Consider the following 57,671-nt stretch of genomic DNA (forward strand, 5'->3'; position numbering starts at 1 on the left):
TGTCTTCCATTCAGCATTAGGGAATAACCAATCAGACTTACCATCAATAATAACTTGGACAGGCATATCAAACTTGTCGATAATATTTGTCCAACGGTATTTTAGCTCTCCGTCTTTAATGGAATACTCTAAGGTGGGAATCATCGTAGTTCTTAGATATTGATTAAAAAACTCTGTAAGATCAACGCCTTTTTGTTTGCTGATATAGTCTTCAATCTGCTTGGTGGTTACTGTTTTATGGTAAAATTCTTTGTTTAAGCCTCTGAGGATTTGTCTCCATTTATCATCATCTTCTAAAAGTTGTCTTATAGTATGTAGTATGTTTGCACCTTTGTAATACATATCGCTAGAGCCTTCTTGATTAACGTCATACGGACCAATTAATGGACGATCATTTTGTATGCGTTTTCGTGTACCAATAACATAATCGGCAGAGGCTTCTTTTCCGTAGAAATAATCTAAGAAGAGATTTTCTGAATAGGCTGTAAACCCTTCGTGGATCCACATGTCGGCTATGTCCTTGTTGGTAATATTATTGGCAAACCATTCGTGACCGCCTTCATGTACAATAATGAAGTCGAATTTTAGTCCCCATCCAGTTCCTGATAAATCTGTACCACGATATCCATTTTGGTACCCATTACCATAAGTAACTGAGCTTTGATGCTCCATGCCTAGATATGGTACTTCAACAAGTTTGAAACTATCTTCATAGAACGGATAAGGACCAAACCAATGCTCAAATGCTTCAATCATTCTTGGAGCGTCTTTGAATTGTTCTTTGGCCTTTTCGAGATTGTCTCTAAGGACATAATAATCTAAATCTAAATCGCCATTTTCGCCTTTATAGACTTCAGAAAAGTTGACGTAATCACCAATATTCACATTGACACCATAGTTGTTTATTGGATTGTTGACATACCAATGATAGGTGTTAGAATCTTCGTGCTCTTCAACCTTTTTCAATCTTCCGTTTGATACATTCATTAAGCCTTTTGGTACTGTAACGCTAATATCCATACTATCTACTTCGTCATACATATGGTCTTTACAAGGCCACCAAACGCTGGCGCCTAAACCTTGACAAGATGTGGCGATAAAGTGCTTACCATTGTTGTCTTTTTTCCAAGAAAAACCGCCATCCCAAGGTGCTCGCCTTGCTTCTCTTGGGTGCCCTTCATAATGTACTTCGATTGAATTGACATCTCCTTTGTTTTGTTTGCCAAGCATTATATAAAATACATTGCCTTCACGTTTGACAGCACAGGTTTTTCCATCTTGGGTTACTTTAGTAATCTCCATAGGTTGCTGTAAGTCGATTTGCATCACTTGATGCGGTTTCAGGACTTTGTATTGAATCGTGTTTTTTCCTGAAATAAATTTTTCTTCAGGATTCACTTCAATGTCTAGATGGTAATAGGTGAGGTCCCACCATTCGCGTTCTGGTGTTATTGAACCTCGCAGTGTATCTTGTTTAGTGAATTTTTGCTTTTCTTCAAGTAAACCTTGGGCTAGGAGCGTTGAAGTTGTTGTAAGTAGTATTAAAGCTAAATGCGCTATTTTTTTAATCATAAATATTAATTTCTAAATATTGAATTTGGGAAAACTACTAAACTTTCATGACCATCTTTACCAACTGCTGCCACACCAAAAAAGTAGTTGTCTACCACAATACCTTCTAGTGTGCCTCCAAGTTTATTACCAACATATTTGCTATGGTCCCAAGTAGGAGAGGTCGTATCTCTCCAATAAATTTTGTATCCTACGGCACCTTCAACTTCACTCCATATTAGTTTGACAGAAGGTTCTACAATACCACCAATCGAAACTTTTGTTGGACTGGGAGGTGCAGAAGCTAGGCTTGCCAAATTTATAGCATTAACTGCTGTTAGCTTTTTACAATACGGGAAGTTTACATGTTCAAAGGTATCTCCATAAGCAATACCATCTTCAGTTCGGATGTCTTGATGTTGTTGTGTATAGTTTTCGTGTGCTTCCATTATTCTAATGCCTGCAAAACCTTCGTCACAGAATGGTCTATGATGTCCACCACGACCAAATCGGTCTAATCGGTAAACCATCATAGGATTCATTTCAGGCATGTAGGTCTTAGTGGTTTTATGCACATAGCGTGCCAATTGTCTAGATATCCCATCTACTTCACCACCATAAAATCGTCTGGCTCTTCGCTGATTTTCAGTTTCGTTTGGAGGTACAGGCTCAGAAAATATTCTGAAAGTCCTATTATCAATGACACCATCTACGCCTTTTATGTTGCCTATCATATCATTATTTAAAATACCAATAATGTCCCAATTGTTTTTCTTAGCATAGTTTGCTAGTCCTTTACCTCCAAATAGCCCTTGTTCTTCACCTGAAAGTCCTACATAGACAATACTACTTTCAAACGTATATTTAGATAATACTCTTGCAGCTTCTATAGCACCTGCCATACCTGTAGCATTATCGTTGGCTCCTGGAGAATCGTCTGTATAATTATTTGGGTCACTTATACGAGAGTCTATGTCACCACTCATTATCACATAGCGATTCGGATACTTTGTTCCTCGCTGAATGGCAACCACATTGACCACCCAAACGTCTTTAGCAATGCGCTGATTGGCTCCTGCTTCTACTAAGTCTTTTTGGTAAAACACTTCCAGGCAATTGTTGCAGTCTTTAGAGATGTTGTCGAATTCTGCTTTAATCCAACGTCGTGCTGCGCCAATTCCTCTAGTATCTGATAAGGTGTCGCTCAGTGTGTGACGTGTACCAAAATCGGCAAGTGTTTTTACATCTTGTTTGAGGCGTTCTTCAGAAACTGCATCGATGATGTCATATAGTTTGGTGTCTGTTTGTGCAACAGATACTAGAAAACAAAGAAGACATAGTGCTACTAATGTATTTTTCATGGTCTTTAATTGGTTAGTTCTATAGTTCCAAAAATGCTAGCATCTATCCAACCACGATTTTTGTCGTCGCCTTCAACTGCTATGGAGCCTATAAAATTTTCACGTTCTTCGCTTTGGTCGTTATCGCAATATGCTATTGCAAAACCTATTTTTTTGCCTGCTTTTAACATTACAGGCTCATTTTCTTTATCATTTTGGTACGAATCATCAAAGATAGAAATCTTCAATTCCCAAACAGAGGTATTGCCTTCAGATATTCTTTTTGTGATGACATGATCGTTAAATAGTTTGGGTGTGTTTTCAGCAATGACATCAACCACATCACCATTTAAGTCAACATGATATGCAAATGCATTATGATTGTATTGGTGGTCACCACCACTATTGTCTTCATCTATAAATACTTCCACACAATCATCGTCCCACCAGCGTGTTAGCGGATCTTCATAGGGATTATAGAGGACATCGTCTTTCACTTTTACTAAGACATATAATGCTTTTTCTGTCCAACACATTGCGTATTCTGCTTCAAAATCTTCTGCTGTGTAGGGTTTGCCCAGCCACAATTCATTAATAGGATACCAAGTACTCGATTGCCAGATAGATTCATCGGCTACGCCATCTAAAGTTATTCCGTCTTTGGCTTTAGGGACTTTTCTGAGCTGCTTAGTCTCTTTTTGATTGGTGGTTTTAGCCGTATTAGAATTGGAATCCTTGCAGGAAAAAAACAATGAAATGGCTAAAAAGAAAATAATGGACTTCTTCATTTTATTGTTTCTTGTAGTTGAACTTTACAGTTTCAGTTTTTCCGTTTTCTTTGATGTCTACAAAGACATTCATTTCTTCATCTGAAACACGCTCAAAGGCCATGCCTTCAAAAACAACTTTGCTTTCGGTAATATATTTTAATGGAAAATCTACTGTTTCGTCCTTAGTTTCCCAACCTCTAAGCTTACTATCAAAATGTTTTAGTTGTAGTACAAGCGAATTCTCTATTTCTCTAATGATCTCAATTTCATAGAATGAGACTTTACCATTATTAATAAGTTTGAAACTAGCCATCATGGAGCCTCCAGAGGGTTCGCTCCAAATTTCTTCTGTTATACCTCCAAATGCTTCACCATGCCAAGTCCCGGCTATCCACTTAATATTTTCGAGTTTAGGTTCTAGGGTTTTGTCTTGTGAAAATAGGCATAAGGAGAGTAGGCAAAAGACAATAGTGAAAAGTGATTTCATCGTTAGAATTTTAAACTAAAAAGATACGCAATATTTGAAATAGTTTTTGGAGGAGGTTCACTTTTTAACGTATTGCTTCTTTAGTGATTCGGATCACTTCTGTTCTAGTTCTTTATCTAATAGTTGTAGTAGGTCATTCACATTTTTACGTCCCCATTGCAGGGCTCGGACATGATCGGACCTGAGTGTGATGAGCACATTGAGAAAATTTCTGAATTCAGGATTCTCCTTTAATGCCTCATAATCATTTGGTCTGGCGGTTTCATCGTCCATATTATTGGCGCGTCTAATATGACCAATCATCATACGTTGTGTGGTATTTTGGCTAAAACTCCATTCCCATCCACCATAATCGTCAATGATGCGTTGAAATTCGAAATCGTATATCTGGATGATCTTGGCTTTCAGGCTATCATTGCTGATTCGATCCATGCCTTTCACTTTAAGGGTTTCATAGGATGTTTTTGGAAGGTAAGGGATGTGAAACAGATCGAGGTGAGCAAAGGCAGTATCTAAAACCTGTGAATAGGGCAAGTCTTCGTTAAGGTGTCTTTGGATTTGTTTCAAATAGTTGACTGTGATTTGGTTGTAATGCGCCACTGTATCTAATTCCTTGACGGAGAAAGCCACGTCTTTTCTAAGCTCTTTAAGCATTTTTATTTCTTGAGCCTGTAACTTTCGGTCCTCATTCCAGTTATTGATCTGCAATGCAATCAAAATTCCTATTACTACAAGCAGAATTTCACCAACAGCGTATTTAAAGTATTTTCCCATTTGATTCTTTTCGATTAAAGATTTGCGGATATGTCTAAAGAATTTAATCATTAAATAAGGTCTTTAATTCAGTATCGATCTCGGCTTTTACATTTTCGGCTATTTGTTTCATGGATTTCCACCGAATCATTTGTTCTCTATTACTACCAAACTTTAAAAGTACCATTTTCCAGAAGTCCTTATTATTTGAGAGGGCTTCAAAATCTAATTTTTTTAGACTAGAAATGTCTTGCACATCAATGGATGCGAAAGAAAATCCATCTACGTTAAGTAATAGAGATTCTACTACTAATGGGGTAATTAAGTCATCAGTGACTTTTTGTGTTGTTGCATCAGTATAGCTATCCTTGGTAATGCGATAGTAGTCAAAGATATTTTGGCGAAGTTCCTCATTTTGGACGTAACTCATCTTACCAGAAGACACAGCTTCATCAAAAATGCCGCTGTTACTCTTAAAATAGTTGTCTATTAAAAACTCATAAGAGCTTCGGATAAAATCTATTTTGTTTATGGAATCTAGATTGTTGAGCAACTGCAATGTCTGTTCTAATCTATTGAGCCGTTCTCTTGATTTAATTGAATTATTTTCTATTTGCTTAATATCTAGGTCAATTTCATTGGATAAATTGGTGAGCAGAGCGATTTCTAATTTGCGTTCCTTTTTATATTCACTGTAATTATTGATCTGTAAAGCAATCAAAATACCAATAACCACAAGTATAATTTCGCCAATAGCATAGATAAGGTACTTGCTGAATTTGTTTTCAGTTATCGATTTTTGGCGGATGCGACGGAAGAATTTAATCATAGATTTAAAATTAATTTGAATTAATTTCTTTTTCTATCAATGAAATTAGTTCATTGACCTTATCTGAAGCTTCTCTAAAAGAAATAAACTGCAATTGAGCATTATAAGGAATGCCTACAACTCCGTTTATAAATTCTTTATCATTTATTAGTGTGATTAAGTCTTTCTGAAACTCATCAAAATAAATGCTCATTTCTTCTTTCGAAAACTCTCGTTTAAGAACACTTTTTTGATTCGGGTCTGTAACAAAAGCATTACTTGTATTTATTATTTTCATTATTTGCTCATGTAAAAGATTTCTGTGTTCAACTTTTAGCGCTTCTTGATTATTTAAAATTGCTTTGTACAGTTTATCTAAATCTAATAGTTTGATTTTTATAGAATCATTAGATATAATATTTAAGTTTCCACTGCTCACCATTTCATTAAAAGTAACTTGATTAATATTTATATCTTTCCAATTACCAAGAGCTTGGAAATAAGGCAGAATTTTAGCAACTGTATCTTGATTTTTACTGAACCTAAAATTTAAAAAGACATGAGCAGCTGCTAATTGTTTTTTCTTACGATTTAGGGTTTCTTTCCATAGTATTTTATTCTCTTCTAGATCTACAGTGAGTCTTTTTAAATAACTTAATTCTATTGTCCTTTCCTTTCTGTTCTCATTCCAATTGTTAATCTGGAGTGCGATCAAAATTCCAATAACTACGAGAATGATTTCACCAATAGCATATTTAAAGTATTTGCCCATTTTGTTTTGTTCTAATAAGGATTTGCGGATATGTCTAAAGAATTTAATCATGATTTTATAGTCTTTGTCATTCCTGCGAAGGCAGGAATCCATTTTGTTGTTTTGAATTTCATTGTGGATTCCGCATCAAGTGCGGAATGACAAAACGCTTTGTTTTGGTTGATTAGTGAGCGACGAATTTGGCGAAAGAATTTTATCATTTAGTCAATTTTAGTGGCGAATGGTATGGCACCGTTTTCATAACCATGTGTATAAAACACTATACTGTCACCTATTTTGCCAAATTCTAAAAAATTTGACCCTAACATAAATTTGTTTGGAGCATAGGGAAATAACCTTGTAGAGTCTCCACGAATTAAATAGGTTTCATTTCCCTTTCTATAGAGTTGAAAGTCATAATCAAATGGAGAACGATAGGCTCCCATATATATCGAATCGACTTGTATACCAACCATTGTTTTCGAATTTCCAGGTTCTAACAACTCTTCGATTTTGCCATAAACATCAATAGCCGCAAGTGCATAATTAAGATTTGCTCTTAGATAGTTGTTTACACCTTGATTTTGATAATCATTAACCAATCCTTTATATCTGACATTTTCCATAAAGAAATCGATGCGCTCTGTATTTTGATAGAGAGGGATCTGTGAAGAAAACCAATCATAGTGTTCAAAGAAGATATCCTCAAATTTCCCAGTTCGTTCTTTATACCTCAATTCTCTGTCTATTACATTAGCGTAATGATCATCATATAAGATTGCTAACTCTTCGAGCAGTGAATTGTACTCTGGTGGGATGACATCTTGGAGGCGAATTAGATTGGTGTACCCGCTATTTTTGAGTTTAATCATGGTTTCGTTAAAAATCAAATAATGCAAATGCCACGAGTTTGGATCTTCATATGCTTCTCGAGATATTTTATCATCAAGGACCAAGCGTGCCAAGGAATCCTTCTCTTCCCAATCAATTGTCAGCGCTATAATTTGTTCTATATCGATTTCTATGTCGTTTTGAACTTTTTGCAAAAGGGTATTGACTTTTAGTTTGTTCTGTCTTTTCTCATTCCAGTTGTTAATCTGTAATGCAATCAAAATACCAATCACAACAAGTATGATTTCACCAATGGCGTAGATGAGATACTTACTGAATTTGTTTTCAGACAATAGTTTTTGACGGACACGACGGAAGAATTTAATCATAGTAATCAGTTTCTGTGAGCCTAATAATGTTATCTATAATTTTTACAATGCCTTCTCTTTCAACAACCTCAATTAAGTATTCTAATTCAGTAATTCTTTCTTCTCTAAAATTATATTCCCGCGTGCTAAGCCAAGTCTCCATATTTTGCTGACTAAATTCATCTTCGTAATTATAAGCTGCTCTTACCCATGGATAATATTCGTCGAATAAAAATTTCATCGCGAAATCTTCTTCTTCTAAATAATCACCTAACATATCGTTCCAAGAAATCAACATTCTTCGTAAGCTGTCATTTTGAATCAAATCAAATGAAGATGAGTTTATTAAAGCTCTAACAGTACCATTCTTGGGATTAAAAGATTTATTTGTGAACATCTTACTTTGATAGATAAATAGGCTATCATTAAGATGATATGTTGAATAGTGTTCAACTTTCACTTCTTTTTTCATTTTGTACATTAAGTGTTTTAATCGTTTACCAGCTTTTAGAGCTTCTTTGTTATGTCTGATAATGGTGTCTAATTGTTCTTTATTTGATCGAAAATCTAGATTCAATTCTTTTAAATAAGCCCTCTCTTTTTCTCTTTCTTTTCTTTCTTCTCGCATCTCATTCAATTGCAACGCAATTAAAATTCCAATAACCACTAAAATAATTTCACCAATGGCATAAATGAGATACTTACTGAATTTGTTTTCAGACAATAGTTTTTGACGGATACGACGGAAGAACTTGATCATAACTATCCTATTTGGCCATCATTATCAATGTCCTGTCCTGAGCGTTGCTCTAGCAATCGTAAGGTTCGAGAGAGTAAATCCTTAGTTTTATCGAGTTCGTATTCCAAATCGGATACGCGTTGTTCTAAAGATTCGGCTTTGCCTTTTTGTTCTTCGAGTTGGCTTTGTTGTAACAAATCCCAAAATAGTCCCATGATGGTTGGTTTAAAGCAGTAGGACCGTTATGTAGAGTTTGGTTAGCTTATTATGTGTATCTAAAAATAATGAATTGTTACATCACTGAATGAAAGTGACCTTGCTGATCTTACCATTTTCAACTTCGTAAATCGCCACAGCATTAAAGACTTGCCCATTTGCCGTTACTTGCTCTTCATCAATCACTTTGTTGCCTATGACAATACGCTTTTTAATAAATGCTCTTAGATCTGGTGTACGATCGAACCAATCTTTATAGCTACTTCTCATAGCTTCTTTCCCTTCAGTTCTTAAAGTATTAGGATAGGCATACAGCTTTACATCATCTGCATAATCTTTCATAAAAGCGTCAATATCTCTAGCATTATAGGCATCTAGATTGCGCTGTACGATGGCTTCTACGTCACTCACTTCAGTAGTTTCGGTTGTGGAATTGGTTTCAGGATCTTTAGTTTCAACTTTTCCTCCGATTTCGGCTGCAACTAAAAACTTGTTTGAAATTGCATTAGTGGTGATTCGTGAGATTTTAGTAATACCATAAGAGGAAAGGTCTGCAATCTCTTTCCAATCGTTGTCTTTATTGAGTGTTAGTTTGTATAGTTTACTGCCTTTTCCCATTAAAATATCACCATTAATTACCCAGCACATGTCTTCGCTGCCTTGAAGTGTATTTGCTAGAGTTTTTATTTTTGCAGTGGCTATATTCAGTGACTTAATTTGCCAATTTGCTTCATCCTTTTTTGATATAAAACTTACTTCATTGGTGTTTGGTCTTTTATGAAAAGAGCGACCAACCTTTGTGTCATATTTTCGATTCCACCCTTCTTCTAAATTACTCACGTAGAGATTAAGGTCATTATCTTCTATTACAGCAGAAACAGCAATATATCCATTAAACCAAGTGTAATAGGCAACAACCAAATCGGCTATAAGTTCTTTAGATTCACCATTGCTTAAGCTATAACTATATAAGCGTTGTTTACCATCCGGGTCTAATCGAACTGCAGAAACTTCACGTTTATTAGGAATCTTTAAAGGCGTGTATTCGCCACCATCAGTAAAATTCAACCAGGTTTTAGTATCGTAGTTTGCGCGATAGGACACGATATCTGTTTGCCCTTTTCTGGTTGAAGCAAATAAAATCTGATTATCATTTACGAATGAAGGTTGGTTGTCATAACCTTCATTATTTGAGATGTTTTTTCCGTTAGAAAATTCATAAACACCATTATTTACCTTCATGTCAAATAAAAAGACTTCTGTATTGGTTTGTTGTGCTAAGGAACATATTGGAATTAAAAGCAGTAATGATAATAGATGTTTCATTTTGAAAGAAATTGTTTTCACTAAATATAAGGAAATAAAAAAAGCCATGCGTGATGACACATGGCTTACTTTCATTCAATTATAAGCAATTATTTGTAATTGTTTTTAGTACTAAAAACAATACGAGTTCTCAGCGGATAATTTATCAGCAATTTGAGTTCTTAATGCAACGACATTTGGCATGTTGGTATACTTTGTAAAGCGTTTTAAGCCCATAAGCATCATGCGTTGTTCATCACCTTCAGCAAAGCTTACAATACCTTCTTTAGCATTTTTGATTACGGTGTCGATTGCATTGTATAAGTATAATTTTGCCATAGCTATTTGATGCGATTGTGCATCTTCACCAAAACGCTTGGCATTCTTTTCAGTTCTAAGAATTGTAGACTCTGCCATATAAATCTCAATCAGGATATTAGAGGCAGCCATCAATAGTTGTTGATGTTCTTCTAATTGTGGTCCATACTTTTGAACACCTGCTCCAGCCACCATCAAGAATACTTTTTTCAGTTTATTGATGATTTCTTTTTCTTCTGAAAATAATTCAGAGTAATCTGGAGTTTCAAACGACGGAATTCCCATAAGCTCATCAGCGACAGCTGTTGCAGGACCCAATAAATCTACGTGTCCTTTCATAGCTTTTTTAACGAGCATACCAACAGCTAACATACGATTGATTTCATTAGTACCTTCATAGATACGCGAAATACGAGCATCTCTCCAAGCAGATTCCATAGGTGTATCTGCAGAGAATCCCATACCTCCAAATATCTGGATACCTTCATCTGTACAGTTCTGAATATCTTCTGAAACGGCTACTTTTAAGATTGAACATTCGATTGCATATTCTTCTACGCCTTTTAGTTCGGCTTCTTGATGTGTGTTTCCAGATTCTTGTCTGATGGCTATTCTGTCTTCAATATTTTTAGCGGCTCTATAGCAAGCAGATTCTCCTGCATAAGCATTGGTCGCCATTTCAGCTAACTTAGACTTTATTGCACCAAATTTTACGATTGGTGTTTTAAACTGAACACGCTCGTTAGCATATTTAACTGCTTCAGTAATCACGCGGCGTTGCGCATCTAAACATGCTGCGGCTAATTTGATACGACCAACGTTTAAAGCATTCATCGCGATTTTGAAACCACCACCACGCTCAGACAACATGTTTTCTACAGGCACTTTTGTCTCATTAAAGAATACCTGACGGGTAGAAGAGGAGTGAATTCCTAGTTTGTGTTCTTCTTCACCTAAGGTGATTCCATTTGGATTGTCTTTGTCATATTCAACAATAAAACCAGTAATGTTTTTATCATCTTCGATACGAGCAAAAACGATGAAGGTCTCAGCGAATCCAGCATTAGAAATCCACATCTTTTGACCAGAAATCTTATAGTGTGTTCCATCTTCTGATAGAACAGCTTTGGTCTTACCAGAATTTGCGTCAGACCCAGCGCCTGGTTCAGTTAAGCAATACGCACCAAACTTTTCTCCTGTTGCTAAAGCAGGTACATATTTTTTCTTTTGCTCTTCTGTACCATATAATGTGATTGGCATAGTGCCAATCCCTGTGTGCGCACCAAAGGCTGTTGCAATGGAACCTGTTGCACCTGAGATATAGTCACATACCAACATGGTTGATACAAACCCCATCTCTAGACCATCATATTCAGCAGGAACAGCAATACCTAATAAGCCAAGTTCACCAGCCTTACGCATAATCTCTTCCGTGAAAGCATAATCTTTCTTCTCGAAACGTTCTTTGTGTGCCCAGATTTCTCTGTCTACAAATTCTTTTACAGTTTCGAGCATCATTTTTTGCTCTTCTGAAAAGTCTTCAGGAGTAAATACATCGTCACAGCTCGTTTCTTTTACCAAGAACTGTCCACCTCTTAAAATATCTTTTTCTATTGCTTCCATTTTATTATTATAAATTTTTAATGTTGAATTTGTTACTTGGCCTGTAGTTGAGCTGTTTTAACAATTTTTGTTAATATGTTTACCAAATGCTCTACGTCTTCCAAATAAATACTAACATTTATACCTGTTATACTTGATTTATCTAATAATTGTAGCCAATATTTAGTTTCTCTAGCTTCTTTAGATGCAATTGACATCTTATAGATAAAATCTTTTTTAGAGAAACCTGCTGTTGCTTCTTGAACATTAGCTCCAATACTTGTTCCACTTCTTAATAGCTGTTTTGAGATGATGAATTCATTTTCGTTTTTTAATAATTTATAGAGTTCAATAATTTTAAGCGCAAACTCAAAACTTTTCTCAACTACAATATTTTCTTTCTTCATTTAGAATTCAACATTTGAATATTTAGAATTTAAAATAGCTTTAGTTTAAAAATTCAAAAATTCCAGCAGCCCCTTGTCCTGTTCCTACACACATAGTTACCATACCATGCTTACCTTGCATATTTCTTTTGCGCATTTCATCAAATAACTGAACTGATAGCTTTGCTCCAGTACAACCCAAAGGATGTCCGAGCGCAATAGCACCTCCATTTACGTTTACTAAATCTTGATTTAGATTTAGTTCACGCATCACTGCTAATGATTGAGACGCAAATGCTTCATTCAATTCAATAAGTTCAATGTCGTTTTGTTGTAATCCAGCTTGTTTTAATGCTTTTGGAATTGCAGCTACTGGACCTATTCCCATGATTCTTGGTGGTACACCAGCAGCGGCATAGCTTACCATTCTTGCAATTGGCTCGAGGTTCAATTCTTTAACCATGTCTTCGCTCATCACCATTACAAATGCTGCACCATCACTGGTTTGTGATGAATTACCTGCCGTTACACTTCCATTGGCTGCAAAGACTGGACGTAATTTTGCCAAGGCTTCTTTGTTAGTACCTCTACGAGGGCCTTCGTCTTTGGTTACTGTGAACCTACGATTCGCTTTTTTCCCATTACCATCAACATAGGTTTCTTCAACTTCTATTGGTGCTATTTGATCTTGAAAACGATCTTCATCTAAAGCCTTGAGAGCTTTCATGTGAGAGTTGTATGCAAACTCATCTTGATCTTCTCTAGAAATCTTATATTCTTGAGCTACTGCTTCAGCTGTATTCCCCATTCCCCAATAGTAGTCTTCGTGTCCCGAGTTTACGATATCGTAATTAAGCTCGGGCTTAAAACCTGTCATTGGTACAGAACTCATACTTTCTGCTCCTCCAGCGATAATGCAATCTGCCATTCCAGATTGAATTTTAGCTACTGCCATACCTATAGTTTCCAATCCTGATGAACAGAAACGATTTACTGTTACTCCAGGAACGTCTACAGTATTCAATCCTATTAAAGAAATAATACGTGCCATATTGAGGCCTTGTGAACCTTCTGGCATTGCATTACCAACAATAACATCATCGATACGAGCGACATCAAATTCTGGTAGTTTTCCCATCATGTATTGAATGGTTTCTGCTGCCAATTCATCTGCTCTTTTAAACCTGAAACCGCCTTTTTTGGATTTCCCAACGGCTGTTCTATATCCTTTTACTATATATGCTGTTTTCATAATTTTTCGATTTTTCGATTATTAGATTTTTTGATCGTTGGATTTCTAGAAATCTAGTGATCCAATAATCCAGTAATCTAATTACGCAATGGTTTACCAGTTTTTAACATGTGTTGGATACGTTCTAAAGTTTTGCGTTCAGTACAGAGACTTAAAAACGCTTCACGCTCTAAGTCCAGTAAATACTGTTCTGATACTTTAGTTGGTTCTGATAAATCACCACCAGCCATAACATAGGCTAGTTTATTTGCAATTTTTTGATCGTGTTCTGAGATGTAGTTTGAAGCATTCATAGAATCGGTTCCTACTAGGAACATTCCTAAGGCTTGCTTACCAAGTACTAATACATCTTTGCGTTTTGGTTTTTGTGAATATCCAGCTTCTGCCATGAGCTGAGCGTGTTTTTTAGCTTCTGCAATCTGACGATCTTTATTCACAACGACTACATCTTTACCTTTTTGAAGGATATTAGTGTCGAATGCTTCGTAAGCGGATGTGGCAACTTTCGCCATTCCTATTGTGAGGAAGTGTTCTTGTAAAACATTCAATTGAACATCACCTTTATGGAATAAGTCTGAAGCTCTTAACGCCATCTCCTTAGAACCTCCACCACCAGGAATCACACCAACACCAAATTCAACCAATCCAATATAAGTTTCTGCTGCTGCTACAACTTTATCAGCATGTAGGGATAACTCACAGCCACCTCCTAAACACATGCCATGTGGTGCAGCTACTGTTGGAATAGAAGAGTAGCGCATACGCATCATTGTGTCTTGGAAGTATTTGATCGCCATATTGAGTTCGTCATATTCTTGCTCTACAGCCATCATGAAAATCATTCCAATGTTTGCTCCAACCGAGAAATTTGCACCTTGATTACCAATCACTAGGCCTTCAAAATCTTTTTCAGCTAAATCCACCGCTTTATTCAATCCAGCCAAAACATCACCTCCAATGGTGTTCATCTTGGATTGGAATTCACAGTTCAAAATACCATCGCCTAAGTCTTCTACAACAACACCTGAGTTTTTGAATACTTCATTAGACTTTCTAATATTATCTAGAATGATGAACGCATCTTGTCCAGGCTTCTTCACTTGCGCTTTGGCATCGACATCATAATAATATGTTGCGCCATCTTTAATAGTATAGAATGAAGTTTCGCCTTTATCTACCATCTCCGTAACCCAAGCAGCAGGCTCTTTGCCTTCTGCTTTCATGAGTTCGATGCCTTCTTTAACACCTACTGCATCCCAAATTTCGAATGGACCATTTTCCCAACCAAAACCAGCTTTCATTGCATCATCGATACGATACAATTCATCTGAAATTTCTGGAATTCTATTTTGAACGTAAGCAAACATGGCTGCAAAATTCTTTCTGTAGAATTCGCCTGCTTTGTCTTTTCCACCAACTAATACTTTAAATCTATCTATTGGTTTGTCAATGGTTTTAGTCAATTCTATAGTTGCGAATGATGCACGCTTTTTAGAACGATATTCCATTGTATCTAAATCGAGAGAAAGAATCTCCTTTTTACCGTCTGCATTAACCGATTTTTTGTAAAACCCTTGACCAGTTTTGCTTCCAAGCCATTTGTTTTCCATCATGGTGCTGATGAAATCGGGTAGCTTAAACAACTCATGCGCTTCATCATCTGGGCAGTTTTCATAGATCCCGTTAGCAACATGCACTAGTGTATCTAGACCTACAACATCTACAGTTCTGAAGGTAGCAGATTTTGGACGACCAATTACTGGTCCTGTAAGTTTATCGACTTCTTCAATAGTAAGCCCAAGTTCTTTGACTTGATGGAATAAACTTTGAATTCCGAAGATTCCAATTCTGTTACCAATAAATGCTGGCGTGTCTTTTGCTAATACTGAAGTTTTTCCAAGGAATTTTTCACCATACATCATCAAGAAGTCTGTAACGTCTTGTTTGCAGTTTGGTCCTGGAACTACTTCGAAAAGCCTTAAATATCTTGGAGGATTGAAGAAGTGTGTCACAGCAAAGTGTTGCTGAAAATCTTCACTTCGTCCTTCATTCATAAATTTAATAGGAATCCCAGAGGTATTTGATGTAATTAAGGTTCCTGGAGTTCTATATTGTTCTACTTTTTCAAATACTTGTTGTTTGATGTCTAGACGTTCTACAACAACTTCCATGACCCAATCTACATCTTTGATTTTTGGAAGGTCATCGTCTATGTTTCCTGTAGTAATTCTATCTGCAAATTTTTGAGAATAAATTGGAGATGGCTTAGATTTTAAAGAGGCTTTGAGAGAATCGTTTACAATTCTATTTCTTACCACTTTGTCTTCTAAGGTTAAGCCTTTTGCCTTTTCTGCATCGTTCAATTCTCTTGGGACAATATCTAGAAGTAAAACTTCAACACCAATATTTGCAAAATGACAAGCAATACCGCTTCCCATAATTCCGGAACCGATGACTGCTACTTTTTTAATTCTACGTTTACTCATTATTTAATGATGGGTTCGTTTTGGTTATATATTTTTTTGTTTGATATCATGTTGTTGATGAGTTCAGCAACTTCATAAAAATGTTCAATCTTTTCTTCTGGGAGTTTGCTCTTAATGGCTTCGTTAAAGATGATAACTCGATCTCTTGAGTATTCGCGCTTTTCGCGACCAAACTCAGTGAGGTGAATAATAACACCACGACCGTCTTCAGGATTGGGCTTTCGCTCTATAAGTCCTTTTTCCTCCATGTTTTTTAATGTTCTGGATAGGCTAGTAGCTTCCATCCCCATTTTTGGCCCTAGAGATGTTGAGGCTGTACCACTTTCTGGATCTATGCTCAGCAAAGCAAAACCTGTCGCCATTGTACTATCGAATTTTGCTGCTTCTTCGTTGTACATTTTGTTAATGGCTAACCATGTGGTTCTGAATACGTAATCGATGGTCTTGTCCTTCATAACGAAAAGTTTGAATTACAAATATACAAAAATTTATTATGCATGCATAATAAATTTTAAACCATGATTTCTAAAATAGAGTAGTGGTTATTTAATGTCCATCGCCTCTTTTCGAGACTTGATGTTGAGCTTTGAGTAGATGTTACTCACGTGACTTTTTACAGTGCTCAATCCTATATTGTATTCTTCTGATATTTCTTTATTGGATTTCCCAAGTTGAATAAGCTGGAAAATCTTTCGCTCTTGAATACTTAAGGATTTTAGATGGCTGTTGTTGCTCTTGCTTTTACGTTTACTAAAATAGTAATTTATCGCGAATCCTAATATAAAGAAGAAAAGCCCAAAGACTATAAGCCAGAATGTTGAACTACTTTTTTCTTGTCGAGGAAGTTTGGTTCTTAACTCTCGGAAGTATGTGGAGTCTTCGTTTTTCCACTTTTCGAGATAGTTTTCGTAAAACAATTGATTGGATAGGTAAGTGGTTTCGAACTTACTATTGTTTAAGGCATATAGAGAAACTATGGCATTAGAGCTTGTGTCTGCTATGTGCCTGAGTTGTTCGTTGAGGGTTTTCTCCACAAATTGTTTTTTGAGCAGAACAGTGTCGGATTGCTCACTAAGTTTAATAATCTCATTTATGGCTTCCAGGTCATCATTGGGTTTGTAGCCATTCAATATATATTTATCAAATAAGCCTACACTGCCTGTATTATCTATGAAGACTGAAGACCGAGAGTTGGCAATAAAGAAGATGTGGTTTTCTTCATTACCACCAATAATTAATGACGCTGAAGGTGCATCTTTTTTTGAAACGTGTAGCCTAAAAAGATTGTCCTTATTTGGTAAGGCTTCTGTTGGAAATATAAAATAGCCTGATGTATCTATTTTGGCTTCAGCAATAATCATTTCGTTAGACATGGTAAACATGTCATTAAATGTAGGTATATGAGAAAGGTAAACTACAGGCTCCCAAATAGAATCGAGCTGTAGTTTACCATTTATGATTGGTTCGCTTTTTGATTGGGAGAAACTGTTGAAACATAATAGTATGCTCAACAGTTGCACTATAATTGATTGATTGATTGATAAGACTCGGCTGCTCATTAGTAAGCGCTTAGTTTTGGATTAATTCTGCATTGCACAAATTGAAATTTCTCCAGATACATCTTTGGGAATTAGTTTTACAACCCAATCACCTTTCATAGGGTCTTCAATTATTTTTTGCATTTGTCCGCACACTAATTCTTTTTTCTTGCTAGAAGACTTTAATTGACTTTCAATAGAGAAGTTTCCATGTTTTTTTCCTTTTGGGTCATAGATCTCTACTGTAAGGTAGCCAGACTTAATTGTGCCATTGACATTTAAGGACATATTTTCTGTATCGTCAGAGACTTCGACCTTAATTTCTTCTACATCAGAGCTACCATTGAATTCTATGTTTCTCATCGTTGATACTCCACTACATTGTTTCTGGGAATATTGTTGTGCAGAAACATTAGTCGGCATTAAGAAGAATAATGCTACACATCCAAATAACTTAATCGCGTTTTTCATGATTGATAATTTTTAAAGATTATATGCCAAAGTTATCTACTGAGCCATGAAACGTAAACTTTTTTGGGTTTGAAAAAAGAACGAAAAAAGGACTAAAAACGTCTATAGCCTCATAAAATATAGCATTTTATAAGGTAATAAACTAAAATCTGAATTCTTGTTGAATATTATTGTCTGTAGATCTTGTCGTAAAGGTCTTTGTAAATTTCTTTAATGACAGCACGTTTCATTTTCATAGTAGGTGTTAATTCGCCACCATCAATAGACCAGGCTTTTGGTGTTAATTCGAAACGTTTTATTTGCTCCCACTTTCCAAAGTTCTTATTGTACTTATCGACTTCTTTTTGAATACGTTTTATAACAATTTCTGAAGCTGTAATTTCTACTTCACTACTACCAATGTTATATTCTTTTAATTCTATCCAATCTCTAACAAATTCAAAATTAGGCTGAATCAGTGCAGCTGGCATTTTTTCACCTTCTCCAATAACCATTATTTGCTCAATAAATAAAGATTGCTTTAAATCATTTTCAAGAAGCGTAGGGATAATGTATTTACCACCAGAAGTTTTGAACATTTCCTTTTTACGACCAGTAATCTTTAGGAAGCCATCTTCGTCCACTTCTCCTTTATCGCCTGTATGGAAATAATCATTGGTCATAACCTCGGTTGTTTTTTCTGGGTCTTTGTAGTAGCCCATCATAACATTTGGTCCTTTGATTAAAATTTCTCCATCTTCGGCAATTTTGATTTCAACATTATCAATGGCTTTACCTACTGTACCAATTTTGTAATGATTGTCTCTATACATTCCGACCGAAACTACAGGAGAAGTTTCTGTAAGACCATAACCCTCCATAACTTTCATTCCTGCGGCACCGAAAACTCTTGCTAGACGAGGTTGTAAGGCAGCACTTCCAGATACCATGGTACCAAGTTCACCACCTAAGGCTTCTCGCCATTTGCTAAAAATAAGTTTATTGGCAATTTTCAATTTGAATTCATACCATGCCCCATTTTTACCGTAAGGTTCCCAACGTTCACCGAGACTTACTGCCCAAAAGAATAATGCTTTTTTAATACCTGTAAGCTCTTCTCCTTTTAGCATTATTTTATCAAAAACTTTTTCTAAAAGGCGCGGCACAACGCTCATAAGATTTGGTTTTACCTCTTTTGCATTGTCACCTATTTTATCTAAGGCTTCTGCAAAATAGATTGATGTGCCAGCATATTGATAGACATATATCAACACACGTTCAAAAATATGGCAAATAGGTAAAAAGCTTAAGACTCTTGTTTCACCAGATGTTGGTAGCGGAACTCTTTTTGAACTGTCCAAGGCATTACTTGTAATGTTATCATGAGATAGCATAACACCTTTAGGTTTTCCGGTTGTCCCAGAAGTATAGATTATAGTTGCTAAATCACTAGGTTTTACAGCATCTTTTCTGGCTTCAACTTCAGCTTGATTGCTTTCGTCTTTCCCTAACTCGAATAATTCAGAATAGTGCTTACAGCCTTCGATATGATCAAAAGAATAGACTTCTTTGATGCCTGTATTATGCCTTACCTTATTCACCTTTTCTAAAACTTCTTCATCTGAAACAAAGCAATAAATAGCTCCACTATGATTGATAACATACTGATAATCTTCTGAAGAAATTGTTGGGTATATAGGGATGTTTTGAGCACCAACTTGCAGAACACCGATATCCATGATATTCCACTCAGTTCTATTGGTAGAAGATATTACAGCAATTTTATCGTGCTTCTGCACACCCAATTTTAATAGAGCTCTACTCACTGCATTGGCTTTATCTATATACTCTTGAGTGGACATAGGAGTCCATTCGCCATTGTATTTAGTAACTAAAGCTGAGTTATTAGGTTTGTTTGCTAATTGATAATAAGGAAAATCGAATAATCGGGTAACTTCTGCCATTAATTATAATCTGTTTCTAGAATTGCAAAGTATGAAATTAATGAAGATTTAGCAAGTAGCCCAATTAGTACATGTTTAGTTGTGAAAAGAAGTCATTATATGAATGAAGTCTTCTTTTCTAGAGCGCGATATGCTTACTGTATCATTATTGTTCATTATAATGTATCCACCATCTGCCTTGACGTATTTTTTTACTTCTTTTAAATTAATGAGAAAGCTGTTATGAACCCTCATGAAGCCTTGCTCGAGCAGTAAATTTTCATATTCTTTTAAATGTTTACTGACTAATAGCTTTTCAGAATTTTTTAGAATGAATGCTGTGTATGAGCCTTCTGCTTTGCAATAAATAATATCATGAACTTCAATAAACTCGAAACCTTCGGAAGTCGCTAAACATATTTTGTTGAGTTTGGGTTTTTGCTCTTTTAGGTTGAGCATCAATGTCTCCAATTGCTTCTTATAGACTTTTTGGTTCTTTTTGGTTTGTGCTTTGTTTACTGCTTCTTGCAATTCTTCTAAATCAATAGGTTTTAGGAGATAATCCAATGAGCTAAACTTTACAGCTTTGATAGCGTATTGTTCAAAAGCTGTAGTGAAAATAACTTCGAAATTAAGATGAGAAACTTGATTGAGCATATCGAAACCTGTCCCCGTTTGTAGTTCTATATCCAAGAAAATCACATCAGGCTTTTTGGATTTTATAAGTTCTACGGCCTCATTTACTGTCGCTGCTAACCCAATAACTTCTATACCAATACAAAACTCTTCCAAGAGGCTCTTTAGAGTTTCTCTACTGTGCTTTTCATCTTCTACTATGACTGCTTTTAAACTCATAATGCTTTATTTAATAGGGATTTTAATGATGACTTTTGTGCCAATAGCTTTGCCATTAGAATCCATTTTATCAATTATTTCGATAGGCTCAGTGGTTATTCCTAAACTTTCCAAACGTTGTTTGGTAACTTCCAACCCTCTAGATTTTTTCTCACGTTTGTGTATGTGCCCTTTTTCTTCAGCAGCTTTTCTACCGATACCATTATCATCTACTTCACAAAATATTAATGTGTCATCTTTAGAGAACTGGATTTTCAATGCTTTAGGATCATCAGTTTTTGGTAGTAATCCATGAATAATAGCATTTTCAACGAATGGTTGGAGTAACATAAAAGGTATTTCCACAGAATACTCATCGAGGTCTTCATCCACAGAAATATCATAATTAAAGGCATTGTCGAAGCGCAATGATTCTAATTCTAGATAATCTTTTAGCATCTTTATTTCGTCATTAAGGACAACATTGGTTTCTATTGAACTTTCCAGAATATTTCGTGTTAATCGACTAAATTTTGAGAGATATTTTAAAGCTGAAACTTTATCGTTTTTAGTGACTAAATGCTGAATTGAACTCAATGAGTTGAAGATAAAATGTGGATTTATTTGTGCTCTTAGTGCTTTCGTTTTGTTAAGGAAAGCTTCTTGCTGGAACTGCAATTTTTCCTTGTATTCTTGTTGGATTTTATATGTAAGACCTGCTGCAAATATGAGAATTTCGAATGCTGATCCGGCAATCATATATATTCTACCACCTAAGAAGAGAAACCCTAAAGCTCCTGCCATATATAGGAATGATCCGATAACGACAAAATAAGCCAACTTGTTCTTTCCTTTAAAAAGCAGATATATCATACCAGCTAACCCAAAAACACTCATTATAAGACGTTCTATATCTAGTATATAAATATGTAACGTGAATTGTTTTGTTCCGAGGAAAACGGCATCTGCAACTAAGACTACTACAAGCATATAAGCGATAGCTTTTAGGGCGATATGCAGTTTAGGGTATTCTGTTTTGGTGTTTAGATAATACATTACAAACAGTATGTAGCACAGATTGATTGCTACTTGTGTTACTTGAAAAAATGTATAACTGGCGAGTCCATAGCCTCCAAAGAATAGATCATGGAGCTTAAAAATATCTGGTGTTAGATAGAGAAACAAGAATAGGGTATAAAGCGCATAATAGAAAAACTCTATTCGTTTGGAATAAATGAAGAACATCAATGTGAATAAAAACATCACCAAGCAAATACCAGTGAACAGATGTATGGGAACTAACCGATTAATGTCTCTCTTGCTATAGAATCTTTGGATGAGCTCCATTTGGTTTTGTGATATATAGAGAAATTTCCAATCGGAAGTATTACTAAAGAAAATGCAGCGTTGTACCTTTAAATAGATGTAACGATCTTCAAATAAATTTTCTGGACTAAAGGGAATACCAGGAAAGAATAGTATGGATCGTTGTTTGGGTCTGTTTTCAAAGCTTCCGATAATGTTTTCATCCACGATTCCATTTTTGTTATAGAATATCGATGTATACTCAAAAAGCCTATAACGCAGATACCAGATACTGTCTTTTGATAATGTTGACAATTCATCCTTTACATCAATCTGTACCCAATAAATATCCTCTGGTTTAGTTTTTTCTGAAAAAGCATCTGGACTCTTAAAGCGCGAGGTGTCTTTTAGAAGGTCTTGCAGCTTTAAGTTAGAGTCTTCGGTTTTATATAGTTTGAATGGAAGTGTTTTGCCAGCTCTTGAGAACATTGTATTGCTTTGGGTAAAAGCAATCATGCTCCAGAGGAGCATTTGAATAAGGATGATGTTTTTATTTGTTCTACGCATTAACTAAGCAACATTAGGAAGCTTTATAATGATATTGCCTCCATGATAATCTTTATTTTTAATAAAAGTGATTTCTTTTTCGATAGTGTATTCTTTAACCTGATTTAGTAATCGTATCTGATCTTGCCATTGCATAATTCGTTCCCTATATTCTGGAGTATAGAGTGTTTCAGAATTGGTTGGTTCATGTCGATAGATAACATTCATTTCAACATGTGTATTACTCACCTGAAACTGGATTTCTAACTCTTGTTGTTCAAGTTGATTAAAAATAGCATGTTCGATAATATTTTCGAACAGCGTCTGTATGACAAAAGATGGTATTATAGCCTCAGTTGTATTATAATCAATTTTGAAGTCGAACTTGTCGTTGTATCTTAATTTTTGAAGCTTCAGATACCAATTCAACATATCAATTTCATCCTTAAGATTTACAGTATCTTTTTCTAAATGTTTCAAATAAAACCGTATCAACTTGCTGAACACAGACAGATATTCTAAGGCCGATTTTTTATTTTCGGAAGTAATGAAATACTGAATGGCATTAAGTGCATTAAACACAAAGTGCGGATTCATTTGAGAACTTAAAGCTTTCAACTTTAGATCAACCAACTGCCTTTGAATGTCTAAGGCATGTTCTTGTTGTTCTGCATATTTCTTCTGCGTTCTTACACCTTTTATTTTGATGGCACATATCGATGATATGGTGAGTAGCATCTGTAAATGATGTTCTGAAAAGAAATCTTTATCAGGGTGTTCACAATCTATAATCCCAATAACTTCTCCGTCTATAATTATTGGCACACAAACTTCCGATAATCTAAACTCATCATCCATTCTGTAGCGCTCATCTTTTGAAGTATCATTGATGAGTTCAGCGATTCCAGATTCTGCTACATGACCAACAATTCCAGAGCCTAAAGGACGTTCTACGGGTTCGTATATTTCGAAATCTTTTGGGTTTTTTGGACCATAAGCAGCCTTTTGTATCATGGCATTTTTAGCTTCATCCAATAGATACACAACACAATCTACAAAGCCTAGCTTGGAAATGCAGTTTTTGGCTAAATCCCAGAGTATTTCTTCCTCATCATCAATGCCCAAAAGCGATTCAGAAAAATACATGAGAACATCAGAAAACTTAGTCTCGGTAGTTTCAGGATATAGTTCTGAATGTTGTGTAATTTTTACCATGATGAGATGAGTTAAATCTCCTAAAGGAGAAGATGAATTTAGGTATTATTTTTTTAACAGATAGAGCCACCACAATTGGTTAGAATTGTAATGGCTCGTATAAATTTGCTTATTGAGTGATGTACATATCCATTGTAAGATATACTTCACTGTTATTAATTACTTCGTAGTAAGTTATTTTGAATAAAGCTGTTCTGTTATCGTCAGTTCGCATTGCAAAAACACTGTTTTGTCCAATCTGTAGAGCTTTTTGTTCATTATCTCCAAACGCTGCATTTTCATAAAGCGCTTCAATTGTAAACGTGTCATAAATGTCATAGATACTAGTATCGACCACCTCATTGTTTAGTTCTTTGAACTTTGTAGTCGATTTATCGTCAATGTCATCTACTAAGCTAGCATTCCCTGCAGCATTTACAGAAGAGATAAAGATTCCTTCTACTTCATTGACACTGATTACAGCCGCAACTTTTTCGTTGATTTGCTCATTGATTACCTTATTTAAGTTTACACCTCCTACTTGGTTGCCATTAACTTCAAGGAATTGGGCAATCTGCATATTGTCTGGTTGTAATGGTAAACGTGTTTCCATAAATATGGTTTCTACAAATTGCATTGGTTGTTTTACCCAAGCGTCAGCAAATTCAAGAGTTTCAGTATTATTTTGGATGTCTCTAACTTCAGCAATAAAGTAGAACTCTTGGTCTATATCGATATTCGTAAAAATGTAACTAAGATCATAGGTAAATGTATTACTACCATCAACATAGTTTGGGTGTGTTGTATCTATAGTTTGATATTCTGACTGTACACCATTAACGACTTTATAGATAACCAATTCTACAAAACCTTCTGGTGCTGTTGCTTTTACAGAGTGTTGAAGGCTTCCATTTCCTGGAGCACCAATCACTCCTAAGAATAAATCTTCGGTTCCGTTAACTAACTCTAAAGTAGGGATTACAAATTGTTGTTCTTGTTCTTCTCCTTGTTCTGTTGGAGCTGGACTGTCTTCGTTACTACAACTTGTTAAGGAAGCAAATGCTAATATGATGTAGCATATTACTGTTGAATAAAGAAGATACATCTTTAATGTCTTTGTTACAGAGTTTCTAGTACTGCTGTTGTAAGTTTCTTTTGAAATTTTCATGATGAATGGATTTTAAATTTTTTGTTGAGGCAAACTTATGATGCCTCTGAAGTGATTTTTTATTCGAACTAATGAATGGTAATTTCTAGTTGATAAATGGTATACGTGATTTGTAATGTGAAGATTTACGAGGTCTAATTCAACTATATGCAATATATCAAGTGAAAATTACCAACTATCAATCCTCATAAAAAATAAGAGTAAGTCTAAAATAGCTTTGTGGTGTTCTTAATCAATAAATGAACATCATGAAACATTTTATTATCACTCTGAGTTTGCTTATAGCGTCTTTACAACTAAATGGGCAATCTATTTCTAAGCAAGTTATTGGGAGTTCGGGAAAAGCAATAACCAATGGAACTTATACTATTAATTATACAGTAGGAGAAACCATAGTCGGTAAGATTGAAAATGGACAGACTATTTATCAAGGATTTTGGGCAGAACTCAATAGTGATGAAACACTAAGTGTTCAAACATTGGTTGAGCAGACTGAAAGTATTTCAGTGTTTCCAAATCCAACTGTGAATCTATTACAGGTTAAATTCAAATTACAAGAAGCTTCTAATTATCAGGTACAACTTTATGATGTAAATGGTAAGCAAATCTTCAACCTTAAACCAGTATCACAAGGCGATATTACGAGAATGAATATTAGTCATTTATCTAGTGGTATGTATGTGCTTGTGATTGCTGATAAAACGTCAAACTATAATAAATCATTTAAAATCATAAAACGATAAGTCATGAAATCAAAACTACTTAAGACAAAATTTGTGATCTCGCTAATACTATTAGTGGTGAGTACATTAAGCTTTGCACAACAAGGAATCAATTACCAAGGTGTGGCAAGAGATTCTGAAGGTGAAGTTATTGTTGATACTGAAATAACTTTAGAGCTAAACATCAATCAAGCTACGGCAGATGGGACAACAGTTTATAACGAATCCCATACAGTATTTACAGATGCTAATGGTGTTTTTTCTATAGTCATTGGAGACGGTGTATCATTGGGTACAGATTCTTTTGAAGATGTAAACTGGGCCGAAGACAAACACTTTCTTAATGTGTGGCTTAATGGAGAAGAGATAGGAACAACAGAATTATTGGCAGTACCATATACTCACGCCATAGGAAAATGGCAAGCACATGGCAATGGTGTAACACCAAAAAGTACAGGTGGCTCAGTCTTTATTGGAGAAAGTTCGGGAGCAAGTGATGACTTAGATGATAATAACAATATTGGTATTGGTAACCTAACATTATTCTCTAACACTACAGGAGTAAGAAATACGGCTTTAGGAGAAGAAGCATTGTATTCTAATGAAACTGGGACCAATAACTTTGCTGTGGGTTACAAAGCTTTATATGAGAACACAACAGGGCTGGGTAATATCGGACTTGGACTTTTTGCCTTACACCACAATAGAGATGGCTTTGCAAATGTTGCTCTGGGAGGTTATGCACTTAGAAACAATACGCTAGGAAGAGTGAATATTGCTATAGGAAGCAGATCTATGTATCACAATACCTTAGGTGATAACAATGTAGCAATAGGAGAGGAGGCATTGTTCTGGAATGACAATGGAAATTATAATATAGCACTAGGATTTCAAGGTTTGAAGCAAAATATTAGTGGTGCAAATAATATAGCAGCTGGTTATAATTCATTATTAAACAACACTAGTGGAAGCTACAACATTGCTATAGGTAATGAAGCATTAGAGAGCACAACATTTATTAGTGACTTAATAGCAATAGGAAATGAAGCTTTGAAGGATAATATTAATGGTGATTTTGGTATTGCAATAGGGAAAGAGGCTTTAACTTCAAATACTGATGGTAATGGTAATGTAGCGATGGGTTATGAGTCTTTATTTAAAAATACGACTGGAAATTTTAACACAGCTATAGGATACAGGACCTTAGCAGAAGGCGTAGATAGCCAGTGGAATACTGCTATCGGGGGAAGTGCTTTAAACGATCATGTTAGTGGAGGGTTTAATATTGCTGTTGGTGTAAATGCACTAACCTCTCATGTAGATGGTATGCGTAATATTGGCATCGGAACAGCTGCTTTAATTTTGAGCGAAACAGGAAGTGAAAATATAGGTATTGGTTCTAACTCTGGGAGGAATAATATTTCAGGGAATCAAAATAGTTTTATTGGAATACGCTCTGGATACAACAATGAAGGTAGTGGTAATGTGTTTTTGGGATACTATTCAGGGTATAACGAAACAAGTAGTAATAAACTATATATCGAAAACTCAGATTCTTCTACACCTTTGATTTATGGAGAGTTTGATAATGAAATCCTAGGGTTTGATGCTAAAGTTGGTATTGGAACCCAATCACCAGCAGTGCCACTACACATACGTGGAGGAAGTGATGTTACTATAGGGCTAGGTACTGGGCAGCTTGTACTAGGTGACGAACTGGGTACAAATATGGCTTTAGATAATAACGAAATTCAAGCTCGAAATGCGGGTGTTGTATCAGACTTATATCTTCAAAATGAAGGCGGTGATGTAAGGATAGGAGGAGCTATTGTACAAGTTTCTGATAGACGTCTGAAGCGTGACATTGAAAATATTTCCTATGGATTAGAAGAAATAATGCAATTACGCCCAACTGAATATTTTTGGGTAGGTAAAGAGCAAGAATATAAATCCTTAGGTTTAATTGCTCAAGAAGTTAATGCGGTGATAAACAATGTCGTTAGTTATAGTGAAGATCAAGATAAATATGGAGTGAGCTACACCGAATTGATTCCTGTATTGATAAAAGCAATTCAAGAGCAAAACCATATTATTAAAGCACAACAAAAACGAAACAATCGTCAATCTAGAGAATTGGCAGAATTAACGGAACGCATCAAAGCAATCGAAACACTACTTTCTGAAGCTAATGGTATTGAGGGGTATTGATTAGCTGTCTGACAACGAGGCACTACTTTTTACTTCTTTCTTTTGTAGTGCCTTGTTTTTTAGTGACATAGATTCATTTGAAAAAAGTTCTTTAAAATTTTACGCAACCCTTCGAGATAAATGGCATCTATTAAATGATTAACCAATGATAATGCTGCGACGAATTTTTAAATGAAAATGGTGAGGTTAAAATATACGAAGGCAGTGTAATTGCCGTTTATGAATTAGTAGAATAATTAACGTACAGTTATTCTTAATATTTTTTCATTCATTCATCAAAAGCCTGAGGTCAATTTCAGGCTTTTGATTATTTATTTTCGATCCATTGTCTTGCATTGACAAATGCTTCAAGCCAAGGCGATACTTCATCTTTTCTACCTTCAGGATAATTTGCCCAATTCCATTGGAATGTAGAACGTTCTATATGTGGCATAGTAACTAAGTGACGACCAGTTTTATCACACATCATAGCAACGTTATAATCGGATCCGTTAGGGTTTGAAGGATAACCTTTATAACCATATTTGGCAACAATGTGATATTGATCTTCAGGCATTGGTAAACTGTATTTTCCTTCACCATGACTAATCCAAACACCAAGCTTAGAACCTGCTAATGTTGAAAGCATTACAGAATTGTTTTCCTCGACCGTTACAGATGTGAATGCACTTTCGTGCTTGCCAGAATCGTTATAAGTAAGTTTTCCATGTACCTCATGCTCTGGATTCACGAGCTCTAATTCCATCCACAATTGTGCACCATTACAAATACCAACAGAGAGTGTGTCTTCTCTTTCAAAGAAATTCTTTAGCGCCTTGTTGGCCTTTTCGTTATATAAGAATGCGCCAGCCCAACCTTTGGCAGAACCCAAAACATCACTATTAGAGAATCCACCAACGGCACCAATAAATTGAATGTCTTCAAGCGTTTCTCGACCGGAAATCAGGTCGGTCATATGTACATCTTTAACATCGAATCCAGCCAAATACATGGCATTGGCCATTTCGCGCTCAGAGTTACTTCCCTTTTCTCTGATAATTGCTGCTTTTGGTCTTTTGTGGTTGAGCGGAGTCGAAACCACATCCTTTATTTTTCCAGTAAAATGCTCAGGAAATTTGAATTCTAGAGGTTGGTTTTTATAGTTGTCAAATCGATCTTTTGCCAAACCATTTGCAGTTTGCTTTTGGTCAAGCAAGTAAGACGTTTTATACCACATATCTCTTAGTCGAGAAATAGTCATGGTATACACTTCATTATTGTTTATAATTCCTAATACATCAGATTCAGTAACCTTACCAATGTTATGGAATTCTATGTTTGCGCTAGTTAAAACAGATTCGATTGAATCGTCCTTGGCTTGAAAAACAATTCCAGCATTTTCCGCAAATAAAACTTTGAAAGCATCTTTTTGACCTAATGAAGTAATATCTAATTCGGCACCAAGATTATTGTCAGCAAAACATAGTTCGAGCAATGTTGTAATTAATCCACCCGAAGCTACATCATGACCAGCAACGATTTGTTCATCTTTTATAAGTTGTTGAATCGTGTTGAAAACAGTTTTTACATAGTCTGCAGACTTAACCGAAGGTGTATCACTTCCTATTTTATTACAGATTTGAGCAAAAGAACTACCACCAAGCTTAAAATCATCTTGAGATAGGTTGATATAATAAATTGACCCTTTGTTCCTTTTGAAAACTGGCTCAACCACATTAGAAATATTATTGCAGTTTGCAGTTGCCGAAATAATTACAGTGCCAGGAGCAATAACATCGCCATCAGGATATTTTTGTTTCATCGATAATGAATCCTTTCCTGTTGGAACATTGATACCTAGATCAATTGAAAATTCCGAAACTGATTTTACAGCTTCATACAAACGTGCATCTTCGCCTTCATTTTTACAAGGCCACATCCAGTTAGCAGATAGTGATACAGATTTTAAACCGTCTTTTAATGGTGCCCAAACCATATTGGTTAGAGCTTCAGTTATAGAGTTCCTGCTTCCCGCAACTGGATCGATCAATCCAGAAACAGGAGAGTGACCAATGGATGTAGCAATACCTTCCTTGCCTTTGTAATCCAAAGCCATAACACCTACATTGTTTAGAGGTAGTTGTAATGGACCAGCACATTGTTGCTTAGCAACTTTTCCGCCTACACATCGATCGACTTTATTTGTCAACCAATCTTTACAGGCAACAGCTTCCAATTGTAATACTTGGTCCAGATAATCATAAAATGCATTGGTGTCATAAGAGATACCACTAAAATTATGTTCAATAGTGACATCATTCATGATTGTTTTAGGTGAGCTACCAAACATATCGTTTAACTCTAAATCCATTGGTTTATTACCATTAGATTCAGACTCAAAAGTAAAACGATGGTCTCCAGTAACTTTTCCAACGCAGTACATTGGAGAGCGTTCTCGTTCAGCTATTTTTTGAAGTGTATCGATATGCTCTTCAGCAATGACCAATCCCATTCGCTCTTGAGACTCATTACCAATTAATTCTTTATTTGACAAAGTTGGATCTCCAACAGGCAATTTGTCTAAATCTATATGACCTCCAGTATCTTCTACCAATTCCGAAAGGCAGTTTAGATGACCACCAGCACCATGATCGTGAATAGACACAATGAGGTTTTCTTCACTTTCTACCATACCACGTACAGCATTGGCAGCACGTTTTTGCATTTCTGGGTTAGAACGTTGTACAGCGTTGAGTTCTATTCCAGTAGAGAATTCTCCAGTATCAGCCGAAGACACGGCTGCTCCACCCATTCCTATGCGATAGTTTTCACCTCCTAGGATAACAACTTTATCACCAGTCTTCGGTATATCCTTTATAGCTTGGTCAGCTTTTCCATAACCAATTCCACCAGCAAGCATTATTACTTTATCAAATCCGAGTTTTTTAGCTTGTTCTTCGTGCTCAAAGGTTAGGACAGAGCCTGCGATTAAAGGTTGACCGAATTTATTTCCAAAATCAGAAGCGCCATTACTCGCTTTTATAAGAATGTCCATAGGTGTTTGGTACAACCAATCTCGTTCTTCAAAAGCTTTTTCCCAAGGACGATTATCTTCAAGCCTCGAATAAGAAGTCATATAGACTGCAGTACCAGCTAAAGGAATGGCTCCTTTGCCGCCAGCTAATCTATCTCTAATTTCACCACCAGATCCTGTTGCTGCACCGTTAAAAGGCTCTACAGTTGTTGGGAAATTATGGGTTTCAGCTTTTAGAGAAATTACAGATTCGAAATCTTCTGTTTGATAATAATCAGGAATATCTGCGCGCTTAGGTGCAAACTGTTCTACTACAGGGCCTTTAATAAAGGCAACGTTATCCTTATATGCTGAAACAATATCATTAGGATGTTGTTTCGATGTTTCTTTTATGAGTTTGAATAATGAAGTGTCTTTTTCTTCACCATCAATTACAAATGTTCCATTGAATATTTTGTGTCTACAATGCTCACTATTGACCTGAGAAAAACCAAATACTTCAGAGTCGGTAAGTTTGCGTTCCAACTTTTCTGAAAGCTGATTGAGATAACCTATTTCTTCTTCACTTAGTGCTAAACCTTCCTGTTCATTATATGCGGCAATATCTTCAACCTCTAAGATTGGTTCAGGTTCAATATCGATAGTGAAGGATTCCTGATTTAACGCATTATACTTTTCAGAAATCATAGGATCAAAATCCTTAAAATCGTTATCTACCGCTTTGAATTCTTCAATCCTGATGATGCCTTCAATACCCATATTTTGAGTAATTTCTACAGCATTCGTAGACCAAGGTGTAATCATGGCTTTTCGAGGACCAACAAAAAAGGCGTCTAGAGACGCCGCGTTTATTTTAGGTTGGTTGCCAAATAACCAAGTAAGTTTCGATATTGTTTCTGTTGTGAATTCTTTTGTTGCTTGAACAGCAAATACTTTGCTGTTTTGGTTTCCAAAGAAATGAATCATTATAGAGCTAATTAGCGTTGTTTTTTTGAAAGCACAAATTTACATCTTTTGTACGCATTAATAATATAAATATTGAAAATAGCTTCAAAGTTTTTATCAACAGTTGTAGAAAACAAAAACTGGGTTATTTATTGTAAGTTTATCGTCATTTAGAGACAAAAAAATAATTACTAACCAAAAATTGCCATGAAAAATATTCTAAGTGTATTGATTTTTTCAATATTCTTCCTAAGTGCATATGCACAAGACAACACGAAACCTACTTATGAAGCAACAGGAACCTTTTTGGGAAAAACACAGCCTTTAAGGGATTTGCCTGTAGTCAATGTAGCCGAGAGAGAGCACAATTCTTCTAGGGCTAAGATCATAAGAAACAGACTTAGAGCGCCACGAAAGGTAAACGAAAATGCGTTACCATTACATGGAGATAATACTGCTCAATTAGAATTTGGTAGAATTTTCACCTTAGCTCCAGAGGAAAACTTCGATGGAACTAATGTTAATGAAGCTGGAGCTACTCCACCAGACCCAACAGGAGCTGTAGGGCCTAATCATTATGTACATGCTGCAAATGTTGTGATAAAAATATTTGACAAGCAAGGTAATGTCCTTTCTGGACCTTCACCACTTTCTTCCATATGGCAAAATGGTGTCAATAATGGAGATCCTATTGTTTTATACGATCAATTAGCAGATAGATGGTTTTTAAGCCAATTCAATATTGCAACAAACGGGTTGTTGATAGCTATTTCTGAAACACCAGATCCTACGGGAGCTTATTTCACGTGGGAATTTCCACTAGATAGCTTTCCTGATTATCCTCATTACACAGTTTGGAACAATGCGTATTATCTAACCGCAAATAAAGGTGGGCAAAATACATATGCCTTAGATAGAGAAGCATTAATCAATGGTGATGCTAATCCGCAAATAGTTGGTTTTACTTTGCCTGGAATACAACCAAATCCGAATACAGTATTTAGCCCAGAGCCAGCAAATTTATTAGGGACCACGATTGGACCAAATACACCTGGTTATATAGTCTATTTACAAGATGATGGTTGGGGAGGTGCAATCACGACAGACCACTTAAAAATTTGGGAGATAAATTTAGACTGGAATGATACTTCAAATTCTACTATTTCTGGTACACCATTAGAGTTAAATACCCAACCTTTTGAAGCTACTTTTGCACCTTTTGGTACAGGAGATGTTAATCAGCCTGGGACAAACCAGAAGATTGATATGATTGGAGGTGTTATTTCTTATATGACCAACTACAGAGAATTTGGAACGCACAACTCTATGATTGTGACTTTTAATGTAGATGTAAATGGAAATGACAGGTCTGGGGTTAGATGGTTTGAATTGAGAAATGATGATGCTACACCTTGGTCCATTTTTCAAGAAGGGACTTATGCACCAAATGATGGGTTAAGTCGTTTTATGGGAAGTGCTGCAATAGATGCTCAAGGTAATATAGGATTGGCATTTAATATAGCAGGTGATTTTTTACCAGCAGGGATTAGATATACAGGTCGCTTTAGTGGAGATCCTCTTGGGCAAATGACAGTTGCTGAGACGGTGATTCAGAATGGAATGGGCGTACAAACTAATACCAACAGATTTGGTGATTACTCTCATCTTACAATGGATGTGGACAATTTCACATTTTGGCATACTGCAGAGTATTTTGCTAGTAATAATTTGTGGACAACTAAAGTAGCGTCTTTTAGATTATCTTCTGGGTTTGAAAATGATATTGGTATATCTAATATTATTACTCCAAATGATGGCGTATTGTCAGCGAATGAAACTGTTCAAGTTACATTCAGAAATTATGGAACAGTTCCGCAGTCAAATTTTAATATAGAATTAAGGGTAGAAGGGAATTTAGTTGCCACAGAAGTATTTTCTGGTACAATAGCAGAAAATTCCACCGCTGACTTTACATTCGCTCAACAAATTGACTTATCTAACGAAGGGCAGACGTATGAGATATCAGCTACTACAACTCTTGGAACGGATCAGTTTATACTTAATGATGAATACACAAAGAATGTAACTCACCTATTTGGGAATGATGTAGGAGTTACTAGTATAGATTCACCAACAACAGGTGAAGGCTTAGGTTCAGAAGTAGTAAGTGTTACAGTAAGGAATTTTGGAGCGAATGCTCAATCTGATATTGATGTTAGTTATTCTATCAATGGACAACCAGCTGTCACAGAAACAATACCTAATACGATTAACCCAGGTGAGGAGTTTACTTTTAATTTTACTCAAGAAGGCGATTTTTCTCAATTGGGAGACTATACAATTTTTGCAACTACGGTAAACTCTGACCAAAATAATTCTAATAATTCATCTCAAGTAACAATCTCTAACGATGGATGTTCACCATTGTCGGATTGTAGTTTTGGAGATGGTATTACGAAGTTCCAGCTAGGTACAATAGACAATGAAACGTCTTGTTCGAATAATGGTTTTGGAGATTTTACCGATTTAAATACTACAATTCAAACAGATACAACAATTGACGTTACGGTTGCTTCTGGATTTGATGGTCAACATTTTTCAGTTTTTATTGACTTCAATGACAACTTTGTTTTCGAAGAAAATGAGTTGGTTATTACAGATGTTCCTATCCCTGTAGCAGATACAGATGTGATGTCGAGTTTTACAATAGCAGATGATCCTGGTTTGGCTGGTACTCATCTTTTAAGAGTCAGAGCAAGTTGGGTACAATCAGATCCAACCAGTGCTGATGCTTGTGTCGATTTTACTTTTGGTGAAACAGAAGATTATACAGTAACCGTTGAGACTTCATTATCATTGGAAGAAACTGAATTCAATAACTCGGATTTTAGTATTTATCCGATTGATGATGATAATTACGAAGTGTCATTTAATGGTAGAGCAAATTTTGGTGATTTAAGAGTAGAAGTTTACAACACTTTAGGACAGTTGATTGCTAGGAGAGAAATGACGCAACAAGGTAATGATTACAGTGTTGTGTTCAATACGGAAGATCAAGCATCTGGAGTATATTTAGTGAAACTCTTTGGTACAAATAACCTAAGTACTGTAAAGAAATTCATAATAAAATAATAACGATAGATTTTGTCTTTAGGTTGATAATAACTTTTAATAAATAGAGTGTAAGTTTTTAGGCAAAAGACATACTTTTGTTTTGAAATTATATATGATAATTATGTCTGAGAATATAGAAAAAGTAAAATGTTTAATAATAGGTTCTGGACCTGCAGGATATACTGCTGCAATATATGCGTCTAGAGCAAACATGTTCCCTGTATTATACCAAGGAACACAACCTGGAGGTCAATTAACTACGACAAATGATGTGGAAAACTTCCCAGGGTATCCAGATGGCATTACTGGGCCAGAAATGATGATTGAGTTACAGAAACAAGCTGAGCGTTTTGGAACAGATGTTCGTAATGGCTGGATTACTAAAGTTGACTTTTCAGGAGATGTTCATAAAGTTTGGGTAAATGATGAAAAGGAAATTCATTGTGATACTGTAATTATATCTACTGGAGCATCTGCAAAGTATTTAGGTTTAGAATCTGAGCAAAAATATTTAAAGCTTGGAGGAGGTGTATCAGCCTGTGCCGTTTGTGATGGATTCTTCTACAGAAACCAAGAAGTAATCATCGTAGGAGCAGGAGATTCTGCTGCTGAAGAAGCTCATTATCTGTCAAAACTATGTACTAAAGTCACCATGTTGGTACGACGCGATCAGTTTAGAGCATCTAAAATTATGGAAGCTAGAGTAAGAAATACTGAGAATATCGAAATCTTATTCAATACAGAAACTGATGAGGTTCTTGGAGACGGACAAGTGGTTACTGGTGTTAGAGTGAAGAATAATGTAACAGGAGAAACTTCAAAGATTCCTGCAACAGGATTCTTTGTAGCTATTGGACACAAACCAAATACAGACATCTTTAAAGATTACTTAGACTTGGATGAAACAGGATACATTATTAATGTTCCTGGAACTGCTAAAACTAATGTAGAAGGTGTATTTGTTTCTGGAGATGCTGCAGACCATGTTTATAGACAAGCTGTAACAGCTGCTGGAACTGGTTGTATGGCTGCACTAGATGCCGAACGTTACTTAGCTGCAAAAGAGTCTGTAGTAGAAGTATAGTACTTTCAACATAAAATTAACAGAAGCGTAAGCATTAATGTCTTACGCTTTTTTTATTTTTATAAGAAATCAACTGATTATGAAAGAATTAACTTGGAATGCCTTCGAAAAGAAAATCTACCTAAAATATCCTTTAGAGAAATTATACTGGCTTTGGGCTACTAAAGAAGGAATCACATCGTGGTTTTTGAGCAATGCCAAGTATTTTGATAGCCTTGGTGAAGAACGATCTCATGAAGAGTATATAAAAGCAGGAGATTCGTATTCTTGGTTTTGGCATAATTGGGATGGACAAGAAGACGGAAAAGTAATTGAAGCCAACGGAAAAGACTTCTTACAATTTGAATTTGCAGACTCATTATTGGACATTAACCTTGAGCAAGAAGGCGATGTCGTTATACTTACTCTGAAGCAGCATAACATCCCAACAGACAATGATAGCAAGCTCAAAATACACTTTGGGTGTAGTAACGGCTGGACCTTTTGGTTGACTAATCTAAAGGCTTATGTTGAGCATGGTATTTTGTTGAACGAAACAGAAATTGATCTAAGGAACCATGAACTTTCTGGATATGTCTTTGTGAATATGTAATTTAAATTTAGTAACTTTAAGACAGTCCATAGACGACCAACATCTTTCTAACTGAACAGCTCTATTTATTTTGGTAAAACCATTTAAACCAAACATATGAGAACGCAGTTAATTTTAGGAGCGCTAATGTTATGTATTGTCTCCTGCCAGAATTCGAATCGCTACACTCAGGACTCACCAGAAATTGAGATAGTGAAGCAAGCCCTTCAAGATTATGACTATCAAGAATGGGATCAGTTAGTGACCCATTATGCAGATACAGCCAAGATATTTCATAACTCTAGAGTTAATATCCTTACGCCACAAGATTTACCCGAATATTTTCAAGAAAATGATGTGAGCTTTTCTACCAGAGCCTTTGAAGATGAAAACAGAGAGTATGAAATGGTTATAGACGACAATGGAAATAAGTGGGTGAACTTTTGGGGACTATGGAAAGGTAATCTAGTCGCAAACAATAAGGAAATAGTTATTCCCGTTCATATGACAACACAGTTTGTCGATGGAAAAATTGTAAGAGAATATGGTTACTGGAATAGAGGAGAACTTGTAATGGAACTACAAGCAATTATTAATGAAAAAATAGAACAAGATACTCTTGCTGTGGAGTAATTTTAGCTATAAATAACAGATCAGTGTCTATATCTAAACAAGGCTTGTATCATTTTACAAGTCTTGTTTTTTGTTAAATTCCTATTAACAGAAACTTGTACTTATTCAAAACTCCTTAAATTGAGAGGAACAACCATCTAACAATCAACCAAATGAATCAAGTAAAGTCTTCAAGAATTCAGTCCATTGATATTCTTCGCGGATTAGTAATGGTCATCATGGCATTAGATCACGTACGCGATTATTTTCATATCAATGCTTTTGTAGGGAACTATCCAGAGAATTTAGAATCTACCAATATGGTTTTGTTTGGTACCCGATTTATAACCCATTATTGTGCTCCCGTTTTTGTGTTTTTAGCGGGAACATCAGCATTTCTTTATGGGCAAGGGAAAACAAAAGGAGAACTGTCCAAATTTTTGATAACCAGAGGACTATGGTTAGTGTTTGTGGAAATCGTTATTAATAATTTCTTGTGGTGGTTCGATGTTGGTTTTGGATTTATTAATCTTCAGGTTATTTGGGCAATTGGTATCTGTATGATTGTACTAGGATTGTTGATTCACTTACCTAAGCGTGTCTTGTTGGTACTAGGACTACTAATTGTTTTTGGGCATAATGCTTTGGATGGTATTACTAAAGAAGGGAGTAGTTTTGGTTCGATCGTATGGTATTTCCTCCATCAATCTAATGGTATAGGCATAGGAGAGAGTAGATATCTATGGTTCTCTTACCCTGTCTTGCCATGGATAGGAACCATGGTATTAGGATATTGTTTAGGTGAGTTTTACAAGAAAGGTGCTAATGCTGAACTAAGAAACCAATGGCTAGTGAGAATTGGACTAGTAGCAATTGCCTTATTCTTTGTATTCAGAGGATTTAACTTTTATGCAGATTTAGCACCTTGGGAAGAACAAGCAACATTAGAAAAGACCATTATCTCGTTTTTTAACCTGACTAAGTATCCACCATCGTTGAGTTTTCTACTTATAACACTTGGACCAGCATTATTATTCTTAAGATTTATAGAACCCGTCAAAAACTGGATTACTGATAAACTACTTGTCTTTGGTAGAGTACCTTTCTTCTACTATATCCTACACATTTTTGTAATACACGTAACAGCAATAATAGGGCTGCTTATTACAGGAAAGGATTGGAAACTTATGATATTAGACAACGAAACTATGGGATCTGGTGCTTTAAGAGGCTATGGCTATTCCTTGCTTACAGTATATCTCGTATGGTTGGGCATAGTAATCCTGCTGTATCCTATTTGTAAAAAATACATGAAGTACAAAGCGAATAATAGAGACAAGAAGTGGTTGAGCTATCTATAACTAACTACAGAACTTCGTAACGCCATCCATGCTTATCTTCAGATAGATTATGCTGAATGTCGAGTATCGCTTTTTTGAATCTAGAAGCATAAGAATCTTCAACATCTTCTAACTCAAAGATATCTTCTGCATGTTCAAAAGCTGAAATTGGACTAATTACAGCAGCAGTACCAGCACCAAAAATTTCTTTTAAGCTGCCATCTCTAGCTGCGTCCTTTATTTCTTTTACAGCGACACGTCTTACCTCACATTCAATACCCATATCTTCGGCTAACTGAATTACACTCTTTCTCGTAACACCATCAAGAATTCTATCGTTGTTAGGTGCAGTAATCAGCTTGTCATTCACTCTAAAGAAAATATTCATAGTACCAGCCTCTTCAAGATATTCGTGAGTGCTAGCATCGGTCCAGATAATTTGCTGGAATCCTTTTTTCTGCGCTAAAGAAGTAGGGTAGAACTGCGCTGCATAATTACCAGCAGCTTTTGCAAAACCAACACCACCATCCGCAGAACGGCTAAACTTCTCTGCAAATAAGACACTTACTTTTCCTTTGTAATACGCTTTAGCTGGAGAACAAATAATCATGAATCTGTAAGCTTCAGCAGGAGCAGCAGCAATAGCAGGCTCAGTAGCTATTACGAAAGGTCTTAAATACAAGGAATTACCAACTCCAGGTTTTATCCATTCATTATCTAAGCTTAATAGTTGTCTTAAGCCTTCAAAGAAATATTCCTTAGGAAATTCTGGAATTGCTAAACGTGCAGCAGATTTGTTGATACGCTTAAAGTTCTCTTCAGGTCTGAACAAAAATACATTTCCATCATCATCTTTATAAGCCTTCATGCCTTCAAAAACCGCCTGCCCATAATGAAACACCCTTGCAGAAGGTTCAATAGTCATAGGCTGATAAGGCATTATTTGAGGACGCTGCCATTTACCATCTACAAAATCGCAAGAAAACATATGATCGGTGAACACTCTACCGAATTGAAGATTGTTAAAATCTACATCATGTATTTTAGTATTTTCAGAAGTTACTATATCGATTTCGTAAGTGGATATATTTGTCATAATAAAGTGGTCTTTTTTCGTGGTGCAAAATTACAGAATTTAACACGTATAAAAAACTTAATGTTAACTTAAAAATATGGTTATCTTTGGTCTCAAATATTCAATTTACTTACATTATGTTTAGAAAAATTTTAGTTGCATGCTTGATGGTTAGTGTATTAGCTTGCAAGAAAGACGCAAAAGAAACTGTAGAAGCTAAGGACAATGCTGTTGATAAAAAAGAGATGGCATATGCATCTTTTGGTATGGAAATCAACGACACTGATGCATTAGATGCGAAGAGTATGTCTAAGCATTTTGAGACCATAAAAGCCGGAGACTCCATAAATTCTAAATTTAGAGGTACAATTAAAGAAGTTTGCTCTAAGAAAGGGTGTTGGATGACACTAGATATTGGAGGTGATGAAGAAGTTATGGTAAGATTCAAAGATTATGGATTTTTTATGCCTCTGAATGCTAAAGGAGAAGTTGTTGTCAACGGAAAAGCTTTTGTAAAAGAAACTTCAGTAGACGAACTAAGACATTATGCTGAAGATGCTGGTAAGTCTGAAGAAGAAATCAATGCAATCACAGAACCAAAGAGAACATATGCTTTTGAAGCAGATGGCGTATTACTGCAACAATAAATACCTTATTCTTGGTTTAACTTTTTTGGCTTTTCTCTTTAATCTATCATGCAAAGAGAAAGAATCGGAACAGAACGTTAAGGAAGACGAATTGGTGATGTACCAGCCTTCCGAAATGGCTAATCTGATGAATGCATTCTATGTATATAATGAAGCACTCAAAGAAGCTATAAACACAGGAAGTGAACTACCTGAAATGCCAGAATATTTCGATAAGATTCATACGGCTAAAATGACAGATAAGGATGGTCGAACGCCTATTTTTCAAAGTTTTGCACCTTTATATCTAGACGCTCAAAAAGCAATAAAGGATACTTTAGATAGAGAAATATTGAAGCAACGCTATAATGCAACCATAAATCTTTGTATATCTTGTCATCAAACAGAGTGTGTTGGTCCAATACCAAGAATTAAAAAGCTTATTATTAACTAAACTTTTTGAAACGAAAAATAATAATTACGAAGGATGGTTCTAAAACCATTCAGATAGAAGACTGGAATGAGCAATATCATTCTGTTCACGGAGCAATACAAGAAGCAAAGCATGTGTTTATTAAACATGGTTTGCTTTTTTATTACAATTCATTTCAAGAAAAATTAAAAAGTAACAAAGCTTCAGTTTTGGAAATAGGTTTTGGTACTGGGCTAAATGCTTTTCTCACGTTTATTGAAGCCGAAAAGATTAACCTTAAGCTTAACTATGTTGGTGTAGAAGCGTATCTTGTTTCCATGGAAGAAATACAACAACTCAATTATATAGAGTTAATTTCTGAAAAGCATTCTGATGTGTATACGAAAATGCATAATTCGGAATGGGAAAAGGAGTCAATAATCTCTGAATTTTTCACACTAAAAAAAGAAGAAAAATTCTTCAAGGATATTACAGCACAGTCTGAATTTGATATTATTTATTTTGATGCTTTTGGAGCCAGAGTTCAACCAGAATTGTGGACCGAAGACATATTTAAGATAATGTATGAAACGTTACGACCAGAAGGTGTATTGGTAACTTATTCTGCAAAAGGAAGTGTGAGACGTGCAATGCAGTCCGTAGGTTTTCAGGTTGAACGCTTGCCAGGTCCGCCCGGGAAAAGAGAAATGCTTAGAGCTCAAAAAAAACTATGAGCATTTGGTAAGGGTAACGAGTCAAATGTTAAGAGCTGTGAAGTAATCTTAATCTTTTCAGTAATTACCGTTAAACTATCATTAATGTCAGATTAAGAGCCAGTTGCCCTTCGTATCTTTGCAACATGAAAGTTCTTATCACAGGAGCCACTGGTTTAATAGGAAAAGCTATAGTAGAACATTGCTTTTCTAAAGGAATCGACGTGCATTATCTAACGACTTCAAAAGCAAAACTTTCAAATACAGAACATTATAAAGGCTTTCTTTGGAATCCTTCAAAAAAAGAAATCGACATTGCCTGTTTTGATGGAGTAGATACCATCATCAACTTGGCAGGAGCTTCAATTTCGAAGCGATGGACCAAAAGCTATAAGCAAAAGATAATTGACAGTAGATTATCATCATTAGCGTTGTTATATAGTTCTATTTCTAAACATAACTTTTCTATAAAACATCTTATTTCTGCTAGTGCTATTGGCATTTATCCAGATTCGCTTACTAATTATTATGAAGAAGATTTTAAAAAGACTTCAAAGTCATTTTTAGGTGAAGTTGCTTCAAAATGGGAGGATGCTGTAGATGTGTTTAAGGATTTAAATATAGAGACCACTAAGATTAGAATAGGTCTAGTGCTTTCAAGAAACGGAGGTGCTTTGCCTTCTATAATAAGACCTATTAAGATTGGCTTTGGATCTGCTTTTGGTACAGGAGAGCAATGGCAATCTTGGATTCATGTCGAGGATCTTGCAGAGATGTTTATCTATTGTGCAGAAGAGAATCTTTACGGTGTTTACAATGGTGTCGCTCCAAACCCAGTGACAAACATGGACATGACAAGGGTTATTGCTAAAAAGCTTAAGAAGCCTTTGATTTTTCCAAATACACCAAAGTTTGCTTTAAAAATTATCTTAGGAGAGATGCATATTCTTTTGCTGGAAAGTCAACGCGTTAGTGCTAATAAGATTGAGGCAAGAGGGTTTTATTTTAAATTCCCGAACCTTCAACCAGCTTTAGAAGATTTACTATAAATACACATTGCTTATCAATCGCTCTACAGTAGGATGATCATTACCTCCAGCAGGTTCAATGGTAATATTTAGTGATTCGGCATTATCGATATAAGTCATTGCCAACATTTGCTCACCTTTAGCGATAACCCCCATATTTATCATTTCGCCTTCAACATCTGCCCACATTTGGTAGTCATGTAGCGCATCCAATTCAGGGAGGTTTTGCGCATTAATTACAACAGTTTTGTTGTTGTGGTTTACATAACTTACAATTTTTGCTTCAGGAGCCAATTGATTTCCTTTGAGGACAAACTGTTCCGCTTCAGGATCAGTAATGGCAGCATACCATTTTGTAATAGTATTATAGTTTTGTGTTAACCCATTCAAGTCTTCCTTAATACTTTCCTTTTCAGTATTAACGACTTCAAGCTCAGATTTTACCTCTTGGAGTTCAGAATATAATAGATAGGTACTTACCAATAAAAATGCAGCGAAACTGGCCGCTATACCTACATACCACTTGTTTATTCTTCTCTTAGTTATAGGAACTACATTATCTTCCTTTGCTGTGATTTGAGTTAGTAGTGAATCCTTTATATGGTTTGGTGGATCGATAGCATTTTCGAAAGCCAAACTCTCAAAACTCTTTTCAAGCTCTGATACATATTTTGCAAGATCGGCATCATTTTCAAGAAGATGTTCAACCTCTCTTTGTTGAGTAGCATCTAGCTCTCCCAAGATATATTGCTCTAAAATCCCTGTCTCTCTTATGTTCTTCTTATCCATCATCTCAATACTTCAATTAAAATCAACATTAATATTAGTGCAGCAGAGTAACTATCTTTTAATCTCTTTAGCGCTTGTCTTATATAAGACTTAAACGTGCCTAAAGGCACATCCATTTCTTTATGAGCCTCATTGTGCGTAAGCCCTAAAAAATATACCAGTTCTATAGCACGCTTATGATGCGCTTCCAAGGTATTGATAGATCCTTTTAACTGAGCAAAATCTTCCATAGTTGTTTGTTCAGTTGTTCTACTTGCATATACACTTAAATCATCTGTTTGGATGAGTTTATTAGGTTTTCTGAGAAAATTTAACACTTTGTTTTTCGCAATGCGATAAGCCCATGTATAAAAACGTCCTTTTTCAGGATTATAAGAATCTATCTTTTCCCAAATGGTCATGAATGTGTCTTGTAAAATATTCTCGGCTGCATTGTCATCTTTACACATGCGTTTTATCACACCATAAATCGCTGGAGCATATTTGTCATATAACAGCGAAAGCGCACGTTCGTCTTGTGCTTTTATTCTGGATATGAGATTAGAATCGTCCTGCATTAATGTTAAAGATTTCACAATTTTTTAATGGGCTCATCCAAAGATAACAATCCTGTGTAAATAAAATTGAAAGCGCTTAACACTTAAAAATAATTAATTCTTAAAATTCAAAAAATCATGAAAAAATTAATTTTTGTATTAACTACAGTAGTTGCCTTAGCATTTAGCCAAATGGCAACAGCACAAAAAAATATCGTGGACATTGCCGTTGGCAATAAAGACTTTTCAACCTTAGTAACTGCATTGAAAGCAGCAGATTTAGTAGGCGCATTGCAGGGCGACGGGCCTTTTACTGTTTTTGCTCCAACAAACAGTGCCTTTGCCAAGATAGATTCAAAAACCTTAAATTCTCTATTAGAACCAAAGAACAAAAAGGCATTGACTAATATTTTAACCTATCATGTTGTGCCTGCAAAATTGATGGCTAGTGATGTTGTTGCAGCACTCAAAAAAGGAAAAGGAAAAGTAGAAGTCAAAGGACTAAATGGACAAGTACTTACAGTAATGTCTAAAGATGGCAAAATATGGTTGAAAGATCAGAAGGGTAATTATAGTGAAATTGTAGCGACTGATGTAAAAGGAAGTAATGGTGTTATTCACGTAATTAACTCGGTAGTGATGCCAAATTAGTAAGTTAGGAATGGTATTGCTATGGAAAAGAAGACCTCGTCATTGACGAGGTCTCTGTTTTTATATATTATAATTTGGTTATGCTTTTTTAGCAGTCAAGTTTATTTTTAATTCAATATCATCATTAATAAACTTATCACCCAAATCATCGAAGAACGATTTAGAACCATACTTCACATCCCATTTAGATCTATCGATGGTGAATTTTTCACTTGTTATTGAAATTTCATCACCTTGTTCAGAAACCGTTACAGGGAATGTAATATTATTTTGCTTGTCTTTTAACTTTAGATTACCCGAAAGCATTGCATTTCCATCTTTTGTTTCCATTCCAGTAACTTCGAAAGCTGCATTTGGAAATTGTTCTACATTAAAGAAATCTCCACTTTTTAAGTGTCCAGTAAGACTAGCATTACCTTCCTCTTCAGCTGGAATATCTGTAACTACGATAGAATTCATGTCAATAATAAAAGTACCGCTCTGTATCTTCCCATCGGTAAGTGTAAAAACACCACTTTCAACAGCTATAGTGCCATTGTGAGATCCAGTAGGTTTAAAGCCTTTCCATTCAATAGAAGAATCGGTATTAACTTTAAATTTTTGAGCAGACTTTTCTGCAACTGTTACTTTTTCGGCATCACCAGTAGCAGCTTCATTTGCTTTGTCTTTTTTACATCCAGTAATAGTTACCAATGCAAAAAAACAAGCTAAGGTTAAGAATTTTGTTTTCATATTGTTTTTAAGATTATTAAACCACAAAGTTAAGCTTAAAACCTAACACTTCAGAATAAAATTTATTGTGACATTTTGACATTTTAATAATAATGGCAGTACTTTTGCCAACCATAAATCGAAGATTTAAAATCAAATGTTCAAAATGAGTAAGAAAGATAAAAACAAAGAGGTGGAAGATTCACAATTAGATACTCAAGATACAGCTACGGCTGAAGCAGAAGCTCAAGCAAAAGAAGAATTAACAGTCGAAGAGCAATTGCAAGAAGATTTAGCAAAGGAGAAGGACAAGTTTATGCGTCTTTTTGCTGAATTCGAAAACTATAAAAAGCGTACTAGCAAGGAGCGTATAGAATTATTTAAAACAGCTAGTGAAGAAGTAATGACATCATTGTTGCCTGTTTTGGATGATTTTGAGCGTGCATTATTACACATAGAAGACGATAAAGAAGCAGAAGAACTAAGAAAAGGTGTATTGCTGATTTACCAGAAGCTATTAACTACGTTAGAACAAAAAGGTTTATCTGTGATTGAGGTCAAGGCAAATGATGTCTTTGATGCTGAAGACCATCAGGCAATAACACAAATACCTGCTCCTTCAGATGATATGAAGGGAAAGATTATTGATGTTGTAGAAAAAGGATACAAGCTAGGTGATAAAGTTATCCGTTATCCTAAAGTAGTTGTAGGACAATAAGTAAGTTGTTCAAGAATTGAAAATTAAACATGGCAAAACAAGACTATTACGAAATATTAGGCGTCAATAAAGGAGCTTCTGAAGGCGAAATAAAAAAAGCCTATAGGAAAATGGCTTTAAAGTATCACCCAGATAAAAATCCGGATGACAAAGAAGCCGAAGAAAAATTTAAGCAAGCAGCTGAAGCCTATGAGGTATTGAGTAATGCAGATAAAAAGGCAAGATACGATCAGTTTGGACATGCTGCATTTGAAGGTGCAGGTGGTTTCGGCGGAGGCGGAATGAACATGGATGACATCTTTAGCCAGTTTGGAGATATTTTTGGTGGTGCTTTTGGTGGTGGCTTTGGAGGTTTTGGTGGCTCAGGAAGACGAGTTATTAAAGGCTCTAATCTTAGAATTCGTGTAAAACTTTCTCTAGATGAAGTTGCTAATGGTGTAGAGAAGAAGATTAAGGTAAAACGAAAAGTACAAGCACCAGGAACTACATACAAAACATGTTCTACATGTAATGGAACTGGCCAAGTGACCAGAGTTACCAATACTATTCTAGGAAGAATGCAGACCGCATCACCATGTAATGTTTGTGGAGGCGCTGGGCAAGTTATTGATAAAAAACCTTCTGATGCAAATAGTCAAGGGCTTCAAGTATCTGAAGAAACAGTTTCAGTAAAAATACCTGCTGGTGTTGTAGATGGGATGCAACTTAAGGTCACAGGAAAAGGTAATGAAGCTCCAGGAAATGGAATTTCGGGAGATTTATTAGTCGTTATCCAAGAAGAAGATCATGACACTTTAAAGAGAGAAGGAGATAACCTTCATTATGACCTTTATGTAAGTTTACCAGATGCTGTTTTGGGTACTTCTAAAGAGATTGATACCGTTACCGGAAAAGTGAGAATAAAGATTGAACCTGGAGTGCAATCTGGCAAAATATTGCGCCTTCGCGGTAAGGGAATTCCTAGTATCAATGGTTACGGAAAAGGTGATTTATTGGTGCATGTAAACGTCTGGACACCCAAAACGTTAAACAAAAAACAGAAGGAATTCTTCGAGAGCATGCGTGATGACGAGCATTTCGAACCAAAACCTGCGAGTTCGGACAAATCATTTTTTGAAAAGGTGAAAGATATGTTTTCTTAAAATCGTTTTGTTTAACAAAAAACACTATATTTGAATTATCACTAATTAGGTTTAGTGGTAATTTTTCTTTTTCATAGCAATTTTTTCCCATCCTTATTCACATAAGGGTGGGTTTTGTTTTTAAAGGCTTTGTTTAACATTTTTAAGAGTAAAAGTTGATAGTTGTTAACCTTTACAGGTAATAGATTATTAAACTTGCTCTTGCTACACTAAATACCGTATAAGTTGTTTTATGAAGCAATTTGTACAATTTCAGTGTGCGCAAAAAAATCATCAATCAAAATCAATAAGTATGAAGATATTCTACATCGATAATCACAAATTTACTAACCATTCAACCAACAATTTTGTTCAACGTTTTAGAAACCTTGTAGTTATTGCATAAAACCCTTTAACATAACTATAACATTTGGTATATTTACCGCAAGACTAAAACATTATAACACTTTTATGAACGATTTATTAGTTGCCGAATCGGTCTCTAAGAACTTTGGGGATTTTAGGGCACTAAATAAAGTATCCATTAATGTACCCAAAGGAAGCATATTTGGATTACTAGGACCTAATGGTGCAGGGAAGACCACTCTAATCCGTATTATTAATCAAATCACAATGCCAGATGAAGGCAAAGTGTTTTTGGATGGTAGCTTACTTGAACCAGAACACATCAAGGATATTGGTTACTTACCAGAAGAGCGTGGACTGTATAAGTCCATGAAGGTCGGTGAGCAGGCTTTATACCTTGCACAACTTAAAGGATTATCTAAATCTGAAGCCAAATCTAGATTAAAGCATTGGTTCGAAAAGTTAGAAATTGGAGATTGGTGGAATAAGAAGATTCAAGAGCTCAGTAAAGGTCAGGCACAGAAGATTCAGTTTATTGTAACGGTATTACACAGACCAAAGCTTTTAATTTTTGATGAGCCATTTTCAGGATTCGACCCTATCAATGCAACGCTCATTAAAGATGAAATTCTTCAGCTTAGAGATGAAGGCGCAACAGTAATATTTTCGACACATCGTATGGAATCTGTCGAAGAATTGTGCGATCATATTGCTTTGATTCATAAGTCAAACAAAATCTTGGATGGAAAGCTTACAGACATAAAACGTCAATATAAGTCTAATACTTTTGAAGTTGGTCTCCAAACACCAAATTCTCAACAAGTGCTCAATGCTATTAACGATAAGTACGAAGTTTTACCAGCAACGTTCAGAAACCTTAATGATGATATTAAGTTGAATGTAAAACTCAACGAGAATGATTCATCAAATGATTTACTATCGTTCTTGACCTCACAAGCAGAAGTGCATCATTTTGTAGAAGTCATTCCTTCGGCCAATGATATCTTTATTAAAACCGTTCAAAACAATTAAAATGAATCATCTACCCTTAATAATAAAACGAGAATACTTAACTAAGGTTAAGAATAGATCATTCATCATTATGACGATTTTGAGTCCTCTAATTATGATTGCTTTGATAGCTGTAGTAGCTTATTTAACACAGTTGAATAATAATAAGGAACGCAGCATTTCGATTTTGGATGAAACAGGTCAGATAGGACAAATATTTACCAATACAGATAATACAAAGTATAATGTTTTAAGTAATATCTCTCTTGAAGATGCAAAGATATTAGTAAAAGAAAAAGAAGAGTACGGGTTATTACATATTGCAGACAATTCCAACCTTGATGAGCTTTCAAAACAAATTAAATTCTTTTCAGAAGATACGCCGTCGTTCAGTGTTATTTCTGATTTAGAGAATAAGCTTGAAGACAAGCTAACGGATTTAAAACTTATAGAAGAAGGTGTTGATTTAGAGAAAATAGAATCTTCAGAATTAGATGTAGATATAGCTCAGGAAAGCTTCACAGGAGAGAAAACATCTAAGGTAGATAATATCATTAAACTCGCCTTTGGTGGTATAGCAGGCTACTTACTATTCATGTTTATTATCATTTATGGTAATATGATAATGCGTAGTGTTATAGAAGAAAAAACGAGTAGAATTATAGAAATAATTATTTCTTCAGTAAAACCTGTACAACTTATGATGGGGAAAATCATAGGAACCTCATTAGCAGGAATAACACAGTTCGTTATTTGGGTCATACTTGGAAGTATAGCTATGTTTGCTGTTTCAGCCATTTTGGGGATTAATGTTGGAGAATTACAATCCCAGCAACAAGAAATGATCAATCAGGCTATGCAGGCTCCAGAAGCCCAAAGCTTTATAGAAACAGGAATACAATCTATTTACAATTTACCAATAGCCAATCTTATTGTAGCATTTATTTTCTTCTTTATTGGAGGCTACTTACTATACAGTTCTTTATATGCTGCTATTGGTGCTGCTGTAGATAATGAAACAGATACACAACAGTTTATGATGCCAATATTAATGCCTTTGATATTAGCAGTATATGTTGGTGTGTTTACTGTTATAGAAGATCCACATGGAACGGTCTCGACAGTATTTTCTTTTATTCCATTGACTTCTCCAGTGGTTATGCTTATGCGAATTCCATTTGGAGTACCTTTATGGCAACAAGGTTTGTCATTGCTATTGTTAATTGGTACTTTTATGTTCACAGTTTGGTTTGCTGCCAAAATTTACCGAGTAGGTATTTTGATGTATGGCAAGAAACCAAGCTACAAGGAATTGTTCAAGTGGATGAAGTACTAAATAATTAATGAAAGAAATAAGGGAATTTTTATCACAGGTAATATATGACAATCATGGAGTAACAATAACAATAGGGACTATTGTATTATTGGTTGCAACTTTATTAATTACACATTTTGTTCTAAGATTTATCAGAGTCGTCGCTACTAAACGTTTAGAAGACGATGATAAGTATCGCTTTAAGACTGTATTTACGTTCTTAAAGTATATCATATTCACCATAGTTATTATTACGACTCTAGATGCTTCTGGAGTAAAAATAACGGCCTTACTAGCAGCGTCTACAGCATTATTTGTTGGTATAGGTCTTGGGATGCAGAAGCTATTTCAAGACATTATTTCTGGAATTTTTATACTTGTTGATAAAACAGTAACCGTCAATGATATCATTGAAATTAGCGGTAAAGTTGGTAAAGTAACCCAAGTTAACCTTCGAACCACTAAAGCTGTTACACATGATGACAAGATTCTTGTGATTCCTAATCATAAGTTCCTCAATGAAATTCTTTACAACTGGACACAAAACAACGAGGTTACCCGAGAATTTGTAGATGTTGGTGTAGCTTATGGCACAGATATTGACTTGGTGAAAGCGTTACTGTTGGGAATTGCAGTCCAGGATGAAGCTATTTTAAATAACCCCGAACCCAATGTTTTTTTCGAGGATTTTGGAGATAGTGCTCTAAAGTTTAGGTTACATTTTTATATTAGCGATAGTTTTAATGTTCCTTTAATAAAGAGTGAATTACGATATAAGATTTACAGTAAATTCAAGGAGAATAACATTCAGATTCCGTTCCCACAACGCGATATACATATTATTAATACATAGAAGAAATTATACATGTCAAGAATATTAATTATTGAAGATGAAGCTGCCATTAGAAGGGTGCTGGTTAAGATATTATCCGAAGAAAGTGATACATATCAGGTAGATGAAGCAGAAGATGGCCTTGCTGGTATAGAAAAAATTAAGAAAGACGATTACGATCTCGTACTCTGCGATATAAAGATGCCTAAGATGGATGGTGTTGAGGTACTTGAAGCCGTTAAAAAGCTAAAACCAGAAACACCAATGGTAATGATTTCTGGTCATGGCGATTTGGATACAGCAGTCAACACGATGAGGTTGGGCGCTTTCGATTATATTTCAAAACCACCAGACCTTAATCGCTTACTCAATACAGTACGAATTGCCCTGGATAGAAAAGAACTCGTCGTAGAAAACAAACGCCTCAAAAAGAAGGTTAGCAAAAACTACGAAATGATAGGCGAGAGCAAGGAAATTGCTCAAATCAAAAACATGATTGATAAAGTAGCACCTACAGATGCCAGAGTGCTTATCACTGGGCCAAACGGAACAGGAAAAGAATTGGTTGCTCACTGGTTACACCAAAAGAGTGAACGCTCCAAAGGACCTATGATTGAAGTAAACTGTGCTGCAATTCCGAGCGAGCTTATTGAAAGTGAATTGTTCGGACATGTCAAAGGAGCCTTTACATCTGCTAATAAAGACAGAGCAGGAAAGTTTGAAGCTGCCAATGGAGGAACTATTTTCTTGGATGAAATAGGCGACATGAGTTTATCCGCGCAAGCCAAAGTACTTAGAGCATTGCAGGAAAACAAAATACAGCGTGTTGGTAGTGACAAGGACATTAAAGTTGATGTAAGAGTAGTTGCAGCAACGAATAAGAATCTTAAGAAAGAAATCGAAGATGGTAAGTTCCGTGAGGATTTATACCACAGACTCGCTGTGATTCTTATTAAAGTTCCTGCATTAAATGATAGAAGAGACGATATTCCATTACTTATAGAGCATTTCTCGAGTAAGATTGCAAATGAACAAGGAACCGCTAAAAAGACATTTTCAGCAAAAGCAACAAAGATGCTTCAGGATTATGATTGGACAGGAAATATCAGAGAACTACGAAACGTTGTAGAGCGCCTTATCATTCTTGGAGAAAGTGAAGTAAGCGAAAGCGATGTGAAGTTGTTTGCTTCAAAGTAAGTAATATATGCTTTTACAAAGCAACACTTTCAATATAAAAGAATTCCGAATTCCAGAATTTACTCTTGGTAAAGGAGAGATGATTAGATTTTGGGTCGAGATTGTTCCAATACCTAAAGATGGAACGAATGGCTATTGGGGAGTCTCAAGAATGAAAGAAGTAATTAAAGGAATTGATGATTCCATATATTTAGCTCCAGTTAAGTTAAAAACAAGTGTGTTTGATTTTTTAAAACCAATCACTGTACGCAAATATTTGGAGCAAAAGTTTGGATATTCAGATGATGAAATTGAAAAACTGATTTCTAGATTCGGAATTAAACCATATTACCAATTACAAAAGCTTGGATGTGGACACGGAAAGTTGTTTTCGATTCTTTGTGAGTTTCAAAAAAGAGATATTGTAGTTTTTGATTATTACGGTCTATCACTTGAAAGTGAAAAGCAACTGACTGATTTTGTCAAATCTGAAATACAAAAAGGGAAATCGGCCATTAGTTTTGATAACCTATACTATAAGCCAGCGAGTACTGATTCTGAAAAAATAATTAATTTGGACATACTTAGAGAAAGAAATTAATCATGAAAGATATTTATATAGAAGATTTTAAAGTCGCTTCAAAGATTGCTTTGAAGGATCGATCAACAACTTTCGATTTGGGAGAAGATGAAGATGAAGTAAAAGATCAACTTAGAAAAGTCAGAAAGAAGTTAGGGAAACTACAAGACAAGATGTATGCTCATGGTAAATATGCTGCTTTAATTTGTATACAGGGCATGGATACCGCAGGTAAAGATAGTCTCATACGTGAAGTGTTTAAAGATTTTAATGCCAGAGGGGTTGTAGTTCATAGCTTCAAAGTACCGACCGAATTGGAGTTGAAACATGATTATCTATGGCGACATTATATTGCCTTACCAGCCAGAGGAAAGTTCGGTGTATTCAACAGAACACATTATGAAAATGTGCTGGTAACGCGAGTGCATCCTTATTATATTATGAATGAAAATATTCCTGGAGTTAATGACGTTTCAGATATTAATGATGCCTTTTGGGATAAGCGTTTTGAGCAAATCAATGCTTTTGAAAAGCACATTGCAGAAAATGGTACCATAATTTTTAAATTCTTTTTGAATCTGTCCAAAGACGAGCAAAAAAATCGCTTGCTACGACGTTTAGATTTAGAAGAAAAGAACTGGAAATTCTCAGCAGGAGATCTCAAGGAGCGCAAACTTTGGGACAAATATCAAGAGTGTTATGAAGATGCTATAAATAGAACCTCAAAACCGCACGCACCATGGTACACCGTTCCTGCTGATGATAAACCTACTGCACGATATATTGTAGCTAGGATATTATATGATACGCTCAAGCAATACGACGATATCAAAGAGCCTGTGCTTGGAGAAGAAGAGCAAGCCAACATAGAATTGTATAGGCAGCAGCTTAATAATGAATAATAAAAAAAGCGACTTTAAAGTCGCTTTTTTTATTATTGTTTAATTAGTTTCTTCGTGATGAATCGATTTCCTGAAGTAATCTTCACAAGGTAAATACCACTGTTTAATCTCGAGACATCTACAGAATTATTTTCTGGTGTCACGTTAGATTTTAAAACCTGTTTACCCAGAACATCGTACATAACAATGTTTACATTATCAGTAATAGAAATATTGAATGTATGTCCATTAACAGGATTAGGATAGATAGAAAAGTTTTGAAACTCTTCTTCAATCACACTCAAAGATTGGTTATGCTGACCAAGATCAGAGCAATCGTCTTGTGGTAAAACATTCCACTCAGAAGGTGTGTATGTTGTATTTGGTCTGTCAACCGTTTCGTTTCTGATTAAAGTAAGATTTTGAGCAAAGTCAGTATCGTCACCAACAGTACCGATAATATCGATAAGGATGCCATTTTTGAACAGTCCAACAACGTCATTTCCATTAAATCCAGTTATAGAGTTATTGACATCGTCCTGTTCTGGTTGACAAGCACTATTTAATCCACTATTAGCAACAACATAAACATCTTCATTAGTGATTTGTGCACCATTAGGGAAATTGTAAGTTGTAGTAAAATCATTCCCATTGAAAGCTAATCTGATTGTGTAATCAGCTAAACTTACAGTACTTCCAGTGAAGTTGGCAATTTCTAAAGCTTTGTTTGTACCACCACCTTCAACATATTCAGAAATAAAAAGATCAATATTTCCTCCAGTAGAACCGTTATCAGTAGTCGTTTCACAAGCTTCGTTGCTAAACGCCGATTCATTTCCAGCCGCATCTTTAGCTTTTACTTCAAAACAATAGTTCGTATCAGGATCTAATCCTATTGCAGTAAAAAACGTATTAGATGTATTGAATGTATTCACATCATCTACATAGATGTCGTAAGATGCCACACCAATATTATCTGTTGAAGCAGTCCAAGTTAAATCTATAGTGTTATCCGTAGGATTCGATGTCAATAAGTTTGTTGGAGCTGTAGGAGCTTCAGTATCAGTTACAGGGTTCCAGATTAGATTAGCATATTCTGGATGATCTACAAAAGGGTTTGCATTTCCTTGGAAATCATAAGCAGCATTGTTTCTATCGCGCTCACGTTGATCAACAGGATCAACATTATAGTGCCAATCTAGTAGCATATCTAAAGCCCAAGTTTCGAACACTTGAAATTCAGTACCATTAAACATATCATATGTATATGTATCTACATCATCTTGATAACGAACAGCAAAGTATAACAATGCTCTTGCGATATCACCTTTGAATTCATCAATTGGTTCAAACATAGTACCCGAATAACCTACAATATCACTAGACCCTCTAAGAGAACCGTTCATTGAAGTCCAGTTGGCCGAAGCTACTTCACCAAAAGGTAAACTTCCTCTAAAGTTATTTACTCTACAATCTGTAGGGATAACACAGTGAATATCACTTTGCATTGGGAACTGACTGTTGTAAACCGATTGCGGAATTAAATGCTCTCTGTTGTAGCAATCACCTTCTTGAGTTTGGTTTCCACCATTGTCAACATTGTGAGTAAAATTGTATGGATCTGCTCCCGTAGGGTTTTCAGAATAAAAATCTAATACAGTACCATCATTTTCATAGTTATTCCCAGAAGACACATTAATGTCGGAGTGTGTATCAACGTAACCTTGAGATCCACTAATACCAGCACCGTCAAATAACTGGTCGTAAGAACGAGCAGTATGCCCATTGGTGACAATGTCACGCAATGCAGTCTTTAGATCGAAGCCTGTTTGTGTGGTTATCGCATCATAATAATTCGCAGGAATTTGTGCCGATGCAACTGATGTTATTAAAATGAATAAAATGTAAAATTGTTTCATATTATATGTTAATAATGTTCTCGATTTGGGTTATTGTTTCTCTAAAAGTGCCATGTAAAAACCATCAAAACCAGATTGATGGGCAAACACATTGTTGTCTTTTGCAAAAGTAAAGTCTTTTCCCGATTCGGATGTTAAGAATTTATCAACTTGATTTCGGTTTTCAGAAGGTAATACAGAGCATGTAGCATATACTAGTTTACCTCCAGGCTTTACCATCTTGGAATACTGCTGAAGACAGTGTTGCTGCACATCTCTAATCTCATCCAAAAACTCAGGCTGTAACTTCCATTTAGAGTCAGGATTTCGTCTTAGTACACCTAAGCCAGAACAAGGTGCATCGATAAGCACGCGATCGGCTTTGTTATATAGTTTTTTAACAGGTTTAGTTGAGTCTAAAACCTTCATGTCTATATTGTGAACACCATTTCGCTTAGCTCTGATTTTAAGCTTCTTAAGCTTACTTTCATAAATATCCATAGCAATAATCTGACCCTTGTTTTCCATTAATGATGCAAGGTGAAGTGTCTTACCACCAGCTCCTGCACAAGTATCAACAACTTTCATGCCTGGTTTTACGCCTAGATAATCTGCTACTAACTGAGACGAAGCGTCTTGCACTTCAAAATACCCTTTTTTAAAAGCTTCAGTTTTAAAGACATTCGCTCTTTGCGTAAGCTTTAATGCACTTGGATAACCTTTGATGAATTCAGTCTCAATATTCTCATCAAATAGAATGCTTTGTAATTTTTCTTTTGAAATCTTGAGCGTGTTGGTTCTCAAAATAACTTCAGCTTGTTCATTTAGTTTTGTGAGCTCTTTGGACCAAAGCGATTCACCAAGTTCAGAAACCGCTACTTCGTCAATCCAGTCTGGTATAGACTCTTTAAAGACTCTAGTATTTGAAAGTTCATCAAACTTGCCTTTTATCTTACGAGAAGGCGTAGAAGTAAAGTACTTCCAATCGGGTAATCTAATCCCTTTTAATGTTGCCCAAACTGCAAAAATGCGCCACAACTCATCCCTTGAAAAAGGTGCTTTTACATTAGCGATTTCAGCATATAGACGTTTATAGCGGACTATTTCATAAACAGTCTCAGCAATAAAGCCTCGATCTCTGCTTCCCCAACGTTTGTCTCTCTTCAACAACATTTGCACTACCTTATCGGCATACATATCCTCATTGAAGATTTGGTGCAAACCGTCAATAACTGCAAAACAAAGATTTCTGTGTAAACGCATCAGATAAAAATAAGCGTGCAAATGTACGTTTTATTCGTCAATTAATTTCCTTACTTTGCTAAATAAACCCTTTAATTGAGCAGAGAAGATTTCATAAAAGACTTAAGAGAAGGTGCACCTTCGGCTTATAGCAAGCTTTTAGATGATTTTCAGCATAAGGTTTTCAATACTTGCCTGTCTTTCATACCAAATAAGGAAGATGCTGAAGATGTAGCTCAAGAGGTCTTTGTCGAAGTTTATAATTCTATCAATAAGTTTAAAGGCGACTCCAAATTATCGACCTGGATATATAAGATAACGACCAATAAATGTTTGGAACTAATCAGAAAGCGAAACGCCAAGAAACGTTTTGCTTTTTTACAATCTATTACAGGGAATCAAACACCAATAGATAAGACCAATTATTTCACGGAATTTAATCACCCAGGAATTCAGCTAGAGCAAAAGCAGGAAAATGAAATCATTTTTAAAGCGATTAACTGTTTGCCTGATGCCCAACGTATTGTATTTACTTTGCATAAGATAGATGGCAAAAGCTATAAAGAAATAAGTGAAATAGTTGGTAAAAGTCTGTCTTCTGTAGAATCTTTGATGTTTAGAGCAAAAAAGAATTTGCAGAAACTATTAGAAGATTATTATAAAAATAAAGGATAGCGCAAGTTTTTTTGAAACGTTGCATCTAAATATAAAAACAATGGATAAGGATAAAGAAATACTCCAAAACGTAGATAAAGCATTTCAATCAATAGATTCTATTGAGTCCGTTGATGCATCGCCTTTTTTTAAAGATAAAGTGATGCAGCAAATTGCTAATGCAAAATCTGAAGTTCCACGTACTGCATGGAATTGGTTCTCTCCTCAATTACAACTTACACTATTAGTTGCTGTTATTGTTTTGAATGTTATTGCTTACATTCAAATGAATACAAGTAACTATAATGAAGAGATTGATAGCATTGCTCAAATGTATGGGTTGTCTGAAAGCGAAAACAATGAAATACAATTTAACTAACCATGAAAAATAGAATACTATACATATTACTTGGGTTTTTAATAATTGCAAACGGATTCTTCTTGTATCAATTTTTTGATAAGCCTAAAAAGAGAGGACAGAAACCAGAGCTTTTTATGGTTAAAGAGTTAGGGTTCAGTGAAAAGCAAATGCAAGACTTTAGGGTAATGAGTGATTTACACTTTGATCAAATGCAGCATATTGCTCATCAAATAAGAAGACATAAGGATGAGTTATTTTCGAAAATAGGAAATGATAGTATAGATGAAAGGGATATTGATTCTTTGACCAAAATAATTGGCGATTTAGAAAAAGAAAAAGACGCCAAATTATTTCATCATCTTCGAAAGGTTAGAGCGCTATGTAACGATGAACAAAAAGCAAAGTTTGAAACCATAATGAAGGAC

At 35.5% G+C, this 57,671-nt stretch carries 53 protein-coding genes (2 of these 53 only partly in view); 23 read left to right on the forward strand and 30 right to left on the reverse strand.

Features of this window, described 5'->3' with window-relative positions:
* The 23 genes from NCE97_RS11630 to NCE97_RS11740 all read right to left on the reverse strand — a co-directional run.
* A protein-coding gene (locus NCE97_RS11630; RefSeq protein ID WP_353779439.1) for a M1 family metallopeptidase crosses the window boundary here: on the reverse strand, nucleotides 1-1,572 show its 5' portion. The gene continues 66 nt to the left of window position 1, outside the view; only the first 1,572 of its 1,638 coding nucleotides appear in the window; the start codon lies at nucleotides 1,570-1,572; its stop codon lies beyond the left edge, outside the window.
* 5 nt (nucleotides 1,573-1,577) lie between these two features.
* Nucleotides 1,578-2,912, reverse strand: coding sequence for a M28 family peptidase (locus NCE97_RS11635; RefSeq protein ID WP_353779440.1), 1,335 nt, complete (start codon nucleotides 2,910-2,912; stop codon nucleotides 1,578-1,580).
* A 5-nt stretch (nucleotides 2,913-2,917) separates the two neighbouring features.
* Nucleotides 2,918-3,679 carry a sugar-binding protein gene (locus NCE97_RS11640; protein ID WP_353779441.1) on the reverse strand — a complete coding sequence of 254 codons (762 nt, stop codon included), beginning with the start codon at nucleotides 3,677-3,679 and terminating at the stop codon, nucleotides 2,918-2,920.
* 1 nt (nucleotide 3,680) lies between these two features.
* Entirely contained in the window at nucleotides 3,681-4,148 is a 468-nt protein-coding gene (locus tag NCE97_RS11645) for a DUF6265 family protein (protein WP_353779442.1), read from the reverse strand.
* A 93-nt stretch (nucleotides 4,149-4,241) separates the two neighbouring features.
* On the reverse strand, nucleotides 4,242-4,865 hold the full coding sequence (locus NCE97_RS11650) for a DUF6090 family protein (protein WP_503066098.1): 624 nt from the start codon (nucleotides 4,863-4,865) through the stop codon (nucleotides 4,242-4,244).
* Between the two features lie 100 nt (nucleotides 4,866-4,965).
* Nucleotides 4,966-5,730 carry a DUF6090 family protein gene (locus NCE97_RS11655; RefSeq protein ID WP_353779444.1) on the reverse strand — a complete coding sequence of 255 codons (765 nt, stop codon included), beginning with the start codon at nucleotides 5,728-5,730 and terminating at the stop codon, nucleotides 4,966-4,968.
* Nucleotides 5,731-5,740: 10 nt separating this feature from the next.
* Complete coding sequence (locus NCE97_RS11660; RefSeq protein WP_353779445.1) at nucleotides 5,741-6,532, reverse strand: DUF6090 family protein; 792 nt, start codon at nucleotides 6,530-6,532, stop codon at nucleotides 5,741-5,743.
* Between the two features lie 149 nt (nucleotides 6,533-6,681).
* Complete coding sequence (locus NCE97_RS11665; protein WP_353779446.1) at nucleotides 6,682-7,680, reverse strand: DUF6090 family protein; 999 nt, start codon at nucleotides 7,678-7,680, stop codon at nucleotides 6,682-6,684.
* Complete coding sequence (locus NCE97_RS11670) at nucleotides 7,673-8,419, reverse strand: DUF6090 family protein (RefSeq protein ID WP_353779447.1); 747 nt, start codon at nucleotides 8,417-8,419, stop codon at nucleotides 7,673-7,675. The genes NCE97_RS11665 and NCE97_RS11670 overlap by 8 nt, the downstream gene beginning before the upstream one ends.
* Nucleotides 8,420-8,421: 2 nt before the next feature.
* Complete coding sequence (locus tag NCE97_RS11675; protein WP_353779448.1) at nucleotides 8,422-8,613, reverse strand: BAR domain-containing protein; 192 nt, start codon at nucleotides 8,611-8,613, stop codon at nucleotides 8,422-8,424.
* A gap of 82 nt (nucleotides 8,614-8,695) precedes the next feature.
* Nucleotides 8,696-9,940: a nuclear transport factor 2 family protein gene (locus tag NCE97_RS11680; protein WP_353779449.1), complete on the reverse strand. Its 1,245-nt coding sequence runs from the start codon at nucleotides 9,938-9,940 to the stop codon at nucleotides 8,696-8,698.
* Between the two features lie 111 nt (nucleotides 9,941-10,051).
* Nucleotides 10,052-11,860, reverse strand: a complete 1,809-nt coding sequence (locus NCE97_RS11685) for an acyl-CoA dehydrogenase FadE (protein WP_353779450.1) — start codon at nucleotides 11,858-11,860, stop codon at nucleotides 10,052-10,054.
* A 32-nt stretch (nucleotides 11,861-11,892) separates the two neighbouring features.
* Nucleotides 11,893-12,246, reverse strand: a complete 354-nt coding sequence (locus NCE97_RS11690) for a four helix bundle protein (RefSeq protein WP_353779451.1) — start codon at nucleotides 12,244-12,246, stop codon at nucleotides 11,893-11,895.
* A gap of 40 nt (nucleotides 12,247-12,286) precedes the next feature.
* Nucleotides 12,287-13,477 carry an acetyl-CoA C-acyltransferase gene (locus tag NCE97_RS11695; protein ID WP_353779452.1) on the reverse strand — a complete coding sequence of 397 codons (1,191 nt, stop codon included), beginning with the start codon at nucleotides 13,475-13,477 and terminating at the stop codon, nucleotides 12,287-12,289.
* Between the two features lie 77 nt (nucleotides 13,478-13,554).
* Nucleotides 13,555-15,963 (reverse strand): 3-hydroxyacyl-CoA dehydrogenase/enoyl-CoA hydratase family protein, encoded by a 2,409-nt coding sequence (locus NCE97_RS11700; RefSeq protein ID WP_353779453.1) that lies wholly within the window; start codon nucleotides 15,961-15,963, stop codon nucleotides 13,555-13,557.
* Nucleotides 15,963-16,418: a MarR family winged helix-turn-helix transcriptional regulator gene (locus NCE97_RS11705; protein WP_353779454.1), complete on the reverse strand. Its 456-nt coding sequence runs from the start codon at nucleotides 16,416-16,418 to the stop codon at nucleotides 15,963-15,965. Before NCE97_RS11705 ends, NCE97_RS11700 begins: the two co-directional genes overlap by 1 nt.
* An 87-nt stretch (nucleotides 16,419-16,505) precedes the next feature.
* Nucleotides 16,506-17,522: a response regulator transcription factor gene (locus NCE97_RS11710; protein ID WP_353779455.1), complete on the reverse strand. Its 1,017-nt coding sequence runs from the start codon at nucleotides 17,520-17,522 to the stop codon at nucleotides 16,506-16,508.
* Between the two features lie 21 nt (nucleotides 17,523-17,543).
* A complete protein-coding gene (locus tag NCE97_RS11715) occupies nucleotides 17,544-17,972 on the reverse strand; it encodes a hypothetical protein (protein WP_353779456.1) in 429 nt (142 codons plus the stop codon).
* Nucleotides 17,973-18,139: 167 nt separating this feature from the next.
* Complete coding sequence (locus tag NCE97_RS11720) at nucleotides 18,140-19,915, reverse strand: AMP-dependent synthetase/ligase (RefSeq protein ID WP_353779457.1); 1,776 nt, start codon at nucleotides 19,913-19,915, stop codon at nucleotides 18,140-18,142.
* A gap of 75 nt (nucleotides 19,916-19,990) precedes the next feature.
* Nucleotides 19,991-20,749 carry a LytR/AlgR family response regulator transcription factor gene (locus tag NCE97_RS11725; protein WP_353779458.1) on the reverse strand — a complete coding sequence of 253 codons (759 nt, stop codon included), beginning with the start codon at nucleotides 20,747-20,749 and terminating at the stop codon, nucleotides 19,991-19,993.
* A 6-nt stretch (nucleotides 20,750-20,755) separates the two neighbouring features.
* Entirely contained in the window at nucleotides 20,756-22,600 is a 1,845-nt protein-coding gene (locus tag NCE97_RS11730) for a sensor histidine kinase (RefSeq protein ID WP_353779459.1), read from the reverse strand.
* 3 nt (nucleotides 22,601-22,603) lie between these two features.
* Complete coding sequence (locus NCE97_RS11735) at nucleotides 22,604-23,794, reverse strand: histidine kinase (RefSeq protein ID WP_353779460.1); 1,191 nt, start codon at nucleotides 23,792-23,794, stop codon at nucleotides 22,604-22,606.
* A 109-nt stretch (nucleotides 23,795-23,903) separates the two neighbouring features.
* Complete coding sequence (locus tag NCE97_RS11740; protein WP_353779461.1) at nucleotides 23,904-24,941, reverse strand: hypothetical protein; 1,038 nt, start codon at nucleotides 24,939-24,941, stop codon at nucleotides 23,904-23,906.
* A gap of 248 nt (nucleotides 24,942-25,189) precedes the next feature.
* Here NCE97_RS11740 and NCE97_RS11745 point away from each other — a divergent pair, with 248 nt between their 5' ends.
* Nucleotides 25,190-25,684 (forward strand): T9SS type A sorting domain-containing protein, encoded by a 495-nt coding sequence (locus tag NCE97_RS11745; RefSeq protein WP_353779462.1) that lies wholly within the window; start codon nucleotides 25,190-25,192, stop codon nucleotides 25,682-25,684.
* A 3-nt stretch (nucleotides 25,685-25,687) separates the two neighbouring features.
* Entirely contained in the window at nucleotides 25,688-27,871 is a 2,184-nt protein-coding gene (locus tag NCE97_RS11750; RefSeq protein WP_353779463.1) for a tail fiber domain-containing protein, read from the forward strand.
* 307 nt (nucleotides 27,872-28,178) lie between these two features.
* Here the strand turns inward: NCE97_RS11750 and purL are convergent, their stop codons facing one another.
* Complete coding sequence (gene purL, locus NCE97_RS11755; protein WP_353779464.1) at nucleotides 28,179-31,850, reverse strand: phosphoribosylformylglycinamidine synthase; 3,672 nt, start codon at nucleotides 31,848-31,850, stop codon at nucleotides 28,179-28,181.
* Nucleotides 31,851-32,036: 186 nt separating this feature from the next.
* Between purL and NCE97_RS11760 the strand changes: the two genes are divergently transcribed.
* From NCE97_RS11760 to NCE97_RS11780, 5 genes are all read left to right on the forward strand, one after another.
* Nucleotides 32,037-34,961, forward strand: a complete 2,925-nt coding sequence (locus NCE97_RS11760) for a GEVED domain-containing protein (protein WP_353779465.1) — start codon at nucleotides 32,037-32,039, stop codon at nucleotides 34,959-34,961.
* A gap of 103 nt (nucleotides 34,962-35,064) precedes the next feature.
* The gene (gene trxB / locus NCE97_RS11765) at nucleotides 35,065-36,027 is read left to right on the forward strand and encodes a thioredoxin-disulfide reductase (protein WP_353779466.1); all 963 of its coding nucleotides are present in this window, start codon (nucleotides 35,065-35,067) and stop codon (nucleotides 36,025-36,027) included.
* Between the two features lie 79 nt (nucleotides 36,028-36,106).
* A complete protein-coding gene (locus tag NCE97_RS11770) occupies nucleotides 36,107-36,619 on the forward strand; it encodes an SRPBCC family protein (RefSeq protein ID WP_353779467.1) in 513 nt (170 codons plus the stop codon).
* Between the two features lie 96 nt (nucleotides 36,620-36,715).
* Nucleotides 36,716-37,231, forward strand: a complete 516-nt coding sequence (locus NCE97_RS11775; protein WP_353779468.1) for a nuclear transport factor 2 family protein — start codon at nucleotides 36,716-36,718, stop codon at nucleotides 37,229-37,231.
* Nucleotides 37,232-37,383: 152 nt separating this feature from the next.
* Entirely contained in the window at nucleotides 37,384-38,571 is a 1,188-nt protein-coding gene (locus NCE97_RS11780) for an acetyltransferase domain-containing protein (RefSeq protein ID WP_353779469.1), read from the forward strand.
* Between the two features lie 4 nt (nucleotides 38,572-38,575).
* On the opposite strand, the gene NCE97_RS11785 is transcribed toward NCE97_RS11780, so the two are convergent.
* Nucleotides 38,576-39,646, reverse strand: a complete 1,071-nt coding sequence (locus NCE97_RS11785) for a branched-chain amino acid aminotransferase (RefSeq protein WP_353779470.1) — start codon at nucleotides 39,644-39,646, stop codon at nucleotides 38,576-38,578.
* Between the two features lie 116 nt (nucleotides 39,647-39,762).
* Here NCE97_RS11785 and NCE97_RS11790 point away from each other — a divergent pair, with 116 nt between their 5' ends.
* The 4 genes from NCE97_RS11790 (at nucleotide 39,763) to NCE97_RS11805 (ending at nucleotide 42,425) form a co-directional block, all read left to right on the forward strand.
* The gene (locus NCE97_RS11790) at nucleotides 39,763-40,272 is read left to right on the forward strand and encodes a DUF4920 domain-containing protein (protein WP_353779471.1); all 510 of its coding nucleotides are present in this window, start codon (nucleotides 39,763-39,765) and stop codon (nucleotides 40,270-40,272) included.
* Entirely contained in the window at nucleotides 40,235-40,705 is a 471-nt protein-coding gene (locus tag NCE97_RS11795; RefSeq protein WP_353779472.1) for a hypothetical protein, read from the forward strand. The genes NCE97_RS11790 and NCE97_RS11795 overlap by 38 nt, the downstream gene beginning before the upstream one ends.
* 5 nt (nucleotides 40,706-40,710) lie before the next feature.
* Entirely contained in the window at nucleotides 40,711-41,397 is a 687-nt protein-coding gene (mnmC2, locus tag NCE97_RS11800; protein ID WP_353779473.1) for a tRNA (5-methylaminomethyl-2-thiouridine)(34)-methyltransferase MnmC2, read from the forward strand.
* Nucleotides 41,398-41,522: 125 nt separating this feature from the next.
* On the forward strand, nucleotides 41,523-42,425 hold the full coding sequence (locus NCE97_RS11805; RefSeq protein WP_353779474.1) for a TIGR01777 family oxidoreductase: 903 nt from the start codon (nucleotides 41,523-41,525) through the stop codon (nucleotides 42,423-42,425).
* On the opposite strand, the gene NCE97_RS11810 is transcribed toward NCE97_RS11805, so the two are convergent.
* Nucleotides 42,420-43,193 carry an anti-sigma factor gene (locus NCE97_RS11810; RefSeq protein ID WP_353779475.1) on the reverse strand — a complete coding sequence of 258 codons (774 nt, stop codon included), beginning with the start codon at nucleotides 43,191-43,193 and terminating at the stop codon, nucleotides 42,420-42,422. The two genes, NCE97_RS11805 and NCE97_RS11810, sit on opposite strands and share 6 nt — an antisense overlap.
* On the reverse strand, nucleotides 43,193-43,768 hold the full coding sequence (locus NCE97_RS11815) for an RNA polymerase sigma factor (protein WP_353779476.1): 576 nt from the start codon (nucleotides 43,766-43,768) through the stop codon (nucleotides 43,193-43,195). The genes NCE97_RS11810 and NCE97_RS11815 overlap by 1 nt, the downstream gene beginning before the upstream one ends.
* A 99-nt stretch (nucleotides 43,769-43,867) precedes the next feature.
* On the opposite strand from NCE97_RS11815, the gene NCE97_RS11820 reads away from it, so the two are divergent.
* Nucleotides 43,868-44,380, forward strand: a complete 513-nt coding sequence (locus tag NCE97_RS11820) for a fasciclin domain-containing protein (protein ID WP_353779477.1) — start codon at nucleotides 43,868-43,870, stop codon at nucleotides 44,378-44,380.
* A 78-nt stretch (nucleotides 44,381-44,458) separates the two neighbouring features.
* Here NCE97_RS11820 and NCE97_RS11825 read toward each other — a convergent pair whose 3' ends face one another.
* The gene (locus NCE97_RS11825; protein ID WP_353779478.1) at nucleotides 44,459-45,112 is read right to left on the reverse strand and encodes a YceI family protein; all 654 of its coding nucleotides are present in this window, start codon (nucleotides 45,110-45,112) and stop codon (nucleotides 44,459-44,461) included.
* 145 nt (nucleotides 45,113-45,257) lie between these two features.
* Here NCE97_RS11825 and NCE97_RS11830 point away from each other — a divergent pair, with 145 nt between their 5' ends.
* From NCE97_RS11830 to NCE97_RS11865, 8 genes are all read left to right on the forward strand, one after another.
* Nucleotides 45,258-45,809, forward strand: a complete 552-nt coding sequence (locus NCE97_RS11830) for a nucleotide exchange factor GrpE (protein ID WP_353779479.1) — start codon at nucleotides 45,258-45,260, stop codon at nucleotides 45,807-45,809.
* 29 nt (nucleotides 45,810-45,838) lie between these two features.
* Nucleotides 45,839-46,951 (forward strand): molecular chaperone DnaJ, encoded by a 1,113-nt coding sequence (dnaJ, locus tag NCE97_RS11835; RefSeq protein WP_353779480.1) that lies wholly within the window; start codon nucleotides 45,839-45,841, stop codon nucleotides 46,949-46,951.
* A 450-nt stretch (nucleotides 46,952-47,401) separates the two neighbouring features.
* Nucleotides 47,402-48,328, forward strand: a complete 927-nt coding sequence (locus NCE97_RS11840; protein ID WP_353779481.1) for an ABC transporter ATP-binding protein — start codon at nucleotides 47,402-47,404, stop codon at nucleotides 48,326-48,328.
* A gap of 1 nt (nucleotide 48,329) precedes the next feature.
* Nucleotides 48,330-49,643: an ABC transporter permease gene (locus NCE97_RS11845; RefSeq protein WP_353779482.1), complete on the forward strand. Its 1,314-nt coding sequence runs from the start codon at nucleotides 48,330-48,332 to the stop codon at nucleotides 49,641-49,643.
* 7 nt (nucleotides 49,644-49,650) lie between these two features.
* Nucleotides 49,651-50,475, forward strand: a complete 825-nt coding sequence (locus NCE97_RS11850; RefSeq protein ID WP_353779483.1) for a mechanosensitive ion channel family protein — start codon at nucleotides 49,651-49,653, stop codon at nucleotides 50,473-50,475.
* Between the two features lie 12 nt (nucleotides 50,476-50,487).
* The gene (locus NCE97_RS11855) at nucleotides 50,488-51,651 is read left to right on the forward strand and encodes a sigma-54-dependent transcriptional regulator (RefSeq protein WP_353779484.1); all 1,164 of its coding nucleotides are present in this window, start codon (nucleotides 50,488-50,490) and stop codon (nucleotides 51,649-51,651) included.
* Between the two features lie 7 nt (nucleotides 51,652-51,658).
* Nucleotides 51,659-52,231: a hypothetical protein gene (locus NCE97_RS11860; protein WP_353779485.1), complete on the forward strand. Its 573-nt coding sequence runs from the start codon at nucleotides 51,659-51,661 to the stop codon at nucleotides 52,229-52,231.
* Nucleotides 52,232-52,233: 2 nt separating this feature from the next.
* A complete protein-coding gene (locus NCE97_RS11865) occupies nucleotides 52,234-53,112 on the forward strand; it encodes a PPK2 family polyphosphate kinase (protein WP_353779486.1) in 879 nt (292 codons plus the stop codon).
* Between the two features lie 32 nt (nucleotides 53,113-53,144).
* Here the strand turns inward: NCE97_RS11865 and NCE97_RS11870 are convergent, their stop codons facing one another.
* Nucleotides 53,145-55,010, reverse strand: a complete 1,866-nt coding sequence (locus NCE97_RS11870) for an endonuclease (protein WP_353779487.1) — start codon at nucleotides 55,008-55,010, stop codon at nucleotides 53,145-53,147.
* 30 nt (nucleotides 55,011-55,040) lie between these two features.
* Nucleotides 55,041-56,252, reverse strand: a complete 1,212-nt coding sequence (locus tag NCE97_RS11875) for an RsmB/NOP family class I SAM-dependent RNA methyltransferase (protein ID WP_353779488.1) — start codon at nucleotides 56,250-56,252, stop codon at nucleotides 55,041-55,043.
* Between the two features lie 75 nt (nucleotides 56,253-56,327).
* On the opposite strand from NCE97_RS11875, the gene NCE97_RS11880 reads away from it, so the two are divergent.
* The 3 genes in view from NCE97_RS11880 to NCE97_RS11890 are tightly spaced (at most 40 nt apart) and all read left to right on the forward strand, a layout consistent with a single transcriptional unit that may run on beyond the window.
* Entirely contained in the window at nucleotides 56,328-56,906 is a 579-nt protein-coding gene (locus NCE97_RS11880) for an RNA polymerase sigma factor (protein WP_353779489.1), read from the forward strand.
* 40 nt (nucleotides 56,907-56,946) lie between these two features.
* Nucleotides 56,947-57,264, forward strand: coding sequence for a hypothetical protein (locus NCE97_RS11885; RefSeq protein ID WP_353779490.1), 318 nt, complete (start codon nucleotides 56,947-56,949; stop codon nucleotides 57,262-57,264).
* Nucleotides 57,265-57,266: 2 nt separating this feature from the next.
* Nucleotides 57,267-57,671, forward strand: the 5' portion of a protein-coding gene (locus NCE97_RS11890; RefSeq protein ID WP_353779491.1) for a Spy/CpxP family protein refolding chaperone. The gene runs 72 nt beyond the window's last position; the window shows 405 of its 477 coding nt (coding positions 1-405); its start codon is at nucleotides 57,267-57,269; its stop codon lies beyond the right edge, outside the window.

The organism is Winogradskyella sp. 3972H.M.0a.05, from assembly GCF_040493455.1.
Taxonomy (GTDB): domain Bacteria; phylum Bacteroidota; class Bacteroidia; order Flavobacteriales; family Flavobacteriaceae; genus Microcosmobacter.

Bases quoted from the DNA above. Each gene is read 5' to 3' on its own strand.
- NCE97_RS11885 (WP_353779490.1), top strand. From the start codon at position 56,947: ATGGATAAGGATAAAGAAATACTCCAAAACGTAGATAAAGCATTTCAA.
- NCE97_RS11725 (WP_353779458.1), bottom strand. From the start codon at position 20,749: ATGAGTTTAAAAGCAGTCATAGTAGAAGATGAAAAGCACAGTAGAGAA.
- NCE97_RS11770 (WP_353779467.1), top strand. From the start codon at position 36,107: ATGAAAGAATTAACTTGGAATGCCTTCGAAAAGAAAATCTACCTAAAA.
- NCE97_RS11760 (WP_353779465.1), top strand. From the start codon at position 32,037: ATGAAAAATATTCTAAGTGTATTGATTTTTTCAATATTCTTCCTAAGT.
- NCE97_RS11700 (WP_353779453.1), bottom strand. From the start codon at position 15,963: ATGAGTAAACGTAGAATTAAAAAAGTAGCAGTCATCGGTTCCGGAATT.
- NCE97_RS11735 (WP_353779460.1), bottom strand. From the start codon at position 23,794: ATGGTAAAAATTACACAACATTCAGAACTATATCCTGAAACTACCGAG.
- NCE97_RS11820 (WP_353779477.1), top strand. From the start codon at position 43,868: ATGAAAAAATTAATTTTTGTATTAACTACAGTAGTTGCCTTAGCATTT.
- NCE97_RS11750 (WP_353779463.1), top strand. From the start codon at position 25,688: ATGAAATCAAAACTACTTAAGACAAAATTTGTGATCTCGCTAATACTA.
- purL (WP_353779464.1), bottom strand. From the start codon at position 31,850: ATGATTCATTTCTTTGGAAACCAAAACAGCAAAGTATTTGCTGTTCAA.
- trxB (WP_353779466.1), top strand. From the start codon at position 35,065: ATGTCTGAGAATATAGAAAAAGTAAAATGTTTAATAATAGGTTCTGGA.
- NCE97_RS11855 (WP_353779484.1), top strand. From the start codon at position 50,488: ATGTCAAGAATATTAATTATTGAAGATGAAGCTGCCATTAGAAGGGTG.
- NCE97_RS11680 (WP_353779449.1), bottom strand. From the start codon at position 9,940: ATGAAACATCTATTATCATTACTGCTTTTAATTCCAATATGTTCCTTA.
- NCE97_RS11670 (WP_353779447.1), bottom strand. From the start codon at position 8,419: ATGATCAAGTTCTTCCGTCGTATCCGTCAAAAACTATTGTCTGAAAAC.
- dnaJ (WP_353779480.1), top strand. From the start codon at position 45,839: ATGGCAAAACAAGACTATTACGAAATATTAGGCGTCAATAAAGGAGCT.
- NCE97_RS11640 (WP_353779441.1), bottom strand. From the start codon at position 3,679: ATGAAGAAGTCCATTATTTTCTTTTTAGCCATTTCATTGTTTTTTTCC.
- NCE97_RS11785 (WP_353779470.1), bottom strand. From the start codon at position 39,646: ATGACAAATATATCCACTTACGAAATCGATATAGTAACTTCTGAAAAT.
- NCE97_RS11695 (WP_353779452.1), bottom strand. From the start codon at position 13,477: ATGAAAACAGCATATATAGTAAAAGGATATAGAACAGCCGTTGGGAAA.
- NCE97_RS11790 (WP_353779471.1), top strand. From the start codon at position 39,763: ATGTTTAGAAAAATTTTAGTTGCATGCTTGATGGTTAGTGTATTAGCT.
- NCE97_RS11870 (WP_353779487.1), bottom strand. From the start codon at position 55,010: ATGAAACAATTTTACATTTTATTCATTTTAATAACATCAGTTGCATCG.
- NCE97_RS11720 (WP_353779457.1), bottom strand. From the start codon at position 19,915: ATGGCAGAAGTTACCCGATTATTCGATTTTCCTTATTATCAATTAGCA.
- NCE97_RS11805 (WP_353779474.1), top strand. From the start codon at position 41,523: ATGAAAGTTCTTATCACAGGAGCCACTGGTTTAATAGGAAAAGCTATA.
- NCE97_RS11850 (WP_353779483.1), top strand. From the start codon at position 49,651: ATGAAAGAAATAAGGGAATTTTTATCACAGGTAATATATGACAATCAT.
- NCE97_RS11690 (WP_353779451.1), bottom strand. From the start codon at position 12,246: ATGAAGAAAGAAAATATTGTAGTTGAGAAAAGTTTTGAGTTTGCGCTT.
- NCE97_RS11730 (WP_353779459.1), bottom strand. From the start codon at position 22,600: ATGCGTAGAACAAATAAAAACATCATCCTTATTCAAATGCTCCTCTGG.
- NCE97_RS11665 (WP_353779446.1), bottom strand. From the start codon at position 7,680: ATGATTAAATTCTTCCGTCGTGTCCGTCAAAAACTATTGTCTGAAAAC.
- NCE97_RS11705 (WP_353779454.1), bottom strand. From the start codon at position 16,418: ATGAAGGACAAGACCATCGATTACGTATTCAGAACCACATGGTTAGCC.
- NCE97_RS11795 (WP_353779472.1), top strand. From the start codon at position 40,235: ATGCTTTTGAAGCAGATGGCGTATTACTGCAACAATAAATACCTTATT.
- NCE97_RS11655 (WP_353779444.1), bottom strand. From the start codon at position 5,730: ATGATTAAATTCTTCCGTCGCATCCGCCAAAAATCGATAACTGAAAAC.
- NCE97_RS11715 (WP_353779456.1), bottom strand. From the start codon at position 17,972: ATGAAAAACGCGATTAAGTTATTTGGATGTGTAGCATTATTCTTCTTA.
- NCE97_RS11710 (WP_353779455.1), bottom strand. From the start codon at position 17,522: ATGAGCAGCCGAGTCTTATCAATCAATCAATCAATTATAGTGCAACTG.
- NCE97_RS11845 (WP_353779482.1), top strand. From the start codon at position 48,330: ATGAATCATCTACCCTTAATAATAAAACGAGAATACTTAACTAAGGTT.
- NCE97_RS11830 (WP_353779479.1), top strand. From the start codon at position 45,258: ATGAGTAAGAAAGATAAAAACAAAGAGGTGGAAGATTCACAATTAGAT.
- NCE97_RS11810 (WP_353779475.1), bottom strand. From the start codon at position 43,193: ATGGATAAGAAGAACATAAGAGAGACAGGGATTTTAGAGCAATATATC.
- NCE97_RS11645 (WP_353779442.1), bottom strand. From the start codon at position 4,148: ATGAAATCACTTTTCACTATTGTCTTTTGCCTACTCTCCTTATGCCTA.
- NCE97_RS11825 (WP_353779478.1), bottom strand. From the start codon at position 45,112: ATGAAAACAAAATTCTTAACCTTAGCTTGTTTTTTTGCATTGGTAACT.
- NCE97_RS11635 (WP_353779440.1), bottom strand. From the start codon at position 2,912: ATGAAAAATACATTAGTAGCACTATGTCTTCTTTGTTTTCTAGTATCT.
- NCE97_RS11775 (WP_353779468.1), top strand. From the start codon at position 36,716: ATGAGAACGCAGTTAATTTTAGGAGCGCTAATGTTATGTATTGTCTCC.
- NCE97_RS11740 (WP_353779461.1), bottom strand. From the start codon at position 24,941: ATGAAAATTTCAAAAGAAACTTACAACAGCAGTACTAGAAACTCTGTA.
- NCE97_RS11840 (WP_353779481.1), top strand. From the start codon at position 47,402: ATGAACGATTTATTAGTTGCCGAATCGGTCTCTAAGAACTTTGGGGAT.
- NCE97_RS11685 (WP_353779450.1), bottom strand. From the start codon at position 11,860: ATGGAAGCAATAGAAAAAGATATTTTAAGAGGTGGACAGTTCTTGGTA.
- NCE97_RS11745 (WP_353779462.1), top strand. From the start codon at position 25,190: ATGAAACATTTTATTATCACTCTGAGTTTGCTTATAGCGTCTTTACAA.
- NCE97_RS11865 (WP_353779486.1), top strand. From the start codon at position 52,234: ATGAAAGATATTTATATAGAAGATTTTAAAGTCGCTTCAAAGATTGCT.
- NCE97_RS11875 (WP_353779488.1), bottom strand. From the start codon at position 56,252: ATGCGTTTACACAGAAATCTTTGTTTTGCAGTTATTGACGGTTTGCAC.
- NCE97_RS11860 (WP_353779485.1), top strand. From the start codon at position 51,659: ATGCTTTTACAAAGCAACACTTTCAATATAAAAGAATTCCGAATTCCA.
- NCE97_RS11780 (WP_353779469.1), top strand. From the start codon at position 37,384: ATGAATCAAGTAAAGTCTTCAAGAATTCAGTCCATTGATATTCTTCGC.
- NCE97_RS11675 (WP_353779448.1), bottom strand. From the start codon at position 8,613: ATGGGACTATTTTGGGATTTGTTACAACAAAGCCAACTCGAAGAACAA.
- NCE97_RS11660 (WP_353779445.1), bottom strand. From the start codon at position 6,532: ATGATTAAATTCTTTAGACATATCCGCAAATCCTTATTAGAACAAAAC.